A 57,083-nucleotide genomic window follows, 5' to 3' on the forward strand; every position below is an offset into this window, starting at 1 on the left:
CATGGCTCGAGCCCGGTTCGCCCCTGGAAGCCGACGCGCTCACGCTCAGCCCGTATCTCGGGCCGGAATCTCTGCACGAGACGATCACGCGCGCGATCCGGGCGGACAAGGGCGTGTTCGTCCTCGCCGCGACCAGCAACCGCGAGGCGGCTGTCGTGCAGAGCGCCATCACGGTGGATGCATCCGCCGGCGACGACGAGCCGGTCGCGGCCCGGGTCGCACGCGAGGTGGGCTCTTACAACGTGGGAAGCGCGGGCGCCCTCGGCCCCGCCGGCGTCGTCGTGGGCGCCACGCTGATGCGCTCCGCGTTCGGACTCACCGACACGGTGCTGGCCGGAACGCCGATCCTGGCTCCGGGCTTCGGCGCTCAAGGCGCCCAGCCGTCGGATCTCGCCGAGCTCTTCGGTTACGTCGCCGCTCAGGTCGTCGCGAGCGAGAGCAGAAGCATTCTCTCGGCGGGTCCTGCCGGCCTCGTCGCCCGTATCGAAGCCAGACGCGCGCTGTACTCGGAGGTTCGCCGTGGTTGACAGTCGAACGCCTCCCGAGGTCGACCGGGTGGCCGCGTCCCGCAGGGCCGTCGAGGCGCGCCGCGCCCGCGCGTCGCTCAAGCGCGACCTGTCCACGCGCGTGCTCAGCGGTCAGGAGGTGCTCCGCCGCGCCGTGGCCGATCCCGCATCCGCCGCCGGAACCCTGCGCGTTCCGGAGTTCCTCACCGCCCTCCCTGCGATCGGTGAGGGCAAACGGGACCGCGTCCTGGCCGAGCTGGGCATCTCACCGGTCAAGCGTCTCGGCGGACTCGGAGTGCGCCAGCGCGCCGCGCTGCAGGAATGGCTCGACGGCAGGCTCCCGGAGCCGCAGCCGCGCGCGGCGCGCAGCCGTCTGCTGGTGCTCGCGGGCCCGACCGCGGTCGGCAAGGGCACGGTCGCCGCCCATATCCAGGAGCATTATCCCGAGATCGTCCTCTCCGTCTCCGCGACGACGAGGCCGCCTCGTCCCGGCGAGATCGACGGCACCCATTACTTCTTCGTGGACGACGCCGCCTTCGACGAGCTCATCGAGCGCGGTGAGCTGCTGGAGTGGGCGACCGTCCACAACAAGTACCGATACGGCACGCCTCGCGGTCCGATCGAGAGCGCACTCGCCGACGGCCGGACGGTTCTGCTCGAGATCGATCTGCAGGGCGCGCGGCAGGTCCGGGCGGCGGCGCCCGATGCGGCACTCGTGTTCCTGCTCCCGCCCAGCTGGGATGAGCTCGTGCAGCGCCTTGTCGGTCGAGGTACGGAGGATGCCGAGGAGCGCGCGCGGCGATTGCGCACGGCGCGGGTGGAATTGGCGGCCCAGGGCGAGTTCGACTATCGGGTCGTGAACGCAGAAGTCGCCGAGGCGGCGCGCGAGGTCGTAGAATTGACGAAGGCTTCCGCGCGTCCGTCGTGATGCGTCGTCGTCGAACGACTCTCTGCCGACATCCCCGAACCAGGAGGTACCGCCATGGCTGGGACCAACCAGGGCATCATCGAGCCCCCCATCGACAGCCTTCTCGACAAGGTCGACTCGAAGTACCAGCTCGTGATCTACGCATCCAAGCGCGCGCGTCAGATCAACGACTACTACTCGGATCTTCACGAGGGCAATCTCTTCGACAACGTGGGCCCGCTCGTGGACTCCACGATCGAGGACAAGCCGCTGACGATCGCGCTGCATGAGATCAACGAGGACAAGCTGCGCCTGCGTCACGCCGAGTGATCTGATCACGTCGACGCTCCCCCCGGCACTGTGGTGTCCGGGGGGAGCGTCACAGTGGGGGTGTTCCTCACGTCTCGAGTGGGAGTTGCGATGACCGAGCTGCGTCTGTTCACGTCCGAGTCCGTCACGGAAGGGCATCCGGACAAGATCTGCGACCAGATCTCCGACAGCATCCTCGACGCGATCATCGCGGAGGACCCGACCGGCCGCGTCGCGGTCGAGACCCTCGTGACGACGGGCCTCGTGCACGTCGCGGGCGAGGTGTCTACACGCGCCTACGTCGAGATCCCCGCGATCGTCCGCGATGTCGTGAACCGCATCGGTTACAACTCCAGCGACACAGGATTCGACGGCGACTCATGCGGCGTGTCGGTCTCGATCGGCGCGCAGTCCTCCGACATCGCGGCGGGGGTGAATCAGGCGTTCGAGCAGCGCGAGGGACGATCGGTCGACCCCCGCGACGAGCAGGGAGCCGGCGACCAGGGCATCATGTTCGGCTTCGCGACGACCGAGACCGCGCAGCTCATGCCGATGGCGGCCTGGACCGCGCACCGGATGGCCGAGCGGCTCGCCGCGGTGCGCCGAGCCGGCACCCTCGATTTCCTGCGTCCCGACGGCAAGACGCAGGTCACTCTCGGCTACGACGGTCACACGCCGAAGACGGTGGAGTCCGTGGTGCTGTCCACGCAGCACCACCCCGACATCAGCCAGGACGAGCTGCGCGAGCTGGTGCGCCGTGAGGTCATCGATCCCGTGCTCGCCGACACCGGACTGGACACGCCCGATGTGCAGTACTACATCAATCCCGCGGGTCCCTTCGTCACGGGCGGTCCCAAGGGCGACGCCGGACTGACCGGTCGCAAGATCATCATCGACACCTACGGCGGTGCGGCACGCCACGGCGGCGGCGCCTTCAGCGGCAAGGATCCCTCGAAGGTCGACCGCTCGGCCGCCTACGCCATGCGGTGGGTCGCCAAGAACGCTGTCGCGGCAGGTCTCGCAGAGCGCCTGGAGGTGCAGGTCGCGTATGCGATCGGCAAAGCGAGCCCCGTGGGCCTGTACATCGAGAGCTTCGGCACGGGGCACGTGAGCGACGAGACGATCACTGCGGCGATCCTCGACGTCTTCGACCTGCGGCCCAAGGCCATCATCGATCAGCTCGATCTGCTGCGTCCCATCTACTCGGCGACCGCCGCCTACGGTCACTTCGGTCGTGAGCTTCCGGAGTTCACCTGGGAGCGTCTGGACCGCGTCGACGAGTTGCGTGCCGCAGCCGGGCTCTGAGATGACCGGGGCGTCCGGCCCCGCTCGGCCGGTCGCGCGCGTACTGCTCGATTCGCCACTGCCGCAGCTCGACCGCCTGTTCGACTACGCGATCCCGCCCGAGTTCGACGAGGACGCCGTGCCCGGCGTGCGTGTGCGCGTGCCTCTGCGCAGCGCCGGTCGTGTCGTCGACGGGTTCCTCGTCGAACGCGGCGAGGAGACCGACCACTCGCGTCCGCTCTCCGAGCTCGACAGCGTCGTCTCACCGATGCCCGTCCTCCCGTCGAGCCTGTACAGCCTCGCTCGTCGCGTCGCAGATCGCGCGGCGGGTTCGGCTTCCGACGTGCTCCGCCTCGCCGTGCCGAAGCGGATGGTGCGCGCGGAGAAGGCATGGCTCCACTCGCCCGAGCCCGTCGCCGAAGTGCCTCACGCGAATGCGGTGCGGACGGCGGAAGAGGTCCTCGCGGCGTTCCCGCATCTCGCGGAAGGCATCCGGGCCGGTGAACGCCTCGCCGTGGATGCGACACCACGGGTCGTGGAACTCGCCGAGGGCGTCACGGTGGGATCGTGGGCCGTACTCATCGCTGCCGCGGCGACGATCACCCTCGCCGCGGGGCGCAGCGTCGTCATCGTCGTCCCGGACCATCGGGATCAGGACCAGGTGATGACCGCGCTGGCGGGACGCGTGCCGCGGGACGCACTCGTGCAGTCCGACGCCCGCCAGAGTGGTCCCTCGCGTTACGGCGCGTATCTGCGCACCCTCGCCGACGCGCCCTGCATCGTGGTCGGGAACCGCTCGGCGGTCTACGCGCCCACGAGCAGCACGGGCCTCGTCGTGATCTGGGACGACGGCGACCCGTTGCTCGCGGAGCCGCTCAGCCCCGGCGCGCACGCCCGTGATGTGGCGCTTCTGCGCCAGGAGAGCGAGCAGAGCGCACTGCTCGTGCTCGGACACACGCGCACCACGGATGTCGAGCGACTCGTTCAGATCGGGTGGCTGCGCCACATCCCCGCGGCGCGGCGTGTCACCCCACGCGTCGTCTTGACGGCAACGTCCGATGCGGTCGCGCAGGCGCGCATCCCCTCCTCGGCGTTCCAGGCTGTGCGCGACGCGCTGACAGAGGGTCCCGTGCTGGTTCAGGTCGCCCGACCCGGCTACGCCCCCGTGGTGGTCTGCTCCTCGTGCCGTGCGCCCGCTCGTTGTCTACACTGCTCCGGCCCGCTTCGGGTGCGCAGGCAGGGCAGGCCGCCGGAGTGCGCCTGGTGTGGGCGCGGGATCGCCGGCTGGCAGTGCGCCGTGTGCGAAGGGCAGCACCTTCGTCTCGCCTCCTCGGGAAGCGAACGCACCGCGGATGAGCTCGGGCGGGCGTTCCCCGGTACGCGGGTGATCGTGGCCGACGGCGACCATCCGGTCGCACGCGTCGAGCATCGCCCGGCGTTGGTCATCGCGACCCGTGGGGCGGAGCCGATCGCGGACGGCGGGTATCGCGCCGTTCTGCTGCTGGACGGCGACCGGATGCTGCTCGCCGAGGACCTGCGCATCGGCGAGGCGTGTCTGCGGTGGTGGTCGAACGCCGCAGCGTTGACCGCCCCCGGCGCACCCGTGCTGCTGACGGGGGTCGCGGGACCCCTCGCTCGCGCGTTGGCGACGTGGACGCAGGCCGCCCACGCCCGCGCCGAGCTCGCCGACCGCGCTGTGCTGCATCTGCCGCCGGCGGTGCGCGTGGCGGTCGTAGAGGGGGAGCCCCGCACGGTTCACGACGCTCTCGCGCAGTTGCGCGCCGAGGTCCCCGCCCTCGATGTCGATGCGATTCTCGGACCCTCGGAGATCCTCGGGGAGGACCCCCCGCGCTCGCGCGCGCTCGTCCGTTTCGACTACGGCCACGGAAAGGCGGTGACGGGCTCTCTGCGAGCGGCGGTGATCGCCGATGCGGTGCGTGCCCGCCGCACGCGCGGCCGGACCCCCGCGCGGAGCCGGAATACACTCAGAGTTCGGGTGGACGTGCCCGATCCCGAGTTGTGAGGAACCCGATGCGTCTTGTTTTCGCGGGAACGCCCGAACCCGCCGTCGCCTCGCTGCGTGCTTTGGCCGCCACCGATCACGAGATCGCGTGCGTCATCACGCGCCGCGACGCACCCGTCGGACGCAAGCGCGTCCTCACAGCCTCGCCGGTCGCCGTCGCCGCCGACGAGCTGGGGATCGACGTGCTCAAGACCGATCGTCTGGACGCCGCGGCGACCGAACGCATCGCAGCCCTCGAACCGGATCTCGGTGTGATCGTGGCCTACGGCGGCCTCGTCCGGGAGCCGCTGCTGGGCACCCCCCGCTTGGGGTGGATCAATCTGCACTTCTCCCTGCTGCCTCGCTGGCGGGGAGCGGCGCCCGTGCAGCGCGCACTGATCGCCGGAGACGGCGAGACCGGCACGAACGTGTTCCAGCTGACCGCCGGCCTCGACGAGGGCGACGTGTACGGAGGGACGCGCTACCGCATCCCTCCAACGGCCACGGCCGGGCGCGTGCTGGAAGATCTCGCGCGCGACGGTGCTGGCGCGCTCGTCGACATCGTCGACCAGTTGGCGGCGGGGACGGCTCGCGCCCTCCCGCAAGTCGGGGAGAGCACGTACGCGGGCAAGCTGACCGCCGAGGACGGCCGGCTCGACTGGACCCAGACGGCGGATGCGGTGCTGTCGCGCTTTCGTGGCACGACGCCCGAACCCGGCGCTTTCACGACGGTCGATGGTGTGCGCGTCAAGATCCACGACATGCAGCGCGCCGAGCACGCCGCTGCGTTGTCGCCCGGCGCCATCCGTGCCGCGCAGTCGGAGGTGCTCGTCGGTACAGCGACAGATCCCGTGGCGCTCATGCGGGTGCAGCCGGCCGGTAAGGCGGCGATGGCGGCGGGCGACTGGCTGCGAGGTCTCCGCGCGGCGGAGGGGCTGGTGGCGTCGTGAGCCGTTACGATCCGCGGCGGGTGGCGTTCGACACGCTGCGCGCCGTGGCCGCATCCGATGCGTACGCGAACCTTCTCCTGCCGGTGGAGATCGCGCGGGCCGGACTCGACGCGAAGGATGCGGCGCTCGCCACAGAGCTGACGTACGGCACACTCCGACGCCTCGGTACCTACGACGCGATCATCGCGTCTGCGGCGGGCCGGTCCACCGACGAGATCGACGAGGATGTGCTCGACGCTCTGCGGTTGGGCGCGCACCAGCTGCTCTCGACGCGGATCGCCTCCCACGCGGCCGTGCACGAGACGGTGGCGCTCGTACGAGAGACGATCGGCGCCGCGCCCACCGGATTCGTCAACGCGGTTCTGCGCCGGATATCACGCGATACGCCGGGGGAGTGGCTCGCCCGCATCGAGGCGGCGGCCCGTTCGGACGACGAACGGCTGGGGCTCGCGTACGCCCACCCCGTCTGGGTGATCCGCGCCTTCCGCCGTGCTCTGGTGGCCGAGGGGCGCGCTGACGAGCTCGAAGACCTCCTGCGTGCCGATAACGCGTCGCCGCGGGTTTCGCTGGCCGTGCTTCCCGGACTCGCCGATCGACCATCCGAGCTTGCTCCGACGCGGTACTCACCCGTGGGGGCGCTCTCCGCAGGCGGGGACCCCGAGCCGCTGATCCGCGCATCCGGCGGTCGTATCCGCGTGCAGGACGAGGGGTCGCAGCTGGCGGCGCTCGCGCTCAGTCGCGCCGAACCGGTGTCCGTCGGTGAGCGATGGCTCGATCTGTGTGCCGGACCCGGCGGCAAGACCGCCTTGCTCGCCGCCGAGGCCCTCGCCGGCGGTGCACTGCTGGAGGCCAACGAGATCGCGCCGGCCCGCGCGGGACTCGTGCGTCAGGCTCTCGCGGGTGTTCCGGCCGAGGTCTCGGTCAGCGAGGAGGACGGGCGTTCGCGCGCGGGGCACGGGCGCTACGACCGCATCCTGGTGGACGCGCCGTGCACAGGCCTGGGCGCCCTCCGTCGTCGGCCCGAGGCCCGCTGGCGGAAGTCGCCGCAAGACGTGGCGGCGCTCGCGAGCCTGCAGCGGGAGCTGCTGGAGAGTGCGCTCGACGCGCTGACGCCGGGGGGCATCGTCGCCTACGTCACGTGCTCGCCCCATCTGGCCGAAACCAGCGCAGTCGTGGCGGAGGTGCGCGAGCGCCGAGGCGACGAGATCGAGGAGATCGACGCCCGCGCCGTGCTGCAGGATGTCGCGAATCAGCCGCTGGATCTTCCGACGCCCGCCGACGGCAGCGGACGAGCGCAGCTGTGGCCCCACCGGCACGGAACGGACGCCATGTCGATCTCGCTGCTGCGACGCCGCGCGTGACGCTCGCCGATAATGGCAGGGTGAGCGCTCCCCGCATCAACCCCTCCATCCTCGCCGCGGACTTCGTCAACATGCAGGCCGAGCTCGGCCGCATCGCCGGCGCCGACTTCGTACACGTGGACGTCATGGACAACCACTTCGTGCCGAACCTGACCTTCGGTCCCCAGATGGTCGAGCGGGTGCAGGCGACGAGCCCCGTGCCGCTGGATGTGCACCTGATGATCGACGACCCGGACCGGTGGGCGCCCGGATACGCCGAACTGGGGGCGGCCTCGGTGACCTTCCATCTCGAAGCCGCCGCCGAGCCGGTCGCGCTCGCACGGCGGCTGCGCCAGATCGGTGCACGCGCCGGAGTGGCGATCAAGCCGGGGACCTCCGAGCAGCCGCTCCTGGAGCTGCTGCACGAGTTCGACCAGATCCTCGTCATGACCGTGGAGCCGGGCTTCGGCGGACAGTCGTTCATGCCCGAGACGATGCCGAAGCTCGCCCGCCTCGCCGACGCTGCGCGCCGGGTCGGCTCGGCGGTCTGGCTCCAGGTCGACGGTGGGATCGCTCCGGCCACCATCGAACAAGCGGCATCCGCCGGCGCGGACACGTTCGTCGCCGGATCCGCGGTCTTCGGCGTGGAGGATCCGGATGCGGCGATCGCGGGGCTCCGGGCGCAGGCCGCCGCAGCGTCGTCGCACCGGCACTGAGGGCGGCAGCCGCGCCGGTCGGCGGACGGTACCCTAGGACGGTGAAGACGTTCGACGACCTGTTCGCGGAGCTCGAGCTCAAGGCCCGGACGCGACCCGCCGGATCCGGCACCGTCGCTGAACTCGATGCCGGTGTGCATGCGATCGGCAAGAAGATCGTCGAAGAGGCGGCAGAGGTCTGGATGGCCGCCGAGTATCAGAGCGACGCCGAGGCAGCCGAGGAGATCTCGCAGCTGCTCTACCACCTGCAGGTGCTCATGCTGGCCAAGGGTCTGACGCCGGCGGACGTGTACCGACATCTCTGATGCCCGCACCCGCCGCATCCGTCATCTTCCAGAGAGTTTTCCCATGCTGAGAATCGCCGTGCCCAATAAGGGCTCCCTTTCCGAGACCGCGGCGGCCATGCTCGCCGAGGCGGGATACAAGGGCCGTCGCGATCCGAAGGATCTGCACGCCATCGACCCGCTCAACGACGTCGAGTTCTTCTATCTGCGACCCAAGGACATCGCCACCTATGTCGGCTCGGGCGCGCTGGATGTCGGCATCACCGGGCGCGACCTGCTGCTCGATGCACGCATGCCGGGCGCGCGTGAGATCGAGGCGCTCGGTTTCGGCGGCTCGACGTTCCGTTTCGCGGGCCCTCCCGGTCGATTCACCGAGCTCGCCGATCTCGAGGGGATGCGGGTGGCCACCGCCTACCCCGGTCTCGTGGACGCGTACCTCGACGAGCACGGCGTGGCGGTCGATCTCGTGCCGCTCGACGGCGCCGTGGAATCCGCCGTCGAACTCGGCGTCGCCGACGCGGTGGCCGACGTGGTCTCCACCGGCACCACGCTGCGTCAGGCGGGGCTCGAGATCTTCGGTCCGGTCCTGCTTGAGTCGGACGCCGTGTTGATCACCGGCGCGCAGGAGCCCGCCGGGCTCGAGACGCTGCTGAGGCGTCTGCGCGGTGTCATGGTCGCGCGCGAGTACGTGCTCATCGACTATGACCTGCCCGCCGACCTCGTCGACGAGGCGATCGCGGTCGCTCCGGGTATCGAATCGCCCACGATCTCGCCGCTGCGGGACCCGTCGTGGGTCGCGGTGCGCGTGATGAGTCCCCGCAAGCGCGTCAACCAGGTCATGGACGCGCTCTACGCGATCGGGGCGCGGGCGATCCTGGTGACCGAGATCCACGCGGCGAGGCTCTGATGAGCGTGGTCTGCCGAGTCATCCCGTGCCTGGATGTGGCGGCGGGACGCGTGGTCAAGGGCGTCAAGTTCGAGAACCTCCGCGACATGGGAGATCCCGTCGAGCTCGCGCGGCTGTACTTCGAGCAGGGCGCTGATGAGCTCACCTTCCTCGACGTCACAGCGACCGTCGACGAACGGGCGACGACCTACGACGTCGTGCGCCGCACGGCGGAAGAGGTCTTCATCCCGTTGACCGTCGGCGGCGGCGTCCGCTCCGACGAGGACGTCGCGAGGCTCCTGGCCGTCGGCGCCGACAAGATCGGCGTCAATTCGGCTGCTATCGCCCGACCCGCCCTGATCGACGAGATCGCCGACCGCTTCGGGGCCCAGGTGCTCGTTCTGTCGCTCGACGTCAAGCGCGCCGAAGGCATGCCTTCGGGCTTCGCCGTCACGACCCACGGCGGGCGAACCCTCACCCAGCTCGACGCGCTCGCCTGGGCGCGCGAGGCCATCGAGCGCGGCGCCGGTGAACTGCTCGTCAACTCGATCGACGCCGACGGCACGAAGAACGGCTTCGATCTCGAACTCGTCGCCCTGATGAGGGAGATCTCCCGCGTGCCGGTCATCGCCTCGGGCGGCGCCGGGCAGGTCGGCGACTTCGCGCCCGCCATCCGTGCCGGCGCCGACGCGGTGCTCGCCGCATCCGTTTTCCACTCCGGCCAGCTCACGGTGGGCGACGTGAAGGACGCGCTGGTCGGCGAGGGGATCGAGGTACGTCGATGAGCCAGAGCGTCGAAGAGCGGATCTCCCGGGTCCGCTTCAACGATCAGGGCCTGGTCGCAGCGATCGTGCAGCAGTGGGACACCCGAGAGGTGCTCATGATGGGCTGGATGGACGCGGAGGCGCTGCGGCGCACGCTCACCTCGGGTCGCGCGACTTACTGGTCGCGCTCGCGTCAGGAGTACTGGCGCAAGGGCGACACGTCGGGTCACATCCAGGTCGTGCGCGGCGCCCGCCTGGACTGCGACGGCGACGCCGTGCTGCTGTCGGTCGAGCAGACCGGCCCCGCCTGTCACACCGGCACACGGACCTGTTTCGACACCGACGATCTGGAGCCCGTGCGAGGCGGCGAGTGATCCGTCGCGCACGCTCGATCTCGGTTCTGGCGATCCTGGCGGCGGGGGCTACGAGCACTCTGGCGGCCACCCAGACCTGGATCCACGTCTCGCTGACGGATGGTGCCGCAGCCGATGTGGCGGTCTCCGGAACGGCGGCCGTGCCCGTGCTGACCCCGCTCAGTCTCGCCGTGCTCGCACTCGGCGCGGCGCTGTCGATCATCGGCCGGGTGCTTCGCATCGTCTTCGGCGCACTGACGGTGGCTGCGGCGATCGGAATCGCCGTGCTCACGGCGCCCGTCGCCTTCGACGTGCCCGTCGACGCGTATGCCCCGAGCGTCACGGAGACCACCGGCATCACGGGTGACTCGTCGGTGGCGGCACTGGTCGCCAGCACGAGCGTCACGGGGTGGCCGGTAGCTGCTCTTGTCGCCGCCGTTCTCCTGCTGGGTGCGGGCTCCTTCGTGCTCGTGACCGGCTGGCGATGGCCCGGCGGAGGACGCAAGTACGACTCTCCGCGCCGGCGGGCAGTCGTCGCGGACGACGCACCGCTTGACGCCATCGACTCGTGGGACGACCTCTCCCGCGGCGATGACCCGACCTTCCCCGACCCGCCCCGCTAGACTGGATCCGGCCGTCACGTGGCCGCACCCGAAGGAGAGACATGAGCAATTCCATCGACGACCCCGGCCACGGACACTCCCCGGCAGCCTGGACGGCCGTGGTGATCATGCTCGTCGCCGTCGCGCTGGGCACGGTGTTCTTCGTGCTCGACATGCCCGTGCTCGTGTGGGCGTCGGTCGGTCTGCTCGTCGTGGGTCTGATCACCGGGTGGGCGTTGGCCCGCGCCGGCTGGGGCGTCAACGGCCCGAAGTACGTCGCGAAAGAGCACTGATGGTGCTCGCCGACCTCACGGCCGGCGCAGTCGAGGATGCCCGTGACCGCGAGTCGCGCACGCCTCTGTCGGTCGTGGAGCGCGCTGCGCTGGACCGACCCGCTGCGCTCGATGCCCTCACGGCCCTCGCGCCCGCCGACCGCGTGAAGATCATCGCCGAGGTGAAGCGAGCCAGCCCCTCGCGCGGCGATCTGGCGGCGATCCCCGATCCTGCTCTCCAGGCATCCCGCTACGAAGAGGGTGGCGCGAGCGCGATCTCCGTGCTCACGGAGGGTCGCAAGTTCAAGGGCAGCCTCGCCGATCTCGAAGCCGTGCGCGAGCGCGTCGCCGTTCCGGTGCTGCGCAAGGACTTCATCGCCACGCCCTACCAGGTGCTCGAAGCACGCGCGGCGGGCGCCGATCTCGTGCTGCTGATCGTCGCCGCACTCGAGCAGCCGCTTCTCGTGCAGCTGCACGAACTCGTGCTCCAGCTCGGGATGACGCCGCTCGTGGAGACACATTCCGCCGAGGAGCTCTCGCGCGCATCCGATCTCGGAGCTCGCCTCATCGGCGTCAACGCGCGCAACCTCAGCACTTTCGAGCTCGATCGCGATCTGTTCGGACGCCTCGCCGAGTCGTTCCCGAGCGATGCGATCAAGATCGCCGAATCGGCGGTCCTCACTCCCGACGACGTGCGCCACTACCGCTCCGGCGGCGCGGACGTCGTCCTCATCGGCGAGGCACTCGTGACGGCGGAACCCGTCGCGACCCTGCACGCTTTCCTGGAGGCTGGATCATGAGTCTGCGCGATGTCAAAGGACCCTTCTTCGGTCAGTACGGCGGGCGCTACATGCCCGAGTCGCTCATCGCCGCGATCGATGAGCTGACCGCCGTCTACGAGTCCGCGATCGTTGATCCCGCCTTCCAGGCGGAGTTCGCGGAGCTGCTGCATTCCTACGCGGGGCGTCCCTCAGTGCTCACCGAGGTGCCGCGCTTCGCCGCCCACGCGGGTGGCGGCCGCGTGTTCCTCAAGCGCGAAGATCTGAACCACACCGGCTCGCACAAGATCAACAACGTGCTGGGTCAGGCGCTGCTCACCAAGCGGCTGGGCAAGACACGCGTGATCGCGGAGACGGGAGCCGGACAGCACGGTGTCGCGACCGCGACGGCTGCGGCGCTGTTCGGCTTCGAGTGCACGATCTACATGGGTGAGGTCGACACCGAGCGGCAGGCGCTCAACGTCGCTCGGATGCGGCTGCTGGGTGCCGAGGTCATCCCTGTCACGACAGGATCGCGCACGCTCAAGGATGCGATCAACGAGGCATACCGGGACTGGGTGGCGAGCGTCGAGACGACGAACTACATCTTCGGCACCGCTGCGGGGCCGCATCCGTTCCCCGCCCTCGTGCGCGACTTCCAGAAGGTCATCGGCGAAGAGGCCCGCGCGCAGCTTCTCGAGCAGGTGGGCCGACTGCCCGACGCCGTGTTCGCATGCGTGGGCGGCGGCTCGAACGCGATCGGGATGTTCGACGCCTTCCTCGACGACGAGTCGGTGGCGCTGTACGGCGTCGAAGCGGCGGGCGACGGGGTCGACACCCCGAAGCACGCGGCCTCCATCGAGCGCGGCCGCGCCGGCATCCTGCACGGCGCCAAGACCTACGTGCTCCAGGACGAGGACGGGCAGACCGTCGAGTCGCACTCGATCTCGGCGGGGCTGGACTACCCGGGTGTCGGTCCCGAGCACGCCTGGCTGGCCGATATCGGCCGCGCGTCCTATATCCCGGCCACCGACGACGAGGCCATGCAGGCGCTGCGGCTGCTCTCGCGCACCGAGGGCATCATCCCCGCCATCGAGTCGGCGCATGCGCTGGCCGGGGCGCTCCGCATCGGCAAGGAGCTCGGACCCGACGCGGTCATCGCCATCAACCTGTCCGGTCGCGGCGACAAGGACATGGACACGGCCGCCCGCTATTTCGATCTGTACGACGCGGCCGGCGACGAGGGGTCGCCGGTCGACGTGCCGCCCGCCGCCGACGAGGCGCGGGGAGAGGGGACCGAGCTGTGAGTTCGCGCGTCGCCGCGGCCATCGAGGCCGCCCACGCCGAGGGACGCGGGGCGTTCGTCGGCTATCTGCCGCTCGGTTTCCCCGACATCGCCACGAGCATCGAGGCGGCCGTCGTGCTCGCCGAGAACGGTGCCGACATCATCGAACTCGGCCCGCCGTACTCCGACCCGGTGATGGACGGCCTGGTCATCCAGGAGGCGACGCAGGCCGCTCTCGCCGCCGGCTTCCGTCTGCGAGACCTGTTCCCGGCGGTCAAGGAGATCACGAGCCGCGTCGACGTGCCCGTCGTCGTCATGACCTATTGGAACCCTGTGTTCCAGTACGGCGTCGACAGATACGCCGATGACCTGCTCGCCGCCGGGGGAGCGGGACTCATCACGCCCGACATCACCCCCGAGGCCGCTGGTGAGTGGATCACCGCGAGCGAGCGCACCGGGCTCGACCGTATCTTCCTCGCCGCCCCCACGTCGAGCGACGAGCGCCTTGAGCTCGTCGTCAAGAACTCCACGGGATTCGTCTATACGGTTTCGACGATGGGGATCACGGGGGAGCGCGCCGAGCTGGATGCGGCCGCACGCACGCTCGTGGCCCGACTGCGCGAGCGGGGCGTCGAGCACGCCGCGGTGGGCATCGGCATCTCGAACGCGGAGCAGGTCGCGGGCGTGCTGGAGTACGCCGACGGCGCGATCGTCGGCACTGCCCTGGTTCGTGCTCTGCGCGACGGCGGGCTCGAGGAGCTGGCGCGTACCGCCCGCGCTCTGGCCGACGGCACGCGTCGCTGAGCCCGCTCGCGCGCCGCGTGCGGTTCGCGTAGCGTCGCCGAGGTGAGTTCCTCCACGATCCCTCTGTCGCAGCCGCTCTACGACGCGTCCTGGCATCAGGCGATCGCGCGCTACTTCTTGAAGTACGCGACCTTCTCGGGCAGAGCGAGCCGCAGCGAGTTCTGGTGGTGGGTGTTGACCAACGCTCTCGTGGGGCTCGGACTCCAGATCGTCTCGACCGCTGTCGGCGATCCGCTGACGTTCTCGGCATGGCCGGCACCGTATCTGGTGTGGAACGGCGCACAGTCCGACGCCGGCGTGACCACCGTCATCGGGGCCATCGCTGCCCTGTACTCCGTGCTCACGCTGCTGCCCGGACTCGCTCTGACCTGGCGCCGTCTGCACGACGTGGATCGCAGTGGGCTCTGGTTCTTCATCCTGCTGATCCCGCTCATCGGGCTGATCGTGCTGCTGGTGTTCACGACCGGGCGTTCCCGTCCCGAGGGCGCCCGCTTCGACAGGTATCCCTGATCGCGCACGAGCGCACCACCGACGCCTTTAGACTCGTCGTCATGACGTTCGCCCTCACGAGCGCGCCCGCAGGCGTGCTCGCCAGCATCCCGAGCCCTCCGATCAACGGATTCGATCTGTGGCCGGGCGGCCCGGAGATCCGGTTCTACGCACTGTGCATCATCGCCGGCATCGTGGTTGCGACCATCCTGACGAACAGACGACTCACCAAGCGCGGCGGCGAGCCCTGGGTCGTCGTGGACATCGCCCTGTTCGCGATTCCGCTCGCGCTCATCGGCGCGCGGGCCTTCCACGTGCTCACGCACCCCGGGTTCTACTTCGGCGATGGCAAGAACACGTGGAACCCCTTCGAGCCGGGCTCGGTGTGGGCCATCTGGGAGGGCGGCATCGCGATCTACGGCGCCCTCATCGGCGGCGCGATCGGCGCACTCATCGGCTGCCGCTGGACAGGCATCCGGTTCTGGAGCTTCGCGGACGCCCTCGCCCCGGGCCTGATCATCGCCCAGGCGATGGGTCGTTTCGGCAACTACTTCAACCAGGAGCTGTTCGGTCAGCCCACCGACGGCTGGTGGGGGCTGGAGATCGCCCGACCCAACGACGCGATCCCCGTCGGACTGCCAGAGGGCACGCTTTTCCAGCCGACCTTCCTGTACGAGGTGATTTGGAATCTGTTGGGCGCCGCCGTCATCCTGTGGGCCGGTAAGCGCTTCACGATGCAGTGGGGCCGCCAGTTCGGTCTGTACCTCGTGTGGTACTCCGCGGGCCGAATCGTCTGGGAGAACATCCGCATCGATCCCAGCGAGGTGTTCCTCGGACTCCGCTCGAACGTCTGGGCCGCGATCTTCGGCGTGATCCTGGGCCTCGTCATCCTGGTGGCCCAGAAGGTGCGTCACACGGGCTTGGAGGCCTCGCCCTACCGGCTCGGTCGCGAGTGGGTGGACAAGTCGGCTGTACAATCGCAGAACACCGAGGACTTCGTCGATGTGAGCGCACCCCCCGCCGACGAAACCATCACCACTGGCAGCGCCACAAGCACCGCCGCCAAGTAACTCTCCGGGCCGACGTCGTCCCAGCAACAGCAACAATCGAGGACGGTTGGTATGGCTTCGAGCCCCCGTCACAGCGCCCCCGGATCTGCGGGATTCGGCGCCTTCCCTGCCAAGCAGGGCATGTACAACCCGGCGTTCGAGAAGGACGCGTGTGGCCTCGCCATGGTCGCTACCCTTCGCGGCGAAGCGGGCCACGACATCATCGATCTCGCCCTGACGGCGCTTCGCAACCTGGAGCACCGAGGCGCGATCGGCTCCGACGCCGGAACCGGCGACGGCGCGGGCATCCTGACCCAGATGCCGGATGCGTTCCTGCGCGCCGTCGTGGACTTCGACCTGCCGCCCGTGGGGGAGTACGCGGCCGGTCTCGCCTTCCTGCCGCGCGACGCCGACGAGCGCGCCGCGCAGAAGGCGGGCATCGAGCGGATCGCCGCGAGCGAGAACCTCGTGGTTCTCGGCTGGCGCGAGGTGCCCACGGAGGAGGAGCACCTCGGCAAGCTCGCCCTCGAGGCGCGCCCGGCGTTCGAGCAGTTGTTCCTGTCCCGCCCGGCAGTGGGCGACGCGCCCGCGCTGAGCGGCATCGACCTGGACCGCCGCGTGTTCCGGCTCCGCAAGCGCGCCCGCAACGAGCTCGACGCCTACTTCGTCTCGCTCTCCAGCCGCACGCTCGGGTACAAGGGCATGGTCACGACGCTGCAGCTCGAGCCGTTCTATCCCGACCTGCAGGACGAGCGTTTCGCGTCTGAGCTCGCGGTCGTCCATTCCCGCTACTCGACGAACACGTTCCCGTCGTGGCCGCTCGCGCAGCCGCTGCGGATGGTCGCGCACAACGGCGAGATCAACACCGTCAACGGCAACCGCAACTGGATGCGGGCGCGGCAGTCGCAGCTCGAGTCCGAGGTGCTGGGCGACATCCGCCCGCTCCTGCCGATCTGCACCGACGGCGCGAGCGATTCCGCCTCGTTCGACGAGGTGCTGGAGCTTCTCACCCTGACCGGCCGGAGCCTGCCGCACGCCATCATGATGATGGTCCCGGAGGCGTACGAGAAGCAGCCCGACATGGACCCGAAGCTGCGCTCCTTCTACGAGTACCACTCCATGCAGATGGAGCCCTGGGACGGGCCCGCCGCGCTCATCTTCACCGACGGCACCGTCGTGGGCGCCACCCTCGACCGCAACGGACTGCGTCCGGGCCGGTGGACGGAGACGACCGACGGCCTCGTCGTGATCGGCAGTGAGACCGGCGTGCTCGACTTCGAGCCCGAGCGCATCAAGCGGCGCGGTCGTCTGCGGCCCGGTCGCATGTTCCTCGTCGACACGGCCCAGCGCCGCATCATCGAGGATGATGAGATCAAGAACGAGCTCGCGACGCTCCACCCCTGGCAGGAGTGGCTGGACGCCGGCCGCGTCCGCCTGTCCGAGCTTCCCGAGCGTGAGCACATCGTGCATCCCATCGCCTCGATCACCAGGCGCCAGCGCACCTTCGGCTACACGGAGGAAGAGGTCCGCATCCTCCTGACCCCCATGGGGCAGACGGGCGCCGAGCCGCTGGGCGCGATGGGCAGCGACACGCCCGTCGCGGTCTTGAGCGACCGGCCGCGGCTGCTGTTCGACTACTTCACGCAGCAGTTCGCGCAGGTCACCAACCCGCCGCTGGACTCGATCCGCGAAGAGGTCGTCACGTCGCTCTCGCTGGGGCTGGGCCCCGAGCCGAACTTGCTGAGCTGGGGGGCGGAGCACGCGCGCACCGTCACGCTCGACTTCCCCGTGATCGACAATGACGAGCTCGCGAAGATCCAGCACATCGACACGGCCCTGCCCGGTCGCACCTCCGCCACGATCCGCGGCCTCTACCGTGTGCAGGCCGGCGCGAAGGGCATGGAGAAGCGCCTCACGCAGATGTGCGCCGAGGTCGACCGTGCCATCGAGGACGGCGCGGAGTTCATCGTGCTCAGCGACCGCGACTCCAACGCGGACCTTGCCCCCATCCCGTCGCTGCTGATGCTCGCGGCCGTGCACCATCACCTCATCCGCAAGGAGACCCGCATGAAGGTCGGCCTCGTGGTCGAGGCGGGCGACGTGCGCGAGGTGCATCATGTGGCCACCCTGATCGGGTACGGCGCGTCGGCGGTGAACCCCTACCTGGCCATGGAGAGCGTCGAGTACCTCGTGCGCGCCGGGTTCATCACCGGCATCTCGCCCGAGAAGGCGGTCAAGAACCTGATCAAGGCGCTCGGCAAGGGCGTGCTGAAGATCATGTCGAAGATGGGCATCTCGACGGTGTCCTCGTATGCGGGGGCCCAGGTCTTCGAGGCCGTCGGCCTTTCCGAGGAGTTCATCGCCTCGTACTTCACAGGCACCGAGTCGAAGCTCGGCGGCGTGGGGCTGGACGTCATCGCTGCCGAGAACGCGGCACGGCATGCGTTCGCCTATCCGGAGGATGCGGCGGCCCGCGCCCACGAGCGGCTGTGGACCGGCGGCGAGTACCAGTGGCGTCGCGACGGCTCTCCGCACCTGTTCAACCCGGACACCGTCTTCCGGCTCCAGCACGCGACCCGCGAGCGCCGGTACGACATCTTCCGCGAGTACACCAAGCTCGTGGACGACCAGGCGAGCGAGCTCAAGACTCTGCGCGGCATGTTCGGCCTGCGCACCGGCATCCGTCCGCCCGTTCCGATCGACGAAGTCGAGCCGGTCTCTGCGATCGTGAAGCGCTTCTCCACCGGCGCGATGAGCTACGGCTCGATCTCGAAGGAAGCGCACGAGACGCTGGCCATCGCGATGAACCGTATCGGCGGAAAGTCGAACACGGGTGAGGGAGGCGAAGACGTCGAGCGTCTGCTCGATCCCGAAAGGCGCAGCGCCATCAAGCAGGTGGCGTCGGGCCGGTTCGGCGTCACGAGCCTGTACCTCACCGAGGCCGACGACATCCAGATCAAGCTGGCCCAGGGTGCGAAGCCCGGTGAAGGCGGACAGCTGCCCCCGCAGAAGGTGTACCCCTGGGTCGCGCGCACCCGCGGCGGAACACCCGGCGTCGGACTCATCTCGCCGCCGCCGCACCACGACATCTACTCGATCGAGGACCTCAAGCAGCTCATCTTCGACCTCAAGCGGGCGAACCCTTCGGCGCGCGTGCACGCGAAGCTCGTGAGCCAGTCCGGCATCGGCGCGGTGGCGGCGGGGACGGCCAAGGCCCTGGCCGACGTCATCCTGGTCTCCGGGTTCGACGGGGGAACGGGTGCGAGCCCCCTCAACTCGCTCAAGCACGCGGGCACGCCGTGGGAGCTCGGCCTCGCCGAGACGCAGCAGACCCTCATGCTCAACGGCATGCGCGATCGCGTCGTCGTGCAGGTCGACGGGCAGCTCAAGACCGGCCGTGACGTGATCATCGGCGCGCTTCTGGGTGCGGAGGAGTTCGGGTTCGCGACCGCACCGCTCGTGGTCTCCGGCTGCGTCATGATGCGCGTGTGCCATCTCGACACCTGCCCGGTCGGCGTCGCAACGCAGAACCCGGTTCTGCGGGAGCGTTTCACCGGCAAGCCGGAGTTCGTCGTGAACTTCATGGAGTTCATCGCTCAGGAGGTGCGGGAGTACCTCGCCGAGCTCGGGTTCCGCTCGCTCGACGAGGCCATCGGCCACAACGAGCTGCTGGACGTCAACGGCGCGATCGAGCACTGGAAGGCGAGCGGCCTCGACCTGGCGCCCGTCCTGGAGGGGCCGGCGTTCGCGGAGGACGAGCCGCGTCGGAACGCGCGTGAGCAGCTGCACGAGCTCGAGAAGCACTTCGACGTCGCGCTCATCGAACGCGCTCAGGACGTGATCGCCCACGGCGGATCGGTTGAGATCACGCTTCCCGTGCGCAACACCGAACGAGCCGTCGGCACGATGCTGGGCCACCACGTGACCAAGGCGCGCGGTGCGAACGGGCTTCCGAGCGGCTCCATCGTGGTCAACCTCACGGGATCGGCCGGGCAGTCCTTCGGTGCCTTCATGCCATCAGGGATCACGCTGCGCCTGGAGGGCGACTCCAACGACTACGTCGGAAAGGGCCTCTCCGGCGGCCAGATCGTCGTGCGTCCGCCGCGGGGGTCGAGCTTCGACGCCTCGCAGAACGTGATCGCCGGCAACGTGATCGGCTACGGCGCGACGCAGGGCACGATGTTCCTGCGCGGCGTCGTGGGCGAGCGCTTCCTGGTGCGCAACTCGGGCGCGACAGCGGTCGTGGAGGGTGTCGGCGACCACGCGCTCGAGTACATGACCGGCGGTCTCGCCGTCATCCTCGGCACGACCGGACGCAACCTCGGCGCCGGGATGTCGGGCGGCACCGCCTACGTGTACCGCCTCGACGAGAACCTGGTCAACCGTGAATCGCTCGCCTCGGGCGAGCTCGAGCTGGGGGAGCTGGGGTCCGGCGACGCCGCGATCCTGCGCGACCTGCTCGAGCGTCACACCGCGGAGACGGACTCGTCTCTGGCGGCATCGCTCCTCGAGAACTTCGAGGAGGAAGTGAAGAACTTCGTGCGGGTCATGCCGCGCGACTACGCAGCGGTGCTGCAGACCCGCGAGGAGGCGTTGGCGGAGGGGCTGGACCCCGACGGCGACATCGTGTGGAGCCGCATCATGGAGGTGACCGGTGGCTGACCCCAAGGGCTTTTTGAAGGTGACCGAGCGGGAGCTGCCCGCGCGCCGTCCCGTTCCCGTGCGCATCATGGACTGGAAAGAGGTCTATGAGCCCGGCGACTCGGCGGTGCTGCGCCGGCAGGCCGGTCGTTGCATGGACTGCGGAATCCCGTTCTGCCACAAGGGCTGCCCGCTGGGCAACCTCATCCCGGAGTGGAACGACCTGACCTGGCGCGGTGAAGGACGCAGCGCCATCGAGCGTCTGCACGCGACCAACAACTTCCCGGAGTTCACGGGACGACTGTGCCCCGCCCCCTGCGAGAGCGCCTGTGTGCTGGGCATCAACCAGCCCGCCGTCACCATCAAGCAGGTCGAGGTGTCGATCATCGACGAGGCCTTCTCACACGGATGGGTCGAGCCCGAGCCGCCCGAGCGGCTCACCGGCAAGACGGTCGCGGTCGTCGGTTCCGGACCTGCGGGCCTCGCTGCTGCGCAGCAGCTGACCCGAGCCGGCCACACGGTGGCCGTGTTCGAGCGTGACGACCGCATCGGCGGGCTGCTGCGCTACGGCATCCCCGACTTCAAGATGGAGAAGCGTCACCTCGAGCTTCGCCTTCGTCAGATGCAGGACGAGGGCACGCGTTTCCGCGCCGGCGTCGAGATCGGCCGCGACATCACGTGGGACGAGCTGCGCAGCCGGTATGACGCGGTCGTCGTCGCCACCGGTTCGACGGTGCCGCGCGACCTCTCCATCCCGGGTCGGGACCTCGCCGGTGTGCACTTCGCGATGGAATACCTGGTCGAGTCGAATCGCGCGGTCGCCGGCGAGAAGCTCCCGACGCAGATCACGGCCGAAGGCAAGCACGTCGTCGTCATCGGCGGTGGCGACACCGGCGCCGACTGCATCGGCACGGCGCACCGTCAGGGCGCGCTGAGCGTGACGAACCTCGCGATCGGCAAGCAGCCTCCGGCATCGCGCCCCGACGCGCAGCCCTGGCCGACGACGCCGACGATCTTCGAGGTGCAGTCCGCCCATGAGGAGGGCGGGGAGCGGGTCTTCCTCGCCTCGACCGTCGAGTTCCTCTCCAACGAGGTCGGCGAGGTGCGCGCACTGCGTGTGGCCGAGACCGAGTACGTCGACGGGCGCCGCGTGCCCAAGAGCGGAACCGAGCGGGAGATCCCGGCAGACCTGGTGCTCATCGCGATGGGCTTCACCGGCCCGGAGCGCACGGAGCTCGAGGACCAGCTGCAGACGCAGTTCACCTCGCGCGGCAACGTCGAGCGCGACGACGCCTACCAGACCACCACGCCCGGCGTGTTCGTGGCGGGCGACGCCGGCCGAGGCCAGTCGCTCATCGTGTGGGCGATCGCCGAGGGGCGTGCAGCAGCCGCATCCGTCGACCGCTACCTGATGGGTTCGACCGCTCTGCCGGCGCCTGTACGGCCCACCGATATCGCGATCGGGTTGCAGCCCGCGTAGGCTGAACCTGCATCCCCTTCATCGCTAAAAGACCCGGAGTTCGAACTCGGATGAGACGCGCGAAAATCGTCGCAACCCTAGGCCCGGCAACTTCCTCCTACGAGATGGTCCGCGCGATCATCGACGCAGGTGTGAACGTCGCCCGCCTCAACCTCAGTCATGGTGACTACTCGGTCCACGACGCGAACTTCGCGAACGTGCGCCGTGCCGCGGAGGACGCCGGCTCCGCCGTGGCGATCCTCGTCGACCTGCAGGGGCCCAAGATCCGCCTCGGCAAGTTCGCCGACGGCCCTCACGAGCTCGCCGTGGGTGACATCTTCAAGATCACGATCGAGGACATCCTCGGCACCAAGGAGATCGTCTCGACGACCTTCAAGGGGCTCCCGCAGGACGTCAAGCCCGGTGACTTCCTGCTGATCGATGACGGCAAGGTGCGTGTGGAGGTCGTCGAAACCGACGGCACCGTCGTCACCACCAAGGTCGTCGTCGCCGGTCCGGTCTCCAACAACAAGGGCATCAACCTGCCCGGCGTGGCCGTCAACGTCCCCGCACTGTCCGAGAAGGACGAGGCCGATCTTCGTTGGGGCCTGAACGCGGGCGCGGACATCATCGCGCTGTCGTTCGTGCGCAACGCCGAAGACGTCAACCGTGTGCACGAGATCATGGCGGAAGAGGGCCGGCGTGTCCCGGTCATCGCCAAGATCGAGAAGCCCCAGGCCGTCGACAACCTCGAGGAGATCATCGACGCCTTCGACGGCATCATGGTCGCTCGTGGCGATCTTGGTGTGGAGCTTCCGCTGGAGGCCGTGCCGATCGTGCAGAAGCGCGCGGTCGAGCTGTGCCGTCGTATGGCGAAGCCGGTCATCGTTGCCACGCAGATGCTCGAGTCGATGATCGAGAACCCGGTCCCGACGCGCGCCGAGACGAGCGACGTCGCCAACGCCGTCCTCGACGGCGCGGATGCGGTCATGCTCTCGGGCGAGACCAGCGTCGGCAAGTATCCGGTCGGCGTCGTCGAGACGATGGCGCGCATCGTGGCCTCCACGGAGGAGCACGGACTCGACCGCATCGCTCCGTTGAACACGAAGCCGCGCACGCAGGGTGGCGCGATCACCCTGGCCGCGATGGAGGTCGCACAGTTCGTCGAGGCGAGCTGGCTCTGCATCTTCACCGAGTCCGGCGACACGGCGCGTCGCATGTCGCGCCTTCGTCCCAGCATCCCGATGATGGCGTTCACGCCGGACCCCGCGATCCGTCGCCGCATGGCGGTCACCTGGGGCATCCAGTCGTCGCTGGTGGAGCACGTGCCGCACACCGACCACATGTTCATGCAGGTCGATGAGTTCTTCCTCTCCAAGGGGCTGGCGAAGGAGGGTGACAAGGTCGTCGTGATCTCCGGTTCCCCTCCCGGAATCGCCGGCTCGACGAACGACATCCGCATCCACAAGATCGGCGACGCCGTCAACGGCCGCGCTCCGATCTGGTCGGGCGAGTAACCCGCGAGATGCAAAGAAGGGACCTTCCCCACCGGGGGAGGTCCCTTTCTCGTTCCCGCCGCCCGCGTCCCCGCGCCACCCGCCGCGTCCCCGCGCCACCCGCGGCGGCCCCGGGATGCGTGTCTCAACCGTTCACGTTTCGCGCGGCATGGGCATGCACAAGTGCGACACGAAGGACCCGGGAGGCGGCGCACCGGATGAGTGTCTCAACCGTTCACGTCGCGAACGCCGCAGGCGTGCACAAGTGAGACACGGAGCCACTCTGGCGCCCGACCCGGCGGTGCGTGTCTCAACGGTTCACGCTCAGACGGCCGCGCCCGTGCACAAGTGAGACACGAAGTCCACGCGCGACCGCGACAAGACGTTGGTGCCGGCGGTGGGAGTCGAACCCACACACCCTTTCGAGTAACCGAGTTTGAGTCGGTCGCGTCTGCCATTCCGCCACGCCGGCATCGGCCACGCTCGTGACCGGATTCGACCCTATCGCACCGACCGACGCGCGCCCGACGACGGGCTCAGCGGCTCGGATCGCCCGGTTTCCTCGGGGGCGGAAGATCGCCTCGACGCCAGGTGGCCACCGCATCCGTGGCGCGGACGGTGTCGCATCCGGATGCGCGGTGGCCGTGTGCCGTAGGATTCAAAGGTGACTGAGCAGGAAACCGCCGCGACCAACCCGACCGCACCCCGCCGCGTGGTGGTGGCAGAGGACGAGTCGCTCATCCGTTTGGACATCGTCGAGATCCTCCGCGACAACGGATTCGACGTCGTCGGCGAGGCCGGAGACGGTGAGACGGCCGTGCAGCTCGCCACCGATCTGCGCCCCGATCTCGTCATCATGGACGTGAAGATGCCTCAGCTCGATGGCATCAGCGCCGCCGAGAAGCTGAACAAGAACCACATCGCACCCGTCGTCCTGCTCACGGCCTTCAGCCAGAAGGAGCTCGTGGAGCGTGCGAGCGAGGCGGGTGCGCTCGCTTACGTCGTGAAGCCGTTCACTCCGAACGACCTGCTGCCCGCGATCGAGATCGCCCTGGCACGCTACGAGCAGATCATCACGCTCGAGGCCGAGGTCGCCGACATGGTCGAGCGGTTCGAGACCCGCAAGCTCGTCGACCGCGCCAAGGGTCTGCTGAACGAGAAGATGGGTCTGAGCGAGCCCGAGGCATTCCGCTGGATCCAGAAGGCGTCGATGGACCGTCGACTGACCATGCAGGACGTCGCCAAGGCGATCATCGAGCAGCTCGCGCCGAAGAAGTGACGCGCGTCTCCTGATCCCGAGAGGTCAGGAGATGCCCGCGGTGTCCTTCACGAGGTTCGTGATGCGCACCGTGGAGCAGCGACGGCCGGCGTCGTCCGACAGGACGATCTCGTGCACCATCAGCGTGCGTCCGACGTGCAGGGGAGTGCACACCCCCGTGACGAACCCGGATGTGGCGGAGCGCGTGTGCGTCGCGTTGATGTCGACGCCGACGGCGAGACGGCCCGGACCCGCCAGGTAGTTCGCGTGCATCGACCCGAGCGACTCGCCGAGGACGACATAGGCGCCGCCGTGGAAGAGACCGACCGGCTGCGTGTTGCCCTCGACGGGCATACGCGCGATCGCGCGCGGCGTCGTGAACTCGATCCACTCGAGCCCCATCTTGTCGGCGAGGGCGCCCGTGCCGCGGCGCGTCACCCACTCGAGCGGATCGATCGTGTACTCGGGCGCGGTCATGCTGCTCCTGGGCTCCGGGGTGTCGTGTCCGCAGGCCTTACTAGGCTGTCAGGGTGACGGACTCCGAAAAGCCTACTCTGCTGGTCGTCGACGGCCATTCGCTCGCCTTCCGGGCGTTCTACGCCCTCCCGGTCGACAACTTCACGACGAAGGACGGGCAGCACACCAACGGGGTTTACGGCTTCCTCTCGATGTTCGTGAACCTCTTGAAGGCCGAGAAGCCGACGCATCTCGCGGTCGCATTCGATACCTCGCGGGTCTCCTTCCGCACGCGCGAGTACCCCGAGTACAAGGCGACCCGCAGCGAGACGCCGCCCGAGTTCTCCGGGCAGATTCCCCTTCTGCAGGAGTGCCTGCGCGCCATGAACGTCCCGGTGCTGACGAAGGAGGACATCGAGGCCGACGACATCCTCGCGACCCTGGCGACCGAAGGAGTCGCTGCGGGCTACGACGTGCTCGTCTGCTCCGGCGATCGCGACACGATCCAACTCGTCACCGACGAGGTCACGCTGCTCTACCCGAGCGTGCAGGGCGTCTCGCAGCTCAAGCGCTACACCCCGGAGACCGTACGCGAGCGCTATGGAGTCGCCCCCGCGCAATACCCCGAGATCGCGGCGCTGGTAGGCGAGACGAGCGACAACCTGCCCGGTGTCCCGAAGGTCGGCGAGAAGACGGCCGTGAAGTGGCTCACGCAGTGGGGATCGCTCGACGAGCTGCTGGCCAACGCCGACAAGATCACCGGTGTCGTCGGCAACAACCTGCGCGAGCACATCGACGACGTGCGTCGCAACCGCGCACTCAACCGACTCCTGCGAGACGTCGAGCTGCCGGTGACGCCGCAAGACCTCGCGGTACGCCCGATCGACGCGCAGGGAGTGCGCGACATCTTCGCGCGGCTCGAGTTCCGCACTCTGCTGCCGCGCGTGTTCGAGGCCACCGGAGCGGATGCGGCGGGCACCGTTGCAGACGACGCGCCGGTCGTCGCCGCACCCGCCCCCGTGGAGGCGACGGATCCCGCGATGCTCACCGCCTGGCTCGACCAGGTCGGCGACGCGGAGGTCGGGGTGACCGTCGTGTTGGGCGCCTCCATACCCACGCGGATCGGGCTCGCCCGCGCCGATGCCGTGGTCGAGGCGGGGTGGAACGACGGGGTCGCCGCTGCGCTCGCGCCCTGGCTCGCCTCAGACCGCCCGAAGATCTTCACCGATGCCAAGGGCCAGGTGAAGGCGTTGCGGCGCGCGGGACTCACGGTCGCCGGTGTCGCCTTCGACACGCTTCTGGCCGGGTGGCTGATCCGTCCGAGTCTTCCCGACAAGTCCCTTGGCGATCTGGTCGACAGGTACCTGGGAGAGAAGCTGCCCGAGGCCGATCCGTCGCAGCTCGTGCCCGAGACGGAGGGGGCGACGCCCGGCCAGCTCGCGTGGTACACGATCCGCGTCGCCGAGCCCCTTCGCGCTGCGCTCGGCGATGGCCCGATGTCCGTGCTCACCGATATCGAACTACCCACACTGCTCGCCCTGGCCGACATGGAGCTCGCGGGTGTCGCCGTGTCGCACGAGGTGCTCTCGGGCTTCTCCGCCGAGCTCGCAGAGCGAGCCGACGGCCTCGCACAGCGCGCCTATGCGGCCATCGACCGCGAGGTGAACCTCGGTTCACCGAAGCAGCTGCAAGAGGTGCTGTTCGAGCAGCTTCAGCTGCCCAAGACGCGCAAGACGAAGACCGGCTACTCGACGGATGCGGCTGTGCTGGCAGACCTGCAGGAGTCCCACCCGCATCCGTTCCTCGACCTGCTGCTGCAGCACCGGGAGGCGACGAAGCTGCGGCAGATCATCGAGACGCTGGATGCGGCGATCGCGACCGACGGACGCATCCACACGACCTACCTGCAGACCGGCTCGCAGACGGGCAGGCTGTCGAGCACCGATCCCAATCTGCAGAACATCCCGATCCGCACCGAGGAGAGCCGCCGCATCCGCTCGGCGTTCCAGGTGGGCGCGGGCTACGAAACGCTGCTGACGGCCGACTACTCCCAGATCGAGATGCGCATCATGGCGCACCTGTCGGAGGATCCAGGGCTGATCGAGGCCTTCAACACGGGAGAGGATCTGCATCGCTTCGTCGGCGCGCGTGTGTTCGGGGTGACGCCCGAAGAGGTCACACCGCAGATGCGCACGAAGGTCAAGGCGATGTCGTACGGCCTCGTGTACGGACTGTCCGCGTTCGGGCTCTCCAAGCAGCTGCGCATCGAGCAGTCCGAAGCCAAACAGCTCATGGGCGAGTACTTCGCACGTTTCGGCGCGGTGCGCGACTACCTGCGCGCATCCGTCGAGAAGGCCCGTGAAGACGGCTACACCGAGACGATCTTCAAGCGACGTCGTCCGTTCCCCGACCTCGCCAGCCCCAACCGGGTGCTGCGCGAGAACGCGGAGCGTGCCGCCCTCAACGCGCCCATTCAGGGCAGCGCGGCCGACATCATGAAGATCGCGCTGTTCCGCATCCATGCCGAGTTCCAGGAGCATCAGCTGGCCTCGCGCGTGCTCCTGCAGATCCATGACGAACTCGTGGTCGAGGTCGCGGCGGGGGAGTGGGAGCGGGTGGAGCAGATCGTGCGCGAGCGGATGGGGGATGCGGCGCAGCTCACGGTCCCGCTCGACATCCAGATCGGGCGCGGCGCCGATTGGAACGCCGCGGGGCACTGAACGGCATCAGCCGTCGGCGTAGGCTCGAATCCATGAGTGAAACGTCCCGCCCCACCACTCCCATCGACGCCATCGCCGACACATGGGTCGACGTCGTGGCCGAACTGTCACCGACGACCGCCACCTACATCGGCCGGTTCGAGTTCAACGACCGCTTCGGGGACTACTCACCCGAGGGAGCCGAGCGTTACGCCGAGGCGGCCCGCCGCACGCTCGCCGAGCTCGACTCGGCCACGCCCGTCGACGAGGTCGACACGGTGACGAAGGCCGACCTGTCGCGCGAGCTGCGCCTCGACCTCGAACTGCACGAGGCGCAGGCGAGCCTGCGGGACCTGAACGTCATCGCATCGCCGGCGCAGGACATCCGTTCGGTGTTCGATCTCATGCCCACCGACACGGTCGAGGACTGGGAGGTCGTCGCGCGTCGCCTGCAGGCACTGCCCGCGGCGATCGACGGCTACATCGCGAGCCTGCGGGCCGGTATCACGGCGGGAACGGTGCCCGCTCGCCGGCAGGTGCTCGAAGTCGTCACCCAGATCGAGCGCTACACGGCGGAGTCCGGGTTCTTCGCGACGTTCGCCGGCGATGCCGCTCCCGCCGAGGGACAGCTGCCCGCATCCCTCGCCCGCGAGCTGGCCGACCAGTCGGGCGCCGCGCGCGTCGCATACGACAATCTCGCGCGCTTCTTGTCCGCCGAGCTCGCACCCGTCGCCGGCGAACAGGATGCGGTGGGCCGCGAGCTCTACGCCCTGCACTCGCGCCGTTTCCTGGGTGCCGAGATCGATCTCGACGAGACGTACGAGTGGGGGATCGAGGAGCTGGCCCGTATGGTGGCCGAGCAGGAGGCCATCGCGAACGAGATCCTGCCGGGTGCGAGCGTCGCCGAGGCCGTCGCGCACCTTGAAGCGGACCCCTCTCGCAAGCTGCACGGCACCCAGGCGCTGCGGGAGTGGATGCAGGCGACGAGCGACCGTGCGGTCGCGGAGCTCGGCCGCACCCACTTCGACATCGCGGAGCCGATCCGCACGCTCGAGTGCATGATCGCCCCCACGCAGGAGGGCGGGATCTACTACACGGGCCCGACCGACGACTTCTCCCGGCCGGGCCGCATGTGGTGGTCGGTGCCTGAGGGTGTCACAGAGTTCGATACGTGGCGCGAGCTCACGACCGTGTACCACGAGGGCGTTCCGGGACACCACCTGCAGATCGCGCAGGCCGTCTACAACCGTGCGCAGCTCAACTCGTGGCGCCGTCTGCTCGCCGGAACCTCCGGGCACGCCGAGGGCTGGGCGCTGTACGCCGAGCGGCTCATGGAGCAGCTGGGGTACCTCGACGACCCCGCCGACCGGCTCGGCATGCTCGACGGACAGCGGATGCGGGCAGCTCGCGTCGTCCTCGATCTCGGGGTGCACCTGGGCAAGCAGCGTCCGGACGGCGCCGGCGTGTGGGACCATGACTTCGCTCTCGCATTCATGCGGCAGAACGTGAACATGCCCGATGCGTTCATCCAGTTCGAGGTCAACCGCTACCTCGGGTGGCCGGGGCAGGCGCCCTCGTACAAGGTCGGTCAGCGCATCTGGGAGCAGATCCGCGACGACGCGCGTCAGGCGCAGGGCGAGGCGTTCTCCATCAAGCAGTTCCACAAGACTGCTCTCGACATCGGCGGCGTGGGTCTCGACACGCTGCGCGAAGCACTCCGAGCTCGCTGAGGGAATGGCAGGACTCGGGCGCGAGTTGTATCCGTCTGAATGAAAGGTGGTCGCCATGACCGTGGAGTTCGGGCTGGACACATTCGGTGACGTCACCGCCGACGAGCGGGGAGTGCCCCTGACGGACGCGCAGACGATCCGCAACATCGTGGAGCAGGCCGTGCGTGCCGACGAGGTCGGACTCGCCTTCTTCGGCGTGGGGGAGCATCATCGCAAGGAGTTCGCGGTGTCGAGCCCCGAGATCGTTCTGGCAGCGGCAGCCGCACGCACCCGTGACATCCATCTCGGCACCGCCGTGACGGTGCTCTCCTCCGACGACCCGGTGCGCGTGTATGAGCGTTTCGCCACGCTGGATGCGGTCTCGAACGGTCGCGCGGAGGTCATCCTCGGACGCGGGTCGTTCATCGAGTCGTTCCCCCTCTTCGGCTTCGACCTCGCCGACTACGAGGTGCTCTTCGACGAGCGCCTGGAGCTGTTCAGCAGGCTGCGTGACGAGAGGCCGGTGACCTGGCAGGGGAGTACGCGTGCGGCGCTGAAAAACGCCGATGTGTTCCCCAAGACAGAGAACGGCTTCCGTGCGTGGGTGGGGGTGGGCGGCTCGCCGGAGTCGGTCGTCCGGGCCGCGCACCATGGCTACGCCTTGATGCTCGCGATCATCGGGGGAGCAGCGGCACGATTCCGTCCGTACGTGGACCTCTTCCACCGCACGCGCGACGCGATGGGCGCCGAGCGCCTGCCCATCGGCGTCCACTCGCCGGGTCACGTCGCCGACACGGACGAGCAGGCGTGGGACGAGATGTATCCGGCGATGGAGGCGAACCGCAACGCGATCGGCCGCGAGCGCGGCTGGCCCCCGTACAGCCGCGCGCAGTTCCAGAACGACGTCGGACCCGACGGCGCCGTGTACGCCGGCTCGCCGGAGACCGTGGCTCGCAAGCTCGCCGCGACTGTGCGGACCCTCGGCATCGACCGGTTCGATCTGAAGTTCTCCAACGGCACCCTTGCGCACGAGAAGATGCTGCACTCGATCGAGCTCTACGGCACGCAGGTCGCCCCTCGGGTGCGTGAGCTGCTGGCCGAGGCCGGCGAGTAGGCTCGACAGGTCCGGCGCAGGAAGCCGGCGGAACAGGGGGACGCGTGCCCGAGATCCGGTACGTGGCGATCGGCGATTCGTTCACCGAGGGAGTCGGTGACGAGCTTGCGGACGGTCGCGTCCGCGGTTGGGCGGACCTCACGGCGCAGGGCTGGGCAAACTCGCGGGGTCACGAGATCTCCTACGCGAACCTCGCGATCCGCGGCAAGCTGATCTGGCCCATCGTCGCCGAGCAGCTTGAACCGGCGCTCGCGCTCCGCCCGACACACCTCTCGTTCAACGGCGGCGGTAACGACATGCTGCGCCCGCGCACTGCCATCTCCCACTTGGCGGATGCCTTCGATCAGGTGCTGCGTCGGTGCGATGAGGAGGGTGTGACGCTCATCGTGCTCAGCGGCGCGAATCCCGCGCCGCACCTGCCGATGGGGCGGCTCATCCAGCGGCGCGGCGACGAGCTCTCGGCCGCGGTCGTCTCGCGCATCGCACACCGACCGGACGTGGTCCAGGCCTTGAACTGGCCCGACAAGGAGTTGTCGTCGCGGGGCTACTGGTCGGACGACCGCCTACACATGAGCGCGCGGGGTCATCATCGCGTAGCTGCTCGCGTCCTGGAGTCGCTCGGCGAGACGCCGGATCCCTCGTGGTGGTCGCTTCCGAGCGAGTCGGCGGCGCGCGCGAGCTCCGGCCTCGCCTACTACCGCACGCACGTCGGCCCCTGGGTTCAGCGTCGTCTGACCGGCCGGTCGTCGGGGGACGGCCGAGTGCCGAAATTCGGCGACTGGATCACGGTGACACCGAAAGCGTGACCTGAGCGAAGGGCCCGTCCATCGCCGCATCCTCAACGCGGAGGCGCGTGTGGTCGAGCCGTCGGGGCAGGAGCGGACGCCCCGATCCGAGAAGCGCCGGGGCATAGGTCACGATGATGCGATCGAGTCTGCCGATGTCGGCGAACTGACCAGCGAGGTCGCCACCGCCGACGATCCAGACGTCCCGCCCCGCGGCCGCTGCTTCGAACTCTGCGAGATGCGACGAGACGGGTCCACGGAGGTGTCGTATGTCGGCCCCTGCCACGGGTGCCACCTCGCGCGAGCTGAAGACGAACGCGGGGCGCTCTGCATACGCGGCGTGCCAACGCTCGGGGTTCTCGTTGAGGCGCTCGTGCCGATACACCCAGTCGAAGGTCGTCGATCCCATCACGAGCGTGCCCACGCTGTCCAAGAAGGTCGCGAAGGCGCCCGCGCCTTCGGCGCCGGGCACCGTGAGCAGCCACTCCAGGCCGTCCGCGTCATCGGCGAGGAAGCCGTCGAGAGTGGATGCGGTGCAGTAGACGTAGCGGACCATGACGCGACCGTACGCGGTACCTCCGACATCCTTCGCTCGCCATCGAACCGTGGCGAGCCGCGCGCTGGTCTTCCTACGATGACGCTGTGGACATCTCGTGGGAGAGTGCGCTCGGTTGGCGGATGGCACGCCAGGGGCTCAGCGGACCCCGTGAGTCGGTTCGAGAGGTTCTCACGCGTCTCCTCGCGATCCCCGCGTGGTCGGGAGATCCTGCCCACGTGCTTGCGGCGCGTTCGGTGGGCGGCACGGTCGATGCGGCCCACACTCTGCTCTCGAGCCCGGATGTCATCCGTACGTTCGCGGCCGGTGGGGCGACCGCCTTCACCACCCCGCGCGCGGCGGCCGACCTGCTGGCGCTTCGCGCCGCCGGGCGGCAGTGGGAGAGGCGAAGCTGGCAGAGCTTCTACCGGCTGACGCCCGCGCAATGGCCGGAGCTTCGCGCCTGCGTCCGCTCGGCCCTGGCCGCGGGCCCGTTGACCCGGCGACGGCTTGCCGAACGGGTCACGCTGGTTCCGGCGTTCGCCCATCTCGGTGACGCGTTCACGCATCCGTCGTGGACCTTCATCAAGCCGTTCGCCTGGCAGGGGGACCTGCGACTCGGTCCGACGATCGACGGCGAGGCGACCGTGCAATCCTTCGACGGTGTCGCCGGCTGGAGGGGGACGTCTCCGCTCGCCGAGGCCGGGCCGCGCGCCGTCCGCGACTTCCTCGCCGCCTACGCGCCGGCGACGGAGACGCAACTGCACGCATGGTTCACGGCGGGCCTGACCGTACGTCGACGGCTCGTAGGCGCGTGGCTCGAGGAGCTCGACTCCATCACAACCGCCAGGGTGGCGGGGGAGCGGGCCTACCTACGCGCCGAGGATGCGGAGGAACTCATGGGTGCGACACCGTCCGAAACGGTCGTGCTCCTCCCCGCGTTCGATCCCTGGCTGTTCGCCGGCGGCACCGACTTCGCTCCGATCGTGCCGGGGTCGCGTCGCGCGCTGTTGAGCCATGGTGGGCGCGCGCTCATTGCCGGGGGAGCGGTGCGCGGTGTGTGGCACCTCGAGGGTGAGAGCGTGGATATCGAGCTGTTCGGCGAGGTGCGGCCACCGGGAAGCGAAGACCTCGCGGCGGGGGTCGCCCGTCTCTCTGAGGTGCTGCAGCGAGAGCTCAGCTGGCGGATGAGGACGATGTAGGGGGAGTGATCGACGAGGACAGCCGTCCTCGTCCGAACGGCAGCAACGGTGCGCGGTACACCAGCGATCCCGTGGCCTCGGGGTCGAGTTCGATGGCGGCCGATCCGAAACGCCAGACGCGGTTGAACAGGAAGACGCCGATCCGCTCGGATCGCGTTGCCGAGACCTGCCAGGTCCCGCGGCCCCACTGCACCGGCTGTCCGCGGCCGTCGATCACGACGGTGGGACGCACCGCGTACAGAGCCAACCGGGGCTTGCGCAGATCGAGCTCGATCCGTCGGGTGGCAGGCGTGGAATCGGACGGCATGTTCTCGACAGTAGTCGGCGCGGCGGGCGACCTAGGATGAAGGGATGTCTGTGCAGATCCGCCCGGTTGGGGCCGCCGATCTCCCGCTCCTCGAGCGAATCGAGAACGAGGCCGACACGCTCCTGGTGGATCTTCTCCAGCCAGACCAGTGGCACCCCGCACCAACGAGTGCCGAGCGCCTCGCCGACCGGGGCATCATTCTCGTCGCCGAGAGGGAGGACCGGACTGTCGTCGGTTTCGTTCACGTCATCGAGTTCGACGGCGGGGCGCATCTCGAACAGGTCTCCGTGCTGCCGGCCTTCGGCGGCCAGGGCATCGGACGCGCGCTCGTCGAAGCAGCCAAGGATGCGGCACGCCGCGCCGGATACGCCAGGTTGACGCTTCGGACCTTCGCCGATGTTCCATGGAACGCGCCGTTCTACGCCTCCGCGGGGTTCGCGATCGAAGAGCCGTCCGACGACTTCCATCGCATGCTGGTCGAGACGGAGACGCGGCTCGGACTCGGCCGTTTCGGGCGGCGTGTACAGATGGGCGTGGATCTTCCGCGGTAACTGCTCGGATGAGCAGAGCTGACTCCGGCGCGCGGTCGGAGCGCTAGGGGAGCGCTCTCATCGGCGTGTCCGGAGAGATCACGAACCTCTGCGCGACGGCGCAGGGGAGAGCGGCAACTACGAGCCGATCGGATCGGCATCCAAGCCGTGCTGCCGGAGCCTGTTCGGTGACTCGACTGCGAGAATCTGCTCCAAGCGCCGGAGTGCCCGCTGATGGCGTGTGCGCGCCGTGGACTCGTTCACCTCGAGGATCCTCGCAGCCTGCGCGATGAGGAAGCCGTCCCAGTGAACGAGCATGACGAGCTCGCGCGTCTTCCGGTCGAGAGACATGAGCGCATCTCTCACCTCATGGTCGCGAATTCGTGCCTCGGCCGCGGTGCTGGCCGCGTTGTCGAGGACGGCGGTTGCCCGGAGGTGGTCTCTCAGACGGTCCGCGAGTCCGATCTGCTTCGTCTGGTGGCGGTAGTAGCGCCGCATCACATTGCGGGCAACACCGAAGCACCACATCCGTGCTTGCTCAGGATCTTCCGGCACGCGTGTGTGCTTCTCCCACACGACGAGAAGCACACTACCTAGAAGGTCTGCAGCGTCTTCGCGGTCATGGACACGCCGTTGGAAGTAGTGAAGCAGATCTGCGGCGTTGGCTTCCAATACTGCCCGCGTCCGCTCGACGGACGGCGGATTGGTCGCTGGGTTCGTCGTCAATGCAGTCGTCCTGCACAGTCCGATGTCGCACCCGCGCTCGAACCCGGCTCCCGCAACGCGGCCGGGATCTCTTGCCAGATGAGATCCTGGGCTTGCGAGAATGAGAAGCTGTCGCGGACCTCAGGGGTATCCACCTGCAGATCGCTGTCCGGCCCCGGCACGAATGGGTGCGCCACTGCTTGGTCATAGATCCGTTGCCCGATTCCGCTCCAGTCATGGCTTTTGACGAATGCAGCGAGTCGTTCATCCACGGTGGTCCGGTTCTCGGGCTCGCCGAAGTAGATCCCGTAACGGCAGCTCACCGTGATGCCGGTGTCGGTGGTATAGGTGATCGGGATCACGACGTCGAGATCAACAGGCGTGCCGTTGACGGAGAGCCCGAGCGGGAGCAGCCACACGGCACCCGTCAGGATGGCGGCGCCGGCCAGCCCCAGGGGAAACAGGATCCTGCGACGTCGCCACCAGTGGCGGCGCGATGCGGGAGCGTCCGTGGATACGGCGCGCGCGTCGGAGATCATCCCGTGCAGCAGCAGAGCAAGTGCGTCATCCGCGCGGCCTGCGAGAGGATCAGCGGATGCGAGTTCACGTTCTGTGTCGTGCGTCACTGTGACTCCCTTACTACTCCTTGTCTGTAAGACATGTCGGGGAGGAGCCGAACCGTCTCACGCACGTTCTCCCTCACACGTAATGACATAATGTGCATTATCGGTAATACGGCTTTGACGTCTGTCAGAGCGGGCGATGGCGCGCACAGCCGCACCATAGGCTGAAGACGTGCTGCAGACGTTGACCGGGTTCGCTGTTGTCGGAACCGCGATCATCGCCGGTTACATCATCGGACGCGTCGACCTTCTGGGCCCGCACGCACGGCACGTGCTGAGCCGACTCACGTTCTACGTGCTGTCTCCGTTTCTGTTGTTCACTGTGCTCAGTCAAGCGGACATCACAACGCTGTTCTCCGCCTTGCTTCCGGTGTCCACGATCGCTGCTGCGGTGATCATCGGTCTGCAATGGATCCTCGCCCGTTTCGTCTGGCGGCGGAGCGTGGCGGACGCGACCATCTCCGCGCTGTCGGCCGGCCAGGTCAATTCCAACAACATCGGGATCCCGCTGTCCCTGTACCTGCTGGGAAGCGCCGCGTACCCGGCACCGGTCATCCTGATGCAGCTGCTTCTTCTCACTCCTATCGCGCTCGCCATCCTGGACGCCGCCACCACCGGAACCAGATCGTTCTGGCGCGTGCTGGGACGGACCGCTCGCAATCCCATCGTGATCGGGTCGGCGCTCGGCACGCTCGTGTCGGTGGCCGGTATCAAGCTTCCGACGATCGTGTTGGAGCCGGCGCTGCTGATCGCGAACGCGTGTGTCCCTATCCTCCTGATCAGCTACGGCATCTCGCTCCACGGGCAGCGAGTTCTCGCCGACGCCGGCAGGCGCGGTGAGGTACTCGTCGCGAGTGCGCTCAAACTGATCGCCATGCCCGCCGCGGCCTGGGCCGTGGCGACGCTTTTCGGTCTCTCGGCGCACGAAGTCTTGATCGTCACCGTGTTGGCGGCTCTGCCGACGGCGCAGAACGTCTTCAACTACGCGCAGCGCTACACCGTGGGCGAGACCGTCGCGCGCGACACGATCTTCCTCACGACGCTGGGAAGCGTGCCTGTGTTGTTGGGGATCGTGCTTCTGCTGTGACCCGCTGAGTCCAGCGCCACTCCCCTACGGCTCATCGCCGCGCTACGGTGGGTTCGTACACTCAGCTTCTTTTCAGAAAAGAGCAGGATATGTCCGAGACTGTAACCACCGGCGCCGATAAGACGCTCGTTAACGGCATCCGCACCGCCTTCGGCATCGGTGGCGCCATCGCCCTCATCGTCGGCATTCTTATCCTGGTGTGGCCGCTGAAGACGGCCGCCGTAGGAACAGCGATCATCGCCGTCTACGCCATCGCATCCGGGCTCGTATACGCGGGCCTCGGTATCTTCTCGAAAACCCTCGGCGGATGGTCCCGCGTGGGTCATATCGCTCTCGGCGTACTGTTCGTGGCCGCTGGAGTCATCGCACTGGCAAACCTCGGCGACACCACGGTGTTCCTCGCCATTTTCGTCGGGGTGTTCATCGGCATCACCTGGATCGTCGAAGGTGTCGTCGCGCTCACGACCCTCGGCAACAGCGCCTCTCGGGGTTGGACCATCTTCTTCGCGGTGATGAGCCTCATCGCCGGCGTCATCCTCGTGTTCTCGCCGCTCTACGTGGCGCTGCTCTGGCTGTTCGTGGGCGCCTCGCTCGTCATCCTCGGCATCATCCAGCTCGTGCGAGCCTTCACCTTCGGTCGCGCCTGAAGACGCGAGAACGGCCCCGGATCCAAGGATCCGGGGCCGTTCTGCACGCTCACTCGGCGACGAAGGAGCTGGTCTCCCCCACGAGCCGCGTGTGATCGGCGGGGACCGGTTCCACGGCCGCGAGGGCCACCTCCGCCGCGAACTCGGACACGTTGTAGAGCTTGCCGGCATCCTCACGGCGCAGCGCGATGGCGCCGGGATTGGCGCGCTCCAGCAGCGTGGCGGTGATGGTGCCTTCGATCATGTCGCCCGAGACGACGACGAACTCGACGCCGCGCTCGGTCAGAGCAGGGATGCGCTCTCGAAGCGCATCCTCGCCGGCACGCTTCGAGAGAGCGACCGGCTCGTACTCCGGCATGGTCGGCGTCGTGTGGATGAAGTGCGCCTGGTGGCTCGTCACGAAGACGACGCGAGAACCCGCGCCGAGCAGAGGCAGCGCGGTCTCGAGTACGCGCACCTGCGCGTCACGGTTCAGCTGCAGCGCATAGTCCGCAGCCATGCCGCCCTCCATGCCGCCTGAGGCATTGAGTACCAGGATGTCGAGGGAGCCGAACGTCTGCTCCACCTCAGAGAACATGGCCTGGACGGATGCGGCGTCCGTCAGGTCCGCGCCGACCACGAGGACCTGCACGCCGAGCTCGCGCAGCTGCGTGGCGAGCTTCTCGGCACGAGGTGCCTTGTTGCGGAAATTGATGACGACATTCGCGCCTGCCTGCGCGAAGTAGCGCACGGTGTCGGCGCCGATGCCGCGCGACGACCCGGTCACGAGGGCGGTCTTGCCGGCAAGGGAGCCGGCAGCGAGGGGGGTGAGCGAATCGGTCACAGGCACTCCTGAGTCTGGTGCGAAGGGGCATCGCCGGGCGCCTCAACGGCGCAACACGGCGACACCCGACCCTACCAATCCGCGCTCTGCGTCGCGCGCGATAGCGTGGGCGCCGTGACGCATCCGTACCTGAGTCGCACGTCCACCCCCCGCGTGTTCGCGCACCGTGGTCTCGTGCCCGGCGACAGCGACGACGTGGCCGAGAACTCCTTCGCAGCGATCGCCGCCGCCCACGCCGCGGGCGCCGTCTATGTGGAGTCGGATTGTCACGTGACGCGTGACGGAGAGGTCGTCCTTTTCCATGATGAGGATCTTTCGCGGGTGGTCGGCGATCCGCGCCTGGTGCGCGATGTGACGCTCCGAGAGCTCGCGGATCTGATGGCAGACCGGGGCGGTCTTGCGAGCTTCGAACAAGCCCTGGAGAGCTTTCCCGATGTGCGCTTCAACATCGATGTCAAAGCGGATGCGGCGGCCGAGCCTGCTGGACGTCTCGCTTCGAGCGCCGCGGAGCGCGTTCTGCTGACGAGCTTCTCGGAGCGTCGACGCCGCGCCGCCCTCGCCGCCGCAGCACGCGCCCGCTCCTCGCTCCTGCCTGCCACATCCGCAGGGGCGACGCTGGTCGCGCGCGCTGCTGCAGCCGCGCTCACCGGTTCTCGCGGGCTCATGCGTCGCACCCTGGACGGGATCGATGCGCTTCAGGTGCCGGAGTATCAGAACCGGATCCATCTCGTCACGCCGCGCTTTCTGCACGCTGTTCACGAGGCGGGTGTGGAGGTGCACGTCTGGACCGTCAACGACGCGGCTGACATGCGACGCCTGATCGATATGGGAGTCGATGGCATCGTCACCGACCGCGCCGACCTCGCGCTGCGAATTCTCGGGCCTGATCGCTGAAGATAGACTGTGAGTTCTGCTCCGTCATAGCCGCCTCGGATGATCCTCCCAACTCGACGCGTTATACCGGGTAAGCACCACGCGACGAGAGGACCACACAATGGCAGACCGCAGTCTTCGCGGCATCCGACTCGGCGCCCAGAGCCTACAGAGCGAAGAGGGCGTCGTTTTTCATGAGCGCACGCAGCAGACCTACGTCTGCAGCGTGTGTTCGAAAGAGACCACACTGACTTTCGCGGCAGACGCTGAGCCGCCGCAGACCTGGGAATGCCGCGCTTGCGGCGGAGAGGCGCTGCTGCGCGTGGGCGAGCAGACCGTCTCGGTCGACCACAGCGACGACAAGGCCGCTCGTACCCACTGGGACATGCTGCTCGAGCGTCGTACGATCCCGGAGCTCGAGGAGCTTCTCGAAGAGCGTCTCGCCTTCGTACGCGCCCGCCGCGGCGCCGGTGACGACGTCACCAAGAAGACCGCCTGAGCGCACTCGAAAGAACGGCGCCGCCCCTAGGGGCGGCGCCGTTCTTTCGTCATGCGCGGTCTCTGCGCGGTGCTCGCAGTCTCGCCGCGACCCCGACGGCGAGGAGAACGATGAGACTCCCCCAGGCGAAGACGGCATGCAGCGCCGGCCCCACCAACATCGCAGCGGTCGTTCCGGTGCGCAGCGGTACCTCCGTCAGCATCGCGCCGGCGGTGTCGGCGGCGATGCCGTCGATGACCTCGCCCGTGGGCGCGATCACCTGACTCGTGCCGACGGTGGAGATGTTCACGACGGCGCGCCCGGTCTCGATCGCACGCGCACGTGCGAACGCCAGCTGCTGGAGGTTCTCGTCGGTCCCACGGAAGTCCGCGTTGTTCGTCTGGTAGACGAAGACCTGGGCGCCGCCGTCGGAGGCCGCCCACACCACGTCGTCGTAGATCACGTCGAAGCAGATCGCCAGGCCGATCGGGGTATCGCCGAGCTCGACGACGGGTTCGGCGGTCCCGGGCGTGTACTCCCGCTGGATGAGGTTGATCAGGTCCGGGGCCAACGCCGCGAAGAAGGGCCGATCGGGAACGTACTCCCCGAATGGCACAGGATGGATCTTGTCGTAGGAGGCGACCACGCCTTTGCCGGACTCCCACAGCATCGACGTGTTGAAGTAACGGTCGCCGCGGGCGGTGGCGGCGTTGACGAGCAGGGGCGCCCCGATTCGATTCGACAGCGTGTCCAGCGTCGCGGCCGTGGTCCGGTTGGCCGTCGGGTCGGAATCGATGCCGCCCTCGGGCCACACGAGCAGATCCATGCGGTCGTCGGCTATCGCTTCAGTGGCTTTCAGCTGCGCATCGAGCAGCGCGCCCCGGGAGCGCTGGTCGAAGTAGCCCGCCGGGCCGTTACCCTGCACCGACCCGATGCGCAGCGTGCCGGCGGCGGTCGTGGCGAACGCCGGGGTGGCGAGAGCGACCCCCGCGACGAGGACCACCGGGACGATCGTGCGCACATCGCGGAATCGGCGGGCCCTCACGTACTCGATCGCAGATGCGCACAGGAGCACCACGACGAAGCTCACCCCCGACATGCCGATCCACGACAGCAGCGGTGCGAACGGACCGTTCACCTGCGTCACGCCGACCCTCCCCCACGGAAAGCCGCCGTACGGGAACGTGCCGACCCATTGTTCGCGCAGCACCCAGAGGCCCGCGACAAGCAGGGGCAGCACGATCAGGCGGGGCCATGTTCCCCGTAGCGCTCTGGGCACCCACCGATACGCCCAGGTGATGAGGATGGCTGCAGCACCGGTGAGGACGGCTTCCAGCACGGAGAGGGCGAGCCACGGTACGGGCCCCAGATAGCGCGCGGTGAAGGAGACGTTCACCAGGAAGAACGCGGCGCCGTACGCCGTCCCGACCAGGAATGCGCCACCGGCGCTGCGACCGATGAGTGAGACGAGCGCGAGGGGGATGGCGACGAACACCATCGGCCACCAGCTCAGCGCGGGGAAGGCCGTTGTCAGGGCGAGTCCGCCCATTACGGATGCCGGGACGGCGGCCCAGAGCGGAAGGAGGGCACGCTGTCTCGGCACGATCTCCAGCTTATGCGGATGCGGCTATGCGCCCGCCGTCAGACGCCGGCGTACGCGACGATGCCGCGACGCACCGAGTCGAGCGCGGTGCGCGCAGTGCCGGCCAGCGGCGCGTCTGCGACGAGCGAGAGTTGATCGAGCAGGTCGATGGTCTGCTTGGCCCATCGAACGAAGTCGCCGGCAGCCATGTCGGCCTCCGTGAGCACGCGATCGAGGATAGACCCCCGCGCCCAGGAGTACATCGCCTGCGAGAGGCCGGCGGCGGGCGGTGTGGAACCCGGGAGGTGGTGGTCGCGCTCGAGATCGTCCAGCCGCTGCCAGAGATCCTCGGTGGCGGTCAATGCGGTGCGGAAGGCACCGCGTGGCAGTCCCCTCTCCCCCATTCCCGCCTCGTCACGGCGGGGTTCGTAGACGAGCGCGCACACCAGTGCTGCGAGCGACGGCGCGTCCAGACGGTCCCAGATCCCGGTGCGCAGAGACTCCGCGACGAGGAGATCGCGCTCTCCGTAGATGCGTCGCATCCTCCGGCCCGACGCAGTGAGGACGGTGCGCCCCGCATCGTCACGGGCCACGTAGTCGAGCTCGCTCAGGACGTCCACCACACGGTCGAAGACGCGTGCGACGGTGCCGGTGCGCGAGGAGATCTGCCCGCGCATACGCTCTACGCGCTTGTTCAGCTTGAGATAGCGTTCCGCCCACCGTGCGTGAGATTCACGCTCTGGGCACGAGTGGCAGGGGTGATGCTGGAGCCGGCGTCGAAGCGATTGGATGCGCCGGGTGCGTTCGTCGCGCGTCGCACGGGACGCATTCGCGTCTTTACGGCCCAGCTTCTCCAATTCGGAGACGTCCTGGCGCAGCTGCGCGTACTCCTCGTAGTCACCGCGGTCGCAGGTCATCGCCTCCCGGTATCCGGCCAGTGACTCCTCGGCCGCGCGTACCTCGCGGGCCAGACCCACCACGGAGCGGTCCGCCTGGAACTGTGCGAACGACGATTCGAGGATCTCGCGCGCTCGGGCGCGGCCGAACTGGTCGATCAGGTTGACCGCCATGTTGTACGTGGGCCGGAAGCTCGAATTCAGCGGGTAGGTGCGCCGAGAGGCGAGGGCCGCGACCGCCTGGGGATCCATCGATTCGCTCCACTGCACGACGGCGTGTCCCTCGACGTCGATACCGCGACGCCCGGCCCGACCGGTCAGCTGGGTGTACTCCCCCGAGGTGATGGCGACACGCGCCTCCCCGTTGAACTTCTCGAGCTTCTCGAGCACGACGGTGCGCGCAGGCATGTTGATGCCCAGCGCGAGCGTCTCGGTCGCGAAGACCACCTTGACGAGCTTGCGACGAAACAGCTCCTCGACGATCTCTTTGAATGCGGGCAGCAGACCCGCGTGGTGCGCGGCGACACCGCGCTCGAGGTTCTCGCGCCACTCCCAGAAACCCAGCACAGCCAGGTCTTCGTCGGGGAGATTACGCGTGCGCTCCTCGACGATCTCCCGGATGCTGCGCCGTTCGTCCGCATCCGTCAAGCGCAGACCCGACCGACGAACCTGCTGGACCGCCCCGTCGCATCCTGCTCGGGAGAAGATGAAGAAGATGGCCGGCAAGAGGTTCGCGCGCCCCAGCAGGTCGACCACCTCAGGCCGGTCGATGCGCTCGAGTCGTCGCGTACTGCCTGAACGCAACTGCTTCGTTCCGTGTCGGCGCGGGCGGCGGTGCGCGTCTGCACCCCGTCGTGCGTGCTGGCCGTAGCTCTTGCGCTCGTGACCGGGACCTCCACCGGAGCGGATGCGCAGCAGCTCCTGGTTCACCTGCGCGGCGGCGACTCCGGCCCGGTCGTCGAACAGCGGCAGCAGATCGCCACGCACCAGCACGTGCTGTTCGAGCGGCACCGGTCGGGTCTCCGACACGATGATGTCGGTCTCGCCGCGCACGGTGTCGAGCCAGTCGCCGAACTCCTCGGCGTTCGACACGGTCGCCGACAGCGAGACGAGTCGCACGCTCTCGGGAAGGTGGATGATGACCTCTTCCCACACGGCACCGCGGAAGCGATCGGCCAGGTAGTGCACTTCATCCATCACGACGAAGCGGAGATCGCGCAACGCCGACGATCCCGCATACAGCATGTTGCGCAGCACCTCGGTGGTCATCACTACGATGCGCGCATTGCCGTTGATGTTGGTGTCGCCGGTCAACAGGCCGACGTTCTCCGCGCCGTACACCTCGGTCAGCTCTCGGAACTTCTGATTCGACAACGCCTTCATCGGCGTCGTGTAGAAGGCCTTGTCGCGCGAGGTGAGCATGGCCAGATGGATGGCGAACTCGCCGACGATCGTCTTTCCCGCACCCGTGGGAGCGGCGACGAGAACGCTCCGCCCCTCCTCGAGGGACGCGCAGCCCTCGAGTTGGAAGGGATCGAGCTCGAACCGCTGCGCGGCCGCGAAGGCCGCCGTCTCAGGGTGCGATGCCCGCGACTGAGCCGCGGCAAACCTCTCGGCTGCGGAGAGCTCCGTCACAGCGTTGTATCCATCAGCGCCGCCTCGCGCTTCCGGCGCCGACGGTCGAAGATGATCGACAGGCCCGCCGCTGCGAAGAACAACACGATCAGGATGGCGCCGAGCAGGAGCATGCTGACCACATCCGCGGCGGGGGTGGCCACGGCCGCGAAGACCGTTGCCGCGAGGACCGCGACGCGCCACCCCTTCAGGATGGCCATCCCCGACATGATGCCGGCGAGATTCAGGGCGACCAGGAAAACAGGCAGGACGAAGGAGACACCCACGACGATCATCAGTTTGAAGACGAAGTCGTAGTACTCGGATGCGGAGTAGAAGTTGACGGCGCCCTGCGGCGTGAAGCTCCACATCACCTCGATGACGTGGGGCATGACGAGCACCGCCACGTAGCATCCGGCGAAGAACAGGGGGATGGCCGCCGCGACAAAGCCGATCGTGTACCGGATCTCTTTGCGGGTGAGACCCGGCATGACGAACGCCCAAATCTGCCACAGCCAGACGGGAGCCGAGAAGAAGATGCCGATCGTGACCGCAATCCGCATCCTCATCTCGAACGCAGAGGTGACGGTCGGGAAGTTGAGTGCGGAGAAATCGTCGCCCCGCTGCCTCGCCACGTACTCGATGGGCGCCATCAGCCAGTCGAGGATTGGCTGAGTGACGAACAACGCGACGATCATCGCGGCGACCAGAGCGATGGCACCGATCATGAGGCGGCGCCGCAACTCGATGAGGTGCTGCCCCAACGACATGCGCTTCTCGCGGCGCGGCTCCTCAGCTCCCGTGATGGGCGAGGCCGGGGCTGTCACGGCCGGTCAGGCGCGGGTTTCGGGCGAGGTCCCCGTCTCGGGAGCCTTCGGCGTGGACTCTGCCGGAGCCGGCGACGGCGCAACGGTCGTCGCTGTGGACGAGGCCGCGGCGTCGTCCTCCTTCATGGCCTTCATCTCACCGCGGAACACCCGGGCGGACTGTCCCACGCTCTTGGCCAGAGCCGGCAGCTTGGCAGCGCCGAAGAGGAGCAGAATCACCGCGAGGATGACCAGCAGGTGCGGCCAACCGAAAGCGCCCATGGAGATCTCCAAAAGTTCGAGGTGACCCCAGTGTAACCCGCGCACCCGCGACAGGGCCGGGGGTCAGGCGGAGTGTTCGTACTGCGCCAAGCCTGCGTGCGCCCAGGACGCGGCAGCTCGCCGGGCCTCCTCCGGCGCCAGGATCTCGACGTCGCCCGCGCGCCGGGCCGCGAGCCGACGCAGAACTCCTTCGTCCGCCAAGCGCACCGTCGCGGTCGCCATGCCGCCGGAGGTCTCGATCTCGGCATGGGTGAGGAACTCTCCGAGAAGCGGTGCCACAGCCTCCGGGAACCGCAGCCGCGCCACGATATCGCCCTGGAGGGTGTCGAACAGGGCGGGGAGCGGATCCGCGCCATGCGTCACGGGGATGTCGGTGACCTCCACATCGGATACCCGATCGAGGTGGAACGTGCGCGTCGCCTGGCGCAGGTGGCACCAGCCCTGGAGGTACCACTGTCCGTCGGCGATGTGCACCTTGACCGGGTCGACCGTGCGGGTCGTCGCGGCCGCATCCGGGGTCTTGTACGAGAACGAGACGGCACGTCCGCGACGGAGTGCCTCGTCGACGCGCTCTCGCACCTGGTCGACGGGAGCGGGAGCGACGATGACGTCGGCCGGAGCCGCGGCTGCTCCGCGCGCGAGCTTCGCGAGAAGGCCCTCCACAAGCGCGGAATCGCTCACGCCGGGCAGCGATCCCGTGAGCTGGAGACCGGCGAGCAAAGCCGCGGCCTCGCGGGCCGTCAAGCGAGGCGCACGCTCGAGCCCGACGGTGTGCGTCAGTGCGATGCGATCCTGCGTGTCGAGCAGATCCCAGTCGATGTCGAAGAGATCGCCGGGCAGCGACCAGAAGCCGCCTTCGCCGGGGCGGCCGATGACCGTCAACTTCTCCACCATCCCCCGCATCTGCGCGGGGCTCACCTCGAAGTCCCGCGCAGCCTCGTCCAGGGCGACGTCGCCGCGCTCGAGGAGGTACGGCACGAGCTGCATGATCAAGGCAGCGCGCTCGGTGGCCACCAGTGCGCGCGAGGCGCTCACGAGCGTTCTCCGTGCAACGCGATCACCGCGCGGAGCCGCTCGATCACGAGCTGGCGGAGATGCGGCGGATCCACCACGCGCGCTTCGGGACCATAAGAGGCGAGCTCATCAGCGAGGATGTGTGCGTCGACGTACGGAACAAGGATGCCTTGAGGCGCGGAACGCCCTCGGCGAGACAGTCGAAGGGCGGCCTCGGTTCCGGGATGCACTTCGATGAGAGCCTCCTGTCGTGCCGCGAGCTCCCGAAGCTCGTGCAACGCTCGCTCCCCGGCGCCCGCACGCAGTGAGGGGTCGAAACCCTCCTTGGTGATCTGCACCGCGTCGGTGATGCGGGACAGGAGGAAGGTGCGCTCTGCGCCGAGCGTGACGTCCGTGCCGTAGACGTGCCATCTGGCTTCGTACTCGACGAGAGCCAGCGGTCGCACCCGGCGACGCCGAGCCGTCGACTCCCCCGGCCGTACATAGGTGAACGAGACGACGCGCGCCTGCTCGATGGCGCGCTGCAGGGGCGCGAACGCCGTGTCGCGAACACTGATGCGCGGCGCATAGCCGACGATCTCAGCGTCGACTTCGTTGCCCAGTGCCCGGATCTTGCGCAGCCCGCTTCGTGCGGGCAACGACATGCTGTTCTCACTCCAGACAGAGCCCGCGAGATTCAGCAGGGCGATCTCCGCCGGCGTGAACGTCATGTCTTCGGGGAGCGCGTACTCCGCCGTCGGCACACGATAGCGCGCCTCGCGGAGGTCATCCGGGTCGGCGTGGTCTCCGATGGTCTCGATGGGAACGCCCAGCGCGCGCAGGTTCTCCTTGTCGCGCTCGAACATCTTCTCCAGGGCGGTCTTCGAGGCACCGGAATCCGCCTGTTCCCGGTAGCCCGAGACGGATCGCAGGATCGTGTCCTTGGTGAGGCCCTGCTCCGTCGCCATGAGCGCGACGGCGAGATTCACCAAGCGCTCCTCGGGCGCGACGGAACTCGCTTCGTTCATGGGCACCCCCATATCCTAGGCGCGCCGCCGAGCGCCGGCGCGGCGGGGTTCAGCCCAGCGAGCCGAGGATGTCGATCACGTAGATCGAAGCGTCGGAGGAAGCATCGGCGGGCGGCTCGACGACCAGCACCTGAGACCCGATCGGAAGACCGGCGATCGTCTGTGAGACGACGGAATCGCCGCCGAGCGCGACAGCGTCGGGCTTGTCGTCCCACGTGGTCTTGGTGACGCGCTTGCTCTTCCAGTCGACCTGCAGCACGTTCACCACGACGGTCGAACCGTCGGCGGGGACGTCGTGGTCGCCCTTCTTCAGGACCTCCACTTTGCGCTCGGACGGAGCAGCGCCATCGGGCACGACGACGCCGGGGTGGCCGTCGTCGGTAAGTACGACCGAAGGCATGCCGTGCGCCTCGTTGTACTGCGGCGCACCGTCGGCAGCCGCGAGCATCACCGAACGCAGATCCAGGACAGCCACCAGCGGGGTTCCCTCGGGAAGCCGCAGCTGCTGCAGGAATCCGGACTCGATCTGATCGGCGGGAAGGCCGATGACGATCCGTGAACCACCCGTCGCGCACTCCAGAGCGCTCTTCAGGCCGGGCATCGCCTGGGTGAGCCCGTTCAGCGGGAGGTAGAGCGGCTTGTCGTAGCCCTCGGCGGCCAGAACTTCACCGCTGGTCGCGTCAGCGAGGGTGAAGCCCACATCCACCACCTGGTTGTCCGCGACGATCGCGCTGCCGTCTCCGGCGACGAGGTCGTCGTACTGCACGCCGTCCAGGTTCATCGGCGACGAGACCTGCACCGTGGGGGCGACCGTGTTGTCGTCGCCGGAGACGGTGACGAGCGAGCCGATCGAGCCGGCGGACGCGGGGCGGTCGCACCCTGATGCTGCCGATGACGAGCATCCGACGAGGGCCAGGGTCATCAGGCCGACTGCGGCGGCCGCGGCGGGAAGTCTGCGCACCGGATCAGTCTACGTGCTCGTCGGAGCCGACTTCCGCCGCTGCCTGGCGTGCGCCGGCGGCCGCGCGCTGCGCCTCGCGCACGCGCTTGCGAAGGTTCTTGTCCGTGATCTGCCGCTCCCCCACCGCACCCGGCGTCCACAGCTCCACATCCTCGTCGCTGTAGCTCGACTTCGAGGCACGCCGCTTCTGCTCGGGCAGCACGGCGCCCGGAGCGAGTCGGCGTGCCGTCAGGAGGAAGCCGGTGTGAGCGACCATGCGGTGATCCGGACGTACCGCCAGCCCCTCGACGTGCCAGCCGCGCACGAGTGTCTCGCTGGCTTCCGGGTCGGTGAACAGCTCGGTCTGACGGATGTACTCCGCGACGCGGCTGAGCTGCGTGGCGGTGGCCACGTAGCAGATGACCACACCGCCGGGCGCGAGCGCCTCGGCGACGACGTCGATGCATTCCCAGGGCGCCAGCATGTCGAGAACGACGCGGTCGACGGATGCCGGCTCGACCGCCTGGGGAAGCCTTTCGACGAGGTCCCCGACCTCGAGGGTCCAGTTCTCGGGCACGGCGCCGAGGAAGGTCTCGACGTTCGCGCGCGCGACCTCGGCGAAGTCCTCCCGCCTTTCGAACGACGTGAGCCGTCCCGCTGCTCCGACTCCACGCAGGAGCCAGAGCGCGAGCGCACCCGAGCCGACCCCCGCCTCCACGACCACCGCCCCGGGGAAGATGTCTGCCTGCGCGACGATCTGCGCCGCATCCTTCGGATAGACGATCGCCGCACCGCGCGGCATCGACATGACGAAGTCGCGCAGCAGCGGACGCAGAGCGAGGTATTCGTGACCGCCGCTGTTGGCGACGACGGACCCGTCCGGCAGCCCTTCGAGGTCACGGTGACGCAGCACGCCGTGGTGCGTGTGCAACTCGCCGCCGTCCTTCAGCGTGATCGTGTGCAAGCGACCCTTCGGGCCGGTCAGCTGAATGCGGTCGCCATAGCGGAAGGGTCCGCGAGGGGCGGAGGCGGGAGTGGTCATCGTGCGACGTCCTCGAGTTCGTGGTGTGCGGTGAACAGGCGCGCGATGTCGTCGGCGCCGGTATCGGCGAGTGAGGGCCACAGGGCTGCGGCGCCGACGCCCTCGAGCGAGACCATGTGGGGAACACCCAGCGCAACCGTGCCGGCGGCGATGGCCGAGCGCAGCCCGTTCGGCGAGTCCTCGATCGCGACGGTGCGCGCCGGATCGACGCCGAGCGAGGCGCAGGCCTGCAGGTACGGGTCGGGGAAGGGCTTCGGACGGGTGGCCTCGTCTCCGGCGATCACGAGGTCGAAGGCGTCGAAGTCGATGAGCTCGACGACCGCATCCGCCATGCGACGCAGCGACATGGTCACCAGGGCGGTACGGACCCCCGCCGCGCGGAGACTCGAGAGAAGCTCCCGCGCGCCAGGGCGGAACGGCACGCCGTCCTCCCTGAGCGAGCGCATGACACGCGTCGTCAGAGTGTCGATGATCTCCTGCTCGGGCAGGCGCACACCGGCACCCTGAAGAAGACGCGCCGCGTCGTCGAGCCCGAGACCCACCAGGCCCAACGCCTGTTCATGGGTCCAGACGCCGCCGTGCGCGGCGACGAGCGGACCCTCGGCCGCCATCCAATAGGGCTCAGTGTCGACGAGTGTGCCGTCCATGTCCCACAGGACGGCGTCGGGAAGCTGGGGGTTCACCGTCCCATGCTACGAGGCGCCCCGGCCGAGCCCGCGCCATGCGAGGTCGCTGCGCCTATCCTGGAACGATCCCCGCGTCGCCGAGCGGCCACGGGGAGAGAGGGAGTCACGGTGGAGGGACTTGGTCGGCGCGTTCTGGTCGCCGCCTTCGACGGCTGGAACGACGCGGGTGAGGCGGCCTCGGCCGCCGTTGCGCTCCTGCGCGCCGAGGGCGAGTACGAGAGCGTCTACTCGGTCGATCCCGAGCTGTACTTCGATTACCAGTACACCCGTCCGACGGTGACCCTCGATGCGGAGGGCAATCGCGTGCTCTCCTGGCCGGAGGCGACGCTCCTGCGCCCCGCGCAGCAGACCCGCGGAACGCAGCTGTGGCTGCTGACCGGCGTCGAACCGGCGCGGGCATGGAAGGCATTCGCCTCTGAGCTGGTCGACTTCGCCCTCGCCGAGGACATTACGGGTTTCGTCGCGCTCGGCTCGATGATGGCGGATGTGCCGCACACCCGCCCGATCTCGATCTTCGCGGGCAGCGACAGTGACGCACTGCGCACCGGTCTGGGCCTTGAACGAAGCTCGTACGAAGGACCTGTCGGCATTCTCAGCGTTCTCGCCCACGTCGCCGAGCAGGCAGGGATCCCTGCCGCTTCGCTCTGGGCGAGTGTCCCGCACTACGTAGCCGGGCACACGCCGTCGCCCAAAGCCACGCTGGCGCTGCTGGACCGCCTGGAGGACATCACCGGAGCGAAGGTGCCCCGGGGCGAGCTGGCGACCCAGGCCGCCGCGTGGGAGGCATCCATCGACGCGGCCGCGGCCGACGACGAGGAGATGACCGAGTACATCCGCGGACTCGAGCGCACGCGCGACACCTGGGACTCTCCCGACGCGTCCGGCGACGCCATCGCCCGCGAGTTCGAGCAGTACCTGCGCCGCCGCGGCGACGGACCGGGCAAGCCCGGCCGCGACGAACCGCGACGCTGAGGCGGGCTCCCCCTCAGGCGGCGATGACGCCGGTGGCCAGCATGACCATCACGAACGCACCCAGCGCCACGCGGTAGATCACGAACGGGAGGAAGCTGCGCTTCGAGATCCACGCCATGAAGTACTTGATGACCACGAGCGCCACGAAGAAGGCGACGACTGTTGCCGCCCCCGTCTCCCACAGGTTGAAGACGGGGTCCACCTCGGGCTCCCGGAGCACCTTGAAGAGCTGGTAGAAGCCGCTGCCGAACACCGCCGGGATCGCGAGGAGGAACGCATATCGCGCCGCCGCCGCACGCTCGTAGCCGAGGAAGAGGCCCGCGGTGATGGTGCCGCCGGAGCGCGACACCCCCGGCACGAGCGCGAGCGACTGCGCCAAACCGAACACGACGCCGTGGCCGACGGTGAGGTCCTTGAGCTTGCGGCGGTGGGCTCCGACGGCGTCGGCGATGCCGAGCAGCACGCCGAAGAAGATGAGCATGCCCGCCACCAGCCAGAGCGAGCGGAAGACGCCCTCGATCTGATCCTGGAAGAAGAGTCCCAGCGCGACGATCGGCACCGACCCGATGATGATCAGCCAGCCCATCCGCGCGTCGGGATCGTTGCGCGGCACACGCCCGGTGAAAGACCCGAACCAGTGCGAGATGATGCGGACGATGTCCTTCCAGAAGAAGATGACGACCGCCGCCTCGGTGCCGATCTGCGTGATCGCGGTGAACGCCGCGCCCGGATCCTGAGCGGACGGCAGGAAGGCTCCAAGGATCGCGAGATGCGCGCTCGAGGAGACCGGGAGGAACTCCGTGAGACCTTGGACCAGGCCCAAGAGGAGCGCTTCAAGGAAATTCTGCATCGACGGCCTTTCGCCTAATCGGATGACGGGTCAGCAGGTACGGAGGAAGTCGGTCAGCACTCGCTGCCCGAACACGAGGGCGTCGATCGGGACGCGCTCATCGACACCGTGGAACATACCGGTGAAATCCATGCCCGGCGGAAGGCGCAACGGCGCGAACCCGTAACCGGTGATCCCGAGACGCGAGAGGGCCTTGTTGTCGGTGCCCGCGCCCAGCAGATACGGGATCACGGGTGCGTCAGGGTCGTGGCGCGCGAGGGCTTCGACCATGCGGTCGACGAGATCGCCCTCGAACGTCGTCTCGAGCCCCACGTCGCGCACGACCGTTTCGATCTCGACTCCGTCGCCCACGATGCGTCGGATGTCCGCGAGCGCCGCCTCCTCGGTTCCCGGCAGCACGCGGACATCGATCAGGGCCTCCGCCCGGTCGGGGATCACGTTGTGCTTGTAGCCGGCGCCGAGCCCGGTCGCGTTCGCCGTCGTGCGCAGACTCGCCCGGAGGAAGGCGGATGCAGGCCCGGCGGCGTCGGCGAGTGCGTCAGGGTCATCCGTACCGATTCCCGTCAGACGGGACATCTCGGCGAGGAAGCGGTCGGTCGTGTCGGTGAGCCGCAGGGGCCACTCGGTGCGTCCGAGCGCTGCGACGGCCTCAGCGAGGCGGACCACTGCGTTGTCGGGATGGAATCTGCTGCCGTGGCCCGCCGCCCCGCGTGCCACCAGTCGCAACCAGAGAAGCGCCTTCTCCCCGACCTGCAGGAGGTAGGCGCGTCGCGAGCCGACGTCGACAGAGAAGCCGCCGACCTCACTGATAGCCTCCGTGGCGCCCGCGAAGATCTCGGGGCGATGCTCCACGACGAGCGAGGAGCCCTCGACGCCGCCGTTCTCCTCGTCCGCGAAGAAGGCCAGCACGAGATCGCGCTCCGGCTGCTCCCCCGCGCGCACGAGCTCCGCGACCGAGGTGAGGATCATGGCGTCCATGTTCTTCATGTCCACCGCGCCGCGCCCCCACAGCATCCCGTCGCGGATGACGCCCGCAAACGGATCGACGCTCCAGTCGTCCGCTACCGCGGGGACGACGTCGAGGTGACCGTGCACGACGAGCGCCGGCCGCGTGCGGTCCCGCCCCGGCACACGCGCGAACACGTTGGTGCGACGCTCGATCGGCTCGTAGTACAGCGTTTCCAGGCCGAGTTGCTCTAGGTAGGCACCCACGTACTCGGCGGCCTCGCGTTCGCCGACAGCGCGACCGCCCCCGTAGTTCGTCGTGTCGATGCGGATGAGGTCTCGCGCGATCCGCGCGACCTCGGGCAGATCGGGCGCGCCTGCGGCAGTCGCGTCCGTCATGGGGTTCAGGCTACCGGCTCCATATGTCAGCCTCGTGACACGCGACACACGCGGGGCGAGCCCGATTAACGACCCGACACGGGACGTGGTAACGTTGCTCCTCGTTGCGAAAGCGACGAAAACACTGCGCGGGTGGCGGAATAGGTAGACGCGCTAGCTTGAGGTGCTAGTGCCCGTATAGGGCGTGGGGGTTCAAGTCCCCCCTCGCGCACAGTGAGAGAAGAGGGTCCCGGAAGGGGCCCTCTTCTTGTTTGTCCGCGTACCGTTCGGCGCCCCGGCGCAGCCCCGCTCAGCTGTGCACGCGCTTGCGTAGCAGCTCGATCCGTGCCTGCAACTGCGCCACGGTCGCGTGAGAGACCGCAGGTCCCCCGCACAGGCGCCGCAGTTCGGTGTGCACCGCGCCGTGCGGTTCGCCGCTCTGTCGTGCATAAAGCCCGACGAGGCTGTTCAGCAGCTGCCGCTGCTCCTTCAACGTGCGATGGAGGGGTGCAGGGATGTCGCTCGGCGGCTCCTGCTCCCCTGCCGCCTCGCGCGCTTCCCGTGCAGAGCGATGGCGGCCCTGACGGGCCTGGCGCTGCATCAGGAGCTCATGCACGTGCTCGGGTTCGAGGAGCCCGGGGATGCCGAGGAACTCCTCCTCCTCCGGGGTGCCGGGCACGGCGAGCTGACCGAACTCCTTGCCGTCGAACAGCACCCGGTCGAAATGGGCGTTCGCCCCGAGCGCCTGGTACGCGAACTCCTCCGTCAAGGCGTCGGATGCGGAGTCCTCGCGCTCCGCCTGGTTCATCATGTCCTCTTCGGCGTCCCACATGTCCTCCGCGTCGCTCTCGCGGTCGAGCGCGTGGTCGCGCTGGCGCTCCATCTCGTTGGCCAGCGTCAGGAGCTGCGGGACGTTGGGCAGGAAGACGCTCGCGGTCTCGCCGCGACGCCGAGCGCGCACGAAACGACCGATCGCCTGTGCGAAGAACAGCGGCGTCGAGGCGGAGGTCGCGTACACGCCGACGGCGAGGCGCGGTACGTCGACGCCTTCGGACACCATCCGAACGGCCACCATCCAGCGCGAGTCCGAGGCGGAGAACGCCTCGATGCGCGAGGATGCTTCGGCCTCGTCGGAGAGCACGACGGTCACGGGCTCGCCGGAGATCTGCTGCAGGATGTCGGCGTACGCGCGCGCCGCCGTCTGATCGGTCGCGATCACCAGGCCACCCGCATCCGGAACCTGCTCGCGCACCTCCGAGAGACGCCGATCGGCCGAGCGCAGGACGGCGGAGATCCACTCGCCTTCCGGCGCGAGCGCAGTGCGCCATGCCTGGGAGGTGATGTCCTTCGTGTTGTCCTGACCGAGCTGCGCCTCCATCTCGTCGCCCGTCTTGGTGCGCCAGCGCATGTGCCCCGCGTAGACCATGAAGAGCACGGGACGCACGACGCCGTCCTCGAGCGCCCGGCGGTAGCCGTACGCGTAATCCGTGCGCGAGACGCGGTTGCCCTTGGCATCGGGGTGGTACTCGACGAACGGGATGGGGGCCGTGTCGGAGCGGAAGGGCGTCCCCGACAGCAGCAGCCGGCGGGTGGCGCGTCCGTACGCCTCGCGCAGCGCGTCGCCCCAGCTGAGGGCGTCGCCGCCGTGATGCACCTCGTCGAGGATCACGAGGCTGCGCTTCTCGATCGTCAGGTACTGATGGACGGACGCCTTCACCGCCACCTGCGCATACGTCACCGCGACGCCGTGATATTGCCTGGCCGGAACGGTGTGGCGGTTGCTGAAGTGCGGGTCGAGTCTGATGCCCACGCGGGCCGCCGCATCAGCCCACTGCGTCTTGAGATGCTCCGTCGGCGCGACCACGATGATGCGGTCGACCACGCCACGGCGCAGCAACTCGCTCGCGAGGCGCAAGGCGAAGGTGGTCTTTCCAGCGCCGGGTGTGGCCGCGGCGAGAAAGTCGCGCGGTCCCTTTCCGACACCGTCGGGGCCGTCCATGGAGAAGTACTGGTCGAGCGCCTCCGCCTGCCACGCGCGCAACCGCTGCGCGGTTCCCCACGGTGCGCGCTGCGGGTATGTCGGGGAGAGGTGCTCGGCGGCGAAACTGCCGATGTGCTCGGCTCCGTGCTCGTCGATCCGATCGGCGTCGATGGTCATCTCCCGCTCCTCGTCCATCGCACCTCCGTTCTCGAACGCGAGAATCCACGATAGGCGAGATCGCGGACAGCCGGACCCGACCCCGACTCAGGGCGCGGGGCTACGCTGAGAGGTCAGGAGGAACGATGACCACCGAATCGGCTCTGCCCCACCGCACTCCCTACGTCGCCAACGATGAGGGACACCCGTGGCGGCGATTCGTCGCCATCGGCGACTCCTTCACAGAGGGCATCGGCGACCCCTCGCCCGACTCGCCCGGGGGCAACCGAGGCTGGGCGGACCGTGTCGCCGAGGTGCTCGGCGCCGACGTGGACGACTTCGCCTACGCGAACCTCGCCGTACGCGGCCGCCTGATCGGCCAGATCGTGGCGGAGCAGATCGAGCCTGCCCTCGCCCTCTCCCCCGACCTCATCAGTTTCTGCGCGGGAGGGAACGACGTCATCCGCCCGGGCACCGATCCCGACGAGATCTCGCAACAGTTCGAGGACGCCGTCATCCGGCTCTCCTCGACCGGCGCCACTGTCGTCGTGTTCACGGGCATCGATACGAACTTCTCGCCGGTGTTCCGCGGTTTCCGCGGAAAGGTCGCGATCTACAACGAGAACCTGCGCGCCATCGCCGACCGCTACGACTGCATCGTGGCCGACCAGTGGGGTCTGAAGGAGATCCAGGACGCCCGCTTCTTCGCGGATGACCGCCTGCACCTGAACGCCCTCGGTCACCACGAGGTGGCCCGAATGGTGTTGCGGGCGTTGAACGTCCCCAACGACCTCGCCCCGATGCAGCCTGCGCCGATCGCGGTGCGCAACTGGCGAGCGGCGCGCGCCGACGACCTCGTCTGGGCGCGCACCTACCTCGTTCCGTGGGTGCTGCGGCGCTTGCGGCACCAGTCGTCCGGCGACAATGTGACCGCGAAGCGCCCGGAGCCTTCGAGCGTGTCGCGCCTCGACGGTCAGATCCCTCCGGCGGGCGGGTGAGCGAGCGCCCAGAGCGCCACGGCGCCCGCCGAGGCCACGTTGAGCGAGTCGACACCGCCCGACATCGGGATCGTCACCACGGTGTCGGCGGCGCGCAGCGCCCCCCGACTCAGCCCGTCGCCCTCCGCGCCCAGAAGCAGCGCCACCCGCTCTGGCCTGGAAGCCGCGAACGACTCGAGCGCCACGGCGTCATCCGATAGGGCAAGAGCCGCGAGGCGGAATCCCGCCTCGTCGAAGAGGAGTCGCGCCGCTTCCCATTCCGGCAGGCGCGTCCACGGGACCTGGAACACCGTGCCCATGCTCACCCGGATGCTTCGTCGGTAGAGCGGATCCGCGCACCGCTGGGTGACCAGCACCGCATCCGCACCCATTCCCGCGGCCGCGCGGATCGCCGCACCTACATTCGTGTGGTCGACGATGTCCTCCAGGACGAGTACCGTGCGCGCATTCCGCAGAAGATCGGCCACGTCCGGCAGCTCCGGCCGGTGCATCGCCGCGAGCGCACCGCGGTGCACACTGTAGCCGGTGACCGATTCCGCGACCCCGGCCGGCACGACGTAGACGGGCGTATCGGTCGCCGCCAGAAGTTCCGACACCTCCTCGACCCACTTCTGCTGCACGAGCACGGAACGAGGCCGATGTCCGGCCGCCAGCGCCCGCGCAATCACCTTCGCGGATTCCGCGATGTACAACCCTTCCGCCGGCTCCGACACGCGCCGCAGCGCGACGTCCGTCAGGTCGCGGTAATCGCGCAGCCGCACGTCGTCGGGGTCGGTGATCTCTTCCAGGTGCATACGTCCTCCTCTGCCAGCTAACCAGCCGCGGACGCCGCCGACGAAACATGCCCGCAAACCGGCAGGCGTAGGCTCGGCAGCAGGAGGTACTGTGCCACTCGTGACGGAACCCGATCCGACCGCCCTCGCCGAGCTGGAGCGCGCGATCGACGCGCTGGCCGGTCGACGGGTCGCCGTCCTGACCGGCGCCGGAGTATCGACGGATTCGGGCATCCCGGACTACCGCGGTCAGGGCGCGCCCGTGCGCAAGCCCATGAGCGTCGAGCAGTTCCTCGCGGAGGAGAGCGCCAGACGACGCTATTGGGTGGGCAGCCACCTCGGCTGGCGGCGGTTCGCCGCGGCGCAGCCCAACGAGGGCCACCGTGCCCTCGCGCAGCTCGAGGCAGCGGAGATCACGAGCGGGGTCATCACCCAGAACGTCGACGGACTGCACGTGCGTGCCGGCTCCCGCCGTGTCGTCGAACTGCACGGCACCATGCGCCGCGTGGGCTGTCTGCAGTGCGGGCAGGTGTTCGACCGGCGGGATCTCGCGGTCAGGGTGGAGGCTGAGAACCCCTGGCTGAGCGAGACGGAAGAGTTGCCCCTCGGCCCCGACGGTGACGTGGCGGGCGCCGAGGTCGAGGGCTTCCGCATCCCCGAATGCAGTGTCTGCGGAGGAGTGCTCAAGCCGGACGTCGTCTTCTTCGGCGAGTTCATCCCCGCCGAGCGCTTCCGTGAGGCCGAGCAGCTCGTGCGCAACGCCGACGCATTGCTCGTGGCGGGCTCCTCGCTCGTCGTGAACTCCGGCATCAGATTGGTCGAGCGCGCCCGGCGACGTAGGCTTCCGGTGGTCATCGTCAACCGCGGACAGACCCGGGCCGATGCCCGGGCGACGGTCAAGGTCGACGCCGGGACGAGTGAGGTGCTCACCGCTCTGGCAGAGGCGCTCCCCCGCCGACGCTGACTCCGCTTCGACACACCGACAGGCCCGTGACCCACCTCATCCTCATCCGCCACGGCGAAACCGACTGGAACCGCGCCCGCCGCATCCAGGGCGCGACAGACATCCCCCTCAATGACACGGGACGTGCACAGGCGCGCGAGGCCGGCCTCGCCCTGCGCGACCGCCTCGAAACCGACACGCCTCTGGTGCTCGTCTCGAGCGACCTCCAGC

At 68.6% G+C, this 57,083-nt stretch carries 56 protein-coding genes and 2 tRNA genes (2 of these 58 cut by a window edge); 38 read left to right on the forward strand and 20 right to left on the reverse strand.

What is annotated here, in order from left to right; genetic code table 11:
* The 22 genes from pyrF to pyk all read left to right on the forward strand — a co-directional run.
* A protein-coding gene (gene pyrF / locus PQV94_RS07620) for an orotidine-5'-phosphate decarboxylase (RefSeq protein ID WP_274288148.1) crosses the window boundary here: on the forward strand, nt 1–527 show its 3' portion. 334 nt of this gene lie to the left of the window's left edge; 527 of the gene's 861 nt are visible here — the last part of the coding sequence; the start codon falls outside the window, past its left edge; the stop codon is at nt 525–527.
* On the forward strand, nt 520–1,434 hold the full coding sequence (gmk, locus tag PQV94_RS07625; RefSeq protein ID WP_274288149.1) for a guanylate kinase: 915 nt from the start codon (nt 520–522) through the stop codon (nt 1,432–1,434). The genes pyrF and gmk overlap by 8 nt, the downstream gene beginning before the upstream one ends.
* Nucleotides 1,435–1,488: 54 nt before the next feature.
* Complete coding sequence (gene rpoZ / locus PQV94_RS07630; protein WP_137416980.1) at nt 1,489–1,743, forward strand: DNA-directed RNA polymerase subunit omega; 255 nt, start codon at nt 1,489–1,491, stop codon at nt 1,741–1,743.
* Nucleotides 1,744–1,833: 90 nt separating this feature from the next.
* Nucleotides 1,834–3,027, forward strand: a complete 1,194-nt coding sequence (metK, locus tag PQV94_RS07635; protein WP_274288150.1) for a methionine adenosyltransferase — start codon at nt 1,834–1,836, stop codon at nt 3,025–3,027.
* A gap of 1 nt (nt 3,028) precedes the next feature.
* A complete protein-coding gene (locus PQV94_RS07640) occupies nt 3,029–5,029 on the forward strand; it encodes a primosomal protein N' (RefSeq protein WP_274288151.1) in 2,001 nt (666 codons plus the stop codon).
* Nucleotides 5,030–5,037: 8 nt separating this feature from the next.
* Nucleotides 5,038–5,958, forward strand: coding sequence for a methionyl-tRNA formyltransferase (gene fmt, locus PQV94_RS07645; protein WP_274288152.1), 921 nt, complete (start codon nt 5,038–5,040; stop codon nt 5,956–5,958).
* The gene (locus PQV94_RS07650) at nt 5,955–7,319 is read left to right on the forward strand and encodes an RsmB/NOP family class I SAM-dependent RNA methyltransferase (protein WP_274288153.1); all 1,365 of its coding nucleotides are present in this window, start codon (nt 5,955–5,957) and stop codon (nt 7,317–7,319) included. The genes fmt and PQV94_RS07650 overlap by 4 nt, the downstream gene beginning before the upstream one ends.
* Nucleotides 7,320–7,339: 20 nt before the next feature.
* Nucleotides 7,340–8,014 (forward strand): ribulose-phosphate 3-epimerase, encoded by a 675-nt coding sequence (rpe, locus tag PQV94_RS07655; protein WP_274288154.1) that lies wholly within the window; start codon nt 7,340–7,342, stop codon nt 8,012–8,014.
* Nucleotides 8,015–8,055: 41 nt separating this feature from the next.
* Entirely contained in the window at nt 8,056–8,319 is a 264-nt protein-coding gene (locus tag PQV94_RS07660) for a phosphoribosyl-ATP diphosphatase (RefSeq protein WP_274288155.1), read from the forward strand.
* 43 nt (nt 8,320–8,362) lie between these two features.
* Nucleotides 8,363–9,205 carry an ATP phosphoribosyltransferase gene (gene hisG, locus PQV94_RS07665; RefSeq protein ID WP_274288156.1) on the forward strand — a complete coding sequence of 281 codons (843 nt, stop codon included), beginning with the start codon at nt 8,363–8,365 and terminating at the stop codon, nt 9,203–9,205.
* Complete coding sequence (gene hisF / locus PQV94_RS07670; RefSeq protein ID WP_274288157.1) at nt 9,205–9,969, forward strand: imidazole glycerol phosphate synthase subunit HisF; 765 nt, start codon at nt 9,205–9,207, stop codon at nt 9,967–9,969. Before hisG ends, hisF begins: the two co-directional genes overlap by 1 nt.
* Nucleotides 9,966–10,322, forward strand: a complete 357-nt coding sequence (hisI, locus tag PQV94_RS07675; protein ID WP_274288158.1) for a phosphoribosyl-AMP cyclohydrolase — start codon at nt 9,966–9,968, stop codon at nt 10,320–10,322. The genes hisF and hisI overlap by 4 nt, the downstream gene beginning before the upstream one ends.
* Entirely contained in the window at nt 10,319–10,924 is a 606-nt protein-coding gene (locus PQV94_RS07680) for a Trp biosynthesis-associated membrane protein (RefSeq protein ID WP_274288159.1), read from the forward strand. The genes hisI and PQV94_RS07680 overlap by 4 nt, the downstream gene beginning before the upstream one ends.
* Before the next feature lie 41 nt (nt 10,925–10,965).
* On the forward strand, nt 10,966–11,196 hold the full coding sequence (locus PQV94_RS07685) for a DUF6704 family protein (protein ID WP_137416990.1): 231 nt from the start codon (nt 10,966–10,968) through the stop codon (nt 11,194–11,196).
* Between the two features lie 2 nt (nt 11,197–11,198).
* On the forward strand, nt 11,199–11,975 hold the full coding sequence (trpC, locus tag PQV94_RS07690; RefSeq protein ID WP_274288239.1) for an indole-3-glycerol phosphate synthase TrpC: 777 nt from the start codon (nt 11,199–11,201) through the stop codon (nt 11,973–11,975).
* Entirely contained in the window at nt 11,972–13,240 is a 1,269-nt protein-coding gene (gene trpB / locus PQV94_RS07695) for a tryptophan synthase subunit beta (protein WP_274288160.1), read from the forward strand. Before trpC ends, trpB begins: the two co-directional genes overlap by 4 nt.
* Nucleotides 13,237–14,022: a tryptophan synthase subunit alpha gene (gene trpA, locus PQV94_RS07700; RefSeq protein ID WP_274288161.1), complete on the forward strand. Its 786-nt coding sequence runs from the start codon at nt 13,237–13,239 to the stop codon at nt 14,020–14,022. The genes trpB and trpA overlap by 4 nt, the downstream gene beginning before the upstream one ends.
* A 42-nt stretch (nt 14,023–14,064) precedes the next feature.
* Nucleotides 14,065–14,532, forward strand: coding sequence for a DUF805 domain-containing protein (locus PQV94_RS07705; protein ID WP_274288162.1), 468 nt, complete (start codon nt 14,065–14,067; stop codon nt 14,530–14,532).
* A 41-nt stretch (nt 14,533–14,573) separates the two neighbouring features.
* Nucleotides 14,574–15,581, forward strand: a complete 1,008-nt coding sequence (lgt, locus tag PQV94_RS07710) for a prolipoprotein diacylglyceryl transferase (protein WP_274288163.1) — start codon at nt 14,574–14,576, stop codon at nt 15,579–15,581.
* A gap of 51 nt (nt 15,582–15,632) precedes the next feature.
* A complete protein-coding gene (gene gltB / locus PQV94_RS07715) occupies nt 15,633–20,222 on the forward strand; it encodes a glutamate synthase large subunit (protein WP_274288164.1) in 4,590 nt (1,529 codons plus the stop codon).
* Nucleotides 20,215–21,681: a glutamate synthase subunit beta gene (locus PQV94_RS07720; protein WP_274288165.1), complete on the forward strand. Its 1,467-nt coding sequence runs from the start codon at nt 20,215–20,217 to the stop codon at nt 21,679–21,681. The genes gltB and PQV94_RS07720 overlap by 8 nt, the downstream gene beginning before the upstream one ends.
* Before the next feature lie 50 nt (nt 21,682–21,731).
* The gene (gene pyk, locus PQV94_RS07725) at nt 21,732–23,177 is read left to right on the forward strand and encodes a pyruvate kinase (protein ID WP_274288166.1); all 1,446 of its coding nucleotides are present in this window, start codon (nt 21,732–21,734) and stop codon (nt 23,175–23,177) included.
* 365 nt (nt 23,178–23,542) lie between these two features.
* Here the strand turns inward: pyk and PQV94_RS07730 are convergent.
* A tRNA-Leu gene (locus PQV94_RS07730) sits at nt 23,543–23,628 on the reverse strand.
* Between the two features lie 192 nt (nt 23,629–23,820).
* Between PQV94_RS07730 and PQV94_RS07735 the strand changes: the two genes are divergently transcribed.
* Nucleotides 23,821–24,435 (forward strand): ANTAR domain-containing response regulator, encoded by a 615-nt coding sequence (locus PQV94_RS07735; RefSeq protein WP_137416998.1) that lies wholly within the window; start codon nt 23,821–23,823, stop codon nt 24,433–24,435.
* 24 nt (nt 24,436–24,459) lie between these two features.
* On the opposite strand, the gene PQV94_RS07740 is transcribed toward PQV94_RS07735, so the two are convergent.
* Nucleotides 24,460–24,891, reverse strand: a complete 432-nt coding sequence (locus tag PQV94_RS07740) for a hotdog fold thioesterase (protein ID WP_274288167.1) — start codon at nt 24,889–24,891, stop codon at nt 24,460–24,462.
* A gap of 53 nt (nt 24,892–24,944) precedes the next feature.
* On the opposite strand from PQV94_RS07740, the gene polA reads away from it, so the two are divergent.
* From polA to PQV94_RS07760, 4 genes are read left to right on the forward strand one after another with little or no spacing between them, the layout of a single operon-like run.
* Nucleotides 24,945–27,590: a DNA polymerase I gene (gene polA / locus PQV94_RS07745; RefSeq protein WP_274288168.1), complete on the forward strand. Its 2,646-nt coding sequence runs from the start codon at nt 24,945–24,947 to the stop codon at nt 27,588–27,590.
* A 32-nt stretch (nt 27,591–27,622) separates the two neighbouring features.
* Nucleotides 27,623–29,299 (forward strand): DUF885 domain-containing protein, encoded by a 1,677-nt coding sequence (locus tag PQV94_RS07750; protein ID WP_274288169.1) that lies wholly within the window; start codon nt 27,623–27,625, stop codon nt 29,297–29,299.
* A 55-nt stretch (nt 29,300–29,354) separates the two neighbouring features.
* The gene (locus tag PQV94_RS07755) at nt 29,355–30,392 is read left to right on the forward strand and encodes an LLM class flavin-dependent oxidoreductase (protein ID WP_274288170.1); all 1,038 of its coding nucleotides are present in this window, start codon (nt 29,355–29,357) and stop codon (nt 30,390–30,392) included.
* Between the two features lie 44 nt (nt 30,393–30,436).
* Entirely contained in the window at nt 30,437–31,198 is a 762-nt protein-coding gene (locus tag PQV94_RS07760; protein WP_274288171.1) for an SGNH/GDSL hydrolase family protein, read from the forward strand.
* Here PQV94_RS07760 and PQV94_RS07765 read toward each other — a convergent pair.
* Nucleotides 31,176–31,733 (reverse strand): dihydrofolate reductase family protein, encoded by a 558-nt coding sequence (locus tag PQV94_RS07765; protein WP_274288172.1) that lies wholly within the window; start codon nt 31,731–31,733, stop codon nt 31,176–31,178. The genes PQV94_RS07760 and PQV94_RS07765 overlap by 23 nt on opposite strands.
* Before the next feature lie 86 nt (nt 31,734–31,819).
* Here PQV94_RS07765 and PQV94_RS07770 point away from each other — a divergent pair, with 86 nt between their 5' ends.
* Complete coding sequence (locus PQV94_RS07770; protein ID WP_274288173.1) at nt 31,820–32,914, forward strand: DNA glycosylase AlkZ-like family protein; 1,095 nt, start codon at nt 31,820–31,822, stop codon at nt 32,912–32,914.
* On the opposite strand, the gene PQV94_RS07775 is transcribed toward PQV94_RS07770, so the two are convergent.
* The gene (locus tag PQV94_RS07775; protein ID WP_274288174.1) at nt 32,889–33,221 is read right to left on the reverse strand and encodes a hypothetical protein; all 333 of its coding nucleotides are present in this window, start codon (nt 33,219–33,221) and stop codon (nt 32,889–32,891) included. The two genes, PQV94_RS07770 and PQV94_RS07775, sit on opposite strands and share 26 nt — an antisense overlap.
* A 44-nt stretch (nt 33,222–33,265) precedes the next feature.
* Between PQV94_RS07775 and PQV94_RS07780 the strand changes: the two genes are divergently transcribed.
* Nucleotides 33,266–33,772: a GNAT family N-acetyltransferase gene (locus tag PQV94_RS07780; RefSeq protein WP_274288175.1), complete on the forward strand. Its 507-nt coding sequence runs from the start codon at nt 33,266–33,268 to the stop codon at nt 33,770–33,772.
* 117 nt (nt 33,773–33,889) lie between these two features.
* On the opposite strand, the gene PQV94_RS07785 is transcribed toward PQV94_RS07780, so the two are convergent.
* A complete protein-coding gene (locus tag PQV94_RS07785; protein WP_337994375.1) occupies nt 33,890–34,477 on the reverse strand; it encodes an RNA polymerase sigma factor in 588 nt (195 codons plus the stop codon).
* Entirely contained in the window at nt 34,474–35,082 is a 609-nt protein-coding gene (locus PQV94_RS07790) for a hypothetical protein (RefSeq protein WP_274288176.1), read from the reverse strand. The genes PQV94_RS07785 and PQV94_RS07790 overlap by 4 nt, the downstream gene beginning before the upstream one ends.
* 169 nt (nt 35,083–35,251) lie before the next feature.
* Here PQV94_RS07790 and PQV94_RS07795 point away from each other — a divergent pair, with 169 nt between their 5' ends.
* Both PQV94_RS07795 and PQV94_RS07800 read left to right on the forward strand, forming a co-directional pair.
* Nucleotides 35,252–36,166, forward strand: coding sequence for an AEC family transporter (locus PQV94_RS07795; RefSeq protein WP_274288177.1), 915 nt, complete (start codon nt 35,252–35,254; stop codon nt 36,164–36,166).
* 89 nt (nt 36,167–36,255) lie between these two features.
* A complete protein-coding gene (locus tag PQV94_RS07800; protein ID WP_274288178.1) occupies nt 36,256–36,813 on the forward strand; it encodes an HdeD family acid-resistance protein in 558 nt (185 codons plus the stop codon).
* 49 nt (nt 36,814–36,862) lie between these two features.
* Here the strand turns inward: PQV94_RS07800 and PQV94_RS07805 are convergent, their stop codons facing one another.
* The gene (locus PQV94_RS07805) at nt 36,863–37,636 is read right to left on the reverse strand and encodes an SDR family oxidoreductase (RefSeq protein ID WP_274288179.1); all 774 of its coding nucleotides are present in this window, start codon (nt 37,634–37,636) and stop codon (nt 36,863–36,865) included.
* A 114-nt stretch (nt 37,637–37,750) separates the two neighbouring features.
* Here PQV94_RS07805 and PQV94_RS07810 point away from each other — a divergent pair, with 114 nt between their 5' ends.
* The gene (locus PQV94_RS07810; RefSeq protein ID WP_274288180.1) at nt 37,751–38,530 is read left to right on the forward strand and encodes a glycerophosphodiester phosphodiesterase family protein; all 780 of its coding nucleotides are present in this window, start codon (nt 37,751–37,753) and stop codon (nt 38,528–38,530) included.
* Nucleotides 38,531–38,630: 100 nt separating this feature from the next.
* Nucleotides 38,631–39,008, forward strand: coding sequence for an RNA polymerase-binding protein RbpA (locus PQV94_RS07815; protein WP_243227835.1), 378 nt, complete (start codon nt 38,631–38,633; stop codon nt 39,006–39,008).
* A 49-nt stretch (nt 39,009–39,057) separates the two neighbouring features.
* On the opposite strand, the gene lnt is transcribed toward PQV94_RS07815, so the two are convergent.
* The 9 genes from lnt to PQV94_RS07860 all read right to left on the reverse strand — a co-directional run bounded on the left by lnt (nt 39,058) and on the right by PQV94_RS07860 (nt 48,853).
* The gene (gene lnt / locus PQV94_RS07820) at nt 39,058–40,590 is read right to left on the reverse strand and encodes an apolipoprotein N-acyltransferase (protein ID WP_274288181.1); all 1,533 of its coding nucleotides are present in this window, start codon (nt 40,588–40,590) and stop codon (nt 39,058–39,060) included.
* Nucleotides 40,591–40,628: 38 nt separating this feature from the next.
* On the reverse strand, nt 40,629–43,100 hold the full coding sequence (locus PQV94_RS07825; protein WP_274288182.1) for a DEAD/DEAH box helicase: 2,472 nt from the start codon (nt 43,098–43,100) through the stop codon (nt 40,629–40,631).
* A complete protein-coding gene (tatC, locus tag PQV94_RS07830) occupies nt 43,097–43,849 on the reverse strand; it encodes a twin-arginine translocase subunit TatC (RefSeq protein WP_274288241.1) in 753 nt (250 codons plus the stop codon). The genes PQV94_RS07825 and tatC overlap by 4 nt, the downstream gene beginning before the upstream one ends.
* A 63-nt stretch (nt 43,850–43,912) precedes the next feature.
* Entirely contained in the window at nt 43,913–44,167 is a 255-nt protein-coding gene (gene tatA, locus PQV94_RS07835; protein ID WP_274288183.1) for a twin-arginine translocase TatA/TatE family subunit, read from the reverse strand.
* Between the two features lie 63 nt (nt 44,168–44,230).
* Nucleotides 44,231–45,202: a helix-turn-helix transcriptional regulator gene (locus tag PQV94_RS07840; RefSeq protein ID WP_274288184.1), complete on the reverse strand. Its 972-nt coding sequence runs from the start codon at nt 45,200–45,202 to the stop codon at nt 44,231–44,233.
* The gene (locus PQV94_RS07845; protein ID WP_274288242.1) at nt 45,199–46,188 is read right to left on the reverse strand and encodes a helix-turn-helix transcriptional regulator; all 990 of its coding nucleotides are present in this window, start codon (nt 46,186–46,188) and stop codon (nt 45,199–45,201) included. Before PQV94_RS07845 ends, PQV94_RS07840 begins: the two co-directional genes overlap by 4 nt.
* A 49-nt stretch (nt 46,189–46,237) precedes the next feature.
* On the reverse strand, nt 46,238–47,149 hold the full coding sequence (locus PQV94_RS07850; protein ID WP_274288185.1) for a hypothetical protein: 912 nt from the start codon (nt 47,147–47,149) through the stop codon (nt 46,238–46,240).
* 4 nt (nt 47,150–47,153) lie between these two features.
* Nucleotides 47,154–48,170 carry a tRNA (adenine-N1)-methyltransferase gene (locus PQV94_RS07855; protein ID WP_274288186.1) on the reverse strand — a complete coding sequence of 339 codons (1,017 nt, stop codon included), beginning with the start codon at nt 48,168–48,170 and terminating at the stop codon, nt 47,154–47,156.
* Nucleotides 48,167–48,853: an HAD family hydrolase gene (locus PQV94_RS07860; RefSeq protein ID WP_274288187.1), complete on the reverse strand. Its 687-nt coding sequence runs from the start codon at nt 48,851–48,853 to the stop codon at nt 48,167–48,169. The genes PQV94_RS07855 and PQV94_RS07860 overlap by 4 nt, the downstream gene beginning before the upstream one ends.
* Before the next feature lie 111 nt (nt 48,854–48,964).
* On the opposite strand from PQV94_RS07860, the gene PQV94_RS07865 reads away from it, so the two are divergent.
* Entirely contained in the window at nt 48,965–49,828 is an 864-nt protein-coding gene (locus PQV94_RS07865; protein WP_274288188.1) for a PAC2 family protein, read from the forward strand.
* A gap of 13 nt (nt 49,829–49,841) precedes the next feature.
* Here PQV94_RS07865 and PQV94_RS07870 read toward each other — a convergent pair whose 3' ends face one another.
* Both PQV94_RS07870 and PQV94_RS07875 read right to left on the reverse strand, forming a co-directional pair.
* Complete coding sequence (locus tag PQV94_RS07870; protein WP_274288189.1) at nt 49,842–50,678, reverse strand: undecaprenyl-diphosphate phosphatase; 837 nt, start codon at nt 50,676–50,678, stop codon at nt 49,842–49,844.
* Between the two features lie 30 nt (nt 50,679–50,708).
* On the reverse strand, nt 50,709–52,022 hold the full coding sequence (locus tag PQV94_RS07875; RefSeq protein ID WP_274288190.1) for a M20/M25/M40 family metallo-hydrolase: 1,314 nt from the start codon (nt 52,020–52,022) through the stop codon (nt 50,709–50,711).
* Between the two features lie 126 nt (nt 52,023–52,148).
* Here PQV94_RS07875 and PQV94_RS07880 point away from each other — a divergent pair.
* Nucleotides 52,149–52,233 (forward strand) — tRNA-Leu (locus PQV94_RS07880).
* Nucleotides 52,234–52,311: 78 nt separating this feature from the next.
* On the opposite strand, the gene PQV94_RS07885 is transcribed toward PQV94_RS07880, so the two are convergent.
* Nucleotides 52,312–54,159, reverse strand: coding sequence for a DEAD/DEAH box helicase (locus PQV94_RS07885; RefSeq protein ID WP_274288191.1), 1,848 nt, complete (start codon nt 54,157–54,159; stop codon nt 52,312–52,314).
* Between the two features lie 125 nt (nt 54,160–54,284).
* Between PQV94_RS07885 and PQV94_RS07890 the strand changes: the two genes are divergently transcribed.
* Nucleotides 54,285–55,136, forward strand: coding sequence for an SGNH/GDSL hydrolase family protein (locus PQV94_RS07890; protein WP_274288192.1), 852 nt, complete (start codon nt 54,285–54,287; stop codon nt 55,134–55,136).
* Here the strand turns inward: PQV94_RS07890 and PQV94_RS07895 are convergent.
* A complete protein-coding gene (locus tag PQV94_RS07895) occupies nt 55,112–55,930 on the reverse strand; it encodes a TrmH family RNA methyltransferase (RefSeq protein ID WP_274288193.1) in 819 nt (272 codons plus the stop codon). The genes PQV94_RS07890 and PQV94_RS07895 overlap by 25 nt on opposite strands.
* Before the next feature lie 100 nt (nt 55,931–56,030).
* Here PQV94_RS07895 and PQV94_RS07900 point away from each other — a divergent pair, with 100 nt between their 5' ends.
* Both PQV94_RS07900 and PQV94_RS07905 read left to right on the forward strand, forming a co-directional pair.
* Complete coding sequence (locus PQV94_RS07900) at nt 56,031–56,873, forward strand: NAD-dependent protein deacetylase (RefSeq protein ID WP_274288194.1); 843 nt, start codon at nt 56,031–56,033, stop codon at nt 56,871–56,873.
* A gap of 26 nt (nt 56,874–56,899) precedes the next feature.
* Nucleotides 56,900–57,083 carry the start of a histidine phosphatase family protein gene (locus tag PQV94_RS07905; RefSeq protein WP_274288195.1) on the forward strand. It continues 410 nt past the right edge of the window, so only the first 184 of its 594 coding nucleotides appear in the window; its start codon is at nt 56,900–56,902; its stop codon lies beyond the right edge, outside the window.

It is taken from the genome of Microbacterium sp. Clip185 (assembly GCF_028743715.1).
In the GTDB taxonomy this organism is placed as follows: domain Bacteria; phylum Actinomycetota; class Actinomycetes; order Actinomycetales; family Microbacteriaceae; genus Microbacterium.

Coding starts and splice junctions, on each gene's coding strand:
- rpoZ (WP_137416980.1), top strand. CDS start 1,489: ATGGCTGGGACCAACCAGGGCATCATCGAGCCCCCCATCGACAGCCTT.
- metK (WP_274288150.1), top strand. CDS start 1,834: ATGACCGAGCTGCGTCTGTTCACGTCCGAGTCCGTCACGGAAGGGCAT.
- PQV94_RS07640 (WP_274288151.1), top strand. CDS start 3,029: ATGACCGGGGCGTCCGGCCCCGCTCGGCCGGTCGCGCGCGTACTGCTC.
- fmt (WP_274288152.1), top strand. CDS start 5,038: ATGCGTCTTGTTTTCGCGGGAACGCCCGAACCCGCCGTCGCCTCGCTG.
- hisG (WP_274288156.1), top strand. CDS start 8,363: ATGCTGAGAATCGCCGTGCCCAATAAGGGCTCCCTTTCCGAGACCGCG.
- hisF (WP_274288157.1), top strand. CDS start 9,205: ATGAGCGTGGTCTGCCGAGTCATCCCGTGCCTGGATGTGGCGGCGGGA.
- hisI (WP_274288158.1), top strand. CDS start 9,966: ATGAGCCAGAGCGTCGAAGAGCGGATCTCCCGGGTCCGCTTCAACGAT.
- PQV94_RS07685 (WP_137416990.1), top strand. CDS start 10,966: ATGAGCAATTCCATCGACGACCCCGGCCACGGACACTCCCCGGCAGCC.
- trpB (WP_274288160.1), top strand. CDS start 11,972: ATGAGTCTGCGCGATGTCAAAGGACCCTTCTTCGGTCAGTACGGCGGG.
- lgt (WP_274288163.1), top strand. CDS start 14,574: ATGACGTTCGCCCTCACGAGCGCGCCCGCAGGCGTGCTCGCCAGCATC.
- gltB (WP_274288164.1), top strand. CDS start 15,633: ATGGCTTCGAGCCCCCGTCACAGCGCCCCCGGATCTGCGGGATTCGGC.
- pyk (WP_274288166.1), top strand. CDS start 21,732: ATGAGACGCGCGAAAATCGTCGCAACCCTAGGCCCGGCAACTTCCTCC.
- PQV94_RS07740 (WP_274288167.1), bottom strand. CDS start 24,891: ATGACCGCGCCCGAGTACACGATCGATCCGCTCGAGTGGGTGACGCGC.
- PQV94_RS07750 (WP_274288169.1), top strand. CDS start 27,623: ATGAGTGAAACGTCCCGCCCCACCACTCCCATCGACGCCATCGCCGAC.
- PQV94_RS07755 (WP_274288170.1), top strand. CDS start 29,355: ATGACCGTGGAGTTCGGGCTGGACACATTCGGTGACGTCACCGCCGAC.
- PQV94_RS07765 (WP_274288172.1), bottom strand. CDS start 31,733: ATGGTCCGCTACGTCTACTGCACCGCATCCACTCTCGACGGCTTCCTC.
- PQV94_RS07775 (WP_274288174.1), bottom strand. CDS start 33,221: ATGCCGTCCGATTCCACGCCTGCCACCCGACGGATCGAGCTCGATCTG.
- PQV94_RS07780 (WP_274288175.1), top strand. CDS start 33,266: ATGTCTGTGCAGATCCGCCCGGTTGGGGCCGCCGATCTCCCGCTCCTC.
- PQV94_RS07800 (WP_274288178.1), top strand. CDS start 36,256: ATGTCCGAGACTGTAACCACCGGCGCCGATAAGACGCTCGTTAACGGC.
- PQV94_RS07815 (WP_243227835.1), top strand. CDS start 38,631: ATGGCAGACCGCAGTCTTCGCGGCATCCGACTCGGCGCCCAGAGCCTA.
- tatC (WP_274288241.1), bottom strand. CDS start 43,849: ATGTCGTTGGGGCAGCACCTCATCGAGTTGCGGCGCCGCCTCATGATC.
- tatA (WP_274288183.1), bottom strand. CDS start 44,167: ATGGGCGCTTTCGGTTGGCCGCACCTGCTGGTCATCCTCGCGGTGATT.
- PQV94_RS07845 (WP_274288242.1), bottom strand. CDS start 46,188: ATGAACGAAGCGAGTTCCGTCGCGCCCGAGGAGCGCTTGGTGAATCTC.
- PQV94_RS07855 (WP_274288186.1), bottom strand. CDS start 48,170: ATGACCACTCCCGCCTCCGCCCCTCGCGGACCCTTCCGCTATGGCGAC.
- PQV94_RS07870 (WP_274288189.1), bottom strand. CDS start 50,678: ATGCAGAATTTCCTTGAAGCGCTCCTCTTGGGCCTGGTCCAAGGTCTC.
- PQV94_RS07875 (WP_274288190.1), bottom strand. CDS start 52,022: ATGACGGACGCGACTGCCGCAGGCGCGCCCGATCTGCCCGAGGTCGCG.
- PQV94_RS07885 (WP_274288191.1), bottom strand. CDS start 54,159: ATGACCATCGACGCCGATCGGATCGACGAGCACGGAGCCGAGCACATC.
- PQV94_RS07890 (WP_274288192.1), top strand. CDS start 54,285: ATGACCACCGAATCGGCTCTGCCCCACCGCACTCCCTACGTCGCCAAC.
- PQV94_RS07895 (WP_274288193.1), bottom strand. CDS start 55,930: ATGCACCTGGAAGAGATCACCGACCCCGACGACGTGCGGCTGCGCGAT.